The sequence below is a fragment of the Vibrio sp. 2134-1 genome, from assembly GCF_033339495.1.
In genome coordinates, this window is record NZ_JAWOUS010000006.1 from 115,344 (window position 1) to 167,559 (window position 52,216).

The window sequence follows — 52,216 nt, forward strand, 5'->3', positions numbered from 1 at the left end:
GCGTAATTGCCATTAGCTTAGGATCTTGGGCCGCCATGTCACATAAAAAGTCACCGAAGATCTTTGAGTAAGTTGGCTTACCGCCACTGCTCTTTGGTAAGCTATTGTTTGCCGGTGCGAACTTCGGCACTGCATGGTAGCCGATAGGATCTTTCTCGGCAGGCTCATAACCTTTGCCTTTCTTGGTCATGATGTGTAGGAATTGAGGACCTTTGAGCTCACGCATATTTTTCAGCGTTTTGACGAGTTCATTGACGTCGTGCCCATCAACCGGGCCAATGTAATTAAAGCCGAACTCTTCGAACAGAGTACCAGGCACCACCATGCCTTTTAGGTGCTCTTCCGTACGGCGAACCAACTCTTTAATAGGTGGAACACCAGACAGCACTTTCTTACCGCCTTCACGGATAGAAGTGTACAAGCTACCAGAAAGTACTTTCGCAAGGTGGTTATTCAGGGCGCCGACGTTTTCTGAAATCGACATTTCGTTGTCGTTCAAAATCACCAACATATCAGGATGAACGTCGCCAGCGTGGTTCATGGCTTCGAATGCCATGCCTGCTGTAATTGCGCCATCACCAATCACACTTACGATTTTGCGACCTTTACCTTCTTTTTGTGCGCTGATGGCCATGCCAAGACCTGCACTAATCGATGTCGAAGAGTGGCCGACAGATAAGGTGTCATATTCACTTTCTTCACGCCAAGGGAAAGGGTGTAGACCATCCTTTTGGCGAATTGTTGGCATTTTATCGCGACGTCCGGTGAGGATTTTGTGCGGGTAAGCCTGATGACCAACATCCCAGATCAATTTGTCGATAGGGGTGTTGTAAACATAATGCAGAGCGACAGTTAGCTCTACGGTGCCTAAGCCAGACGCTAAGTGTCCGCTAGATTGGCTCACTGAATTTAGCAGATACGTTCGCAGTTCATCACACAGATTTGGTAATGTTTCTTTCGGAAGAAGACGTAATTCTTCCGGTGTATTTGCTAACGCCAGTGTTGGGTACTTTGAAATATCAAGAGTCATATAAATGCGCGCTTATAGTGTTAATTTTTGCGCTCGATGACATATCGGGCGAACTCTTCGAGTAACTGAGTATTGTATGGGATAGCTTCCAATGCTTGAAGTGCTTCCTGTAACAGAGTGTGAGCTTTCTCTATGGCTCCCTCTAAACCCAGCAGGGAAGGATAAGTGCTCTTATTCAGACCTTGGTCGGAACCTTGAGGCTTACCCAGTGTTTCTGTGTCACTGATGATATCAAGAATATCGTCTTGAACCTGAAACGCCAAACCAATTGCTTTTGAGTAGCGCTCCAAGTGAGGTAGAACCTCGATACCTTTCTCACCAGCAGCTAATGCACCTAATTTTACCGCACAATCAATCAGAGCTCCGGTTTTTTTACGGTGTATCTCTTCCATTTCTTCAAGAGAAACTTGGCGATTTTCCGCGCCTAAATCTAAGGCTTGCCCTACACACATGCCGCTGGCACCAGAGGAATGCGCTAAGGCTTTGATCATGTTGATGCGTTGAGCTTCAGCCGCCGGGCTTAATTGACCATCAGCAATAATAGTGAAGGCAAGAGTTTGTAGTGCGTCACCTGTCAGTATTGCGGTTGCTTCATCAAACTTAATATGACAAGTTGGTTGACCTCGACGCAGTTCATCATCGTCCATGGCTGGCAGATCATCATGAATGAGTGAGTAGGCATGTATACATTCGATAGCAGCGGCGGGGGTGTCTAAGTCTTCAGGTTTACAGCCGAGCATTTGACCTGTGATGTAAACAAGAAAAGGGCGAACGCGTTTTCCACCTAGCAAAAGGCCGTATTTCATTGCTTGAATCAATGGCTGCTCTTGATATGGAAGCTGATCGAGCCACAAATTCAATTGCTGATTGTTTCTTTGTTGAAAAGACGTCAATGTCTGTTGCATCACATTGCTCACTACTGATTGTTATTCTGAATCTGGTTTGAAGTCACTCAGTGGTGCTTCATCATCTTCATTAAGAAGAATGCTCACGCGCTGTTCGGCGTCGCTTAATTTAGTTTGGCCTGCACGAGCTAAGGCAATGCCTCGTTCAAACTTACGCAGGGCATCATCTAGAGCAAGATCGCCATTTTCTAATTGATCAACCAAGCTATCAAGCTCTTCAATGGTTGCTTCAAAGGTCATGTTTTCTGGTTTCTTGACCGCCATCTTTTTTCTGCCTTAATCAAGCCTCGGGTAAGATGCACGAAAGTTACCTTAGCCTAGTAACTTGGTCAAATTTAACCTTATATAATTGTCACAAAATTAGCGTTCAACGAGTCTAAGCGGTGAAACCCCATATTTTGGTTGAGGTTGTTAGGTGTAATTTGTGATCCATTAGCTAAGATTTTTCTAAAAATTCTGCGCGAGTTGTCGATACAGGTAATAATCCGCCCAATGGCAGTATTTGAGTATAGCGTGAGGAGTGCTTTGTGGATTTAGCAACCCTATTAGGTTTGATTGGTGGTTTTGCATTCGTCATTATGGCGATGGTGCTTGGTGGCAGCATCGGCATGTTTGTCGATGTCACGTCGATCCTTATTGTCGTTGGTGGCTCAATATTCGTCGTGTTGATGAAGTTCACAATGGGACAGTTTTTTGGTGCGACAAAGATTGCAGGCAAAGCTTTCATGTTTAAAGCGGATGAACCCGAAGACCTGATCGCAAAAATTGTGGAAATGGCCGATGCGGCGCGTAAAGGTGGTTTTCTTGCTCTTGAAGAGATGGAAATAAACAACACATTCATGCAGAAAGGCATTGATCTACTGGTTGATGGCCATGATGCCGACGTTGTGAGAGCGGCACTCAAAAAAGACATCGCGCTTACGGATGAACGACATACGCAAGGTACTGGTGTATTTCGCGCCTTTGGCGACGTTGCTCCTGCAATGGGAATGATTGGCACCTTGGTTGGTCTTGTTGCGATGCTTTCAAACATGGATGACCCTAAAGCGATTGGACCAGCAATGGCCGTTGCACTCTTGACCACATTGTATGGCGCGATCCTGTCCAATATGGTGTTTTTCCCTATTGCGGATAAGCTTTCTCTTCGCCGTGACCAAGAAACGCTAAATCGCCGTTTGATCATGGATGGCGTATTAGCGATTCAAGATGGCCAAAACCCGCGAGTGATCGATAGTTACTTGAAGAACTACCTCAATGAAGGTAAACGTGCCCTTGAGATTGACGAGTAACTTGGAGAGTCGTGATGGATGATGAAGATAACAAATGCGATTGTCCGCCACCTGGCCTCCCGTTATGGATGGGGACATTCGCAGATTTGATGTCGCTACTGATGTGTTTCTTTGTTCTTCTGCTCTCGTTTTCTGAGATGGATGTACTGAAGTTCAAACAAATTGCAGGATCAATGAAATTTGCCTTCGGTGTGCAAAATCAGCTTGAAGTGAAAGACATTCCTAAAGGTACTAGCATTATTGCCCAAGAGTTTCGACCGGGTCGGCCGGAACCAACTCCGATTGATGTCATCATGCAGCAAACCATGGACATCACTCAGCAGACGCTCGAATTTCATGAAGGGGAGTCTGATCGAGCTGGTGGCACAAAACGTGATGAAGGCAAGTTAACGGGTGGGCAATCGCCAGAAACGTCAACTCAAAACAATGAATCTGCCGAAGCGGACATGCAGCAACAGCAATCTAAAGAGATGTCGCAAGAGATGGAAACCTTGATGGAAAGCATCAAGAAAGCCTTAGAGCGAGAGATTGAACAAGGCGCCATTGAAGTTGAAAACCTCGGTCAGCAGATTGTTATACGTATGCGTGAAAAAGGTGCATTCCCAGAAGGTTCGGCCTTCTTGCAGCCTAAGTTTCGTCCTTTAGTTCGTCAGATTGCAGAGCTAGTAAAAGACGTGCCAGGCATTGTTCGAGTATCTGGCCATACAGACAATCGACCGCTAGACTCGGAACTTTATCGTTCTAACTGGGATCTCTCTTCTCAGCGTGCAGTATCAGTCGCGCAAGAGATGGAGAAAGTGAGAGGCTTCTCTCATCAACGTTTGAGAGTGCGGGGTATGGCGGATACGGAGCCCTTGTTACCGAATGATTCTGATGAAAATCGCGCGCTTAACCGACGGGTTGAAATCAGCATTATGCAAGGCGAGCCTCTCTACAGTGAAGAAGTGCCGGTAATTCAATAACTAGGCTTTAGTTTTAAGTCAGTAAAGAGATAAGAAAGCGAGCAGATTGCTCGCTTTTTTTGTTTTTCCAATCCGCTTGGGTGTATAATCTTGCGCCTTAAAAGTGAGCTCAGACTACTTTTTGTGACTGAAACGCGGTTTTACTGCGTATGAAGTATTGAAGTTGAGTGTCACTCTTTGTTGATTGCGAAACTAACCTGCGAATTAGACTATGAAATTTATTGTAAAGCCCCATCCAGAAATTTTTGTAAAAAGTGAATCTGTGCGTAAGCGCTTCACAAAGATTTTAGAGTGCAACATTCGTAACATCATTAAGAGCCGCACGGAGTCTGTCGCGGTATTTAACCGTCGTGATCACATTGAAGTGACCTCTGAGAGTAACGAATTCCACGCTGAAGTTCTTGAGGTTTTGACTCATACACCAGGCATTCACCACGTACTGGAAGTGAAGCAAACTGAATTTAAAGACTTGCACGATATCTTCGAGCAAGTGCTAGAACTCAACCGTGCTGCACTCGAAAATAAAACCTTTGTTGTACGTGCGAAGCGTCGTGGCAAGCATGACTTTACCTCTATTGAACTAGAGCGTTATGTAGGCGGTGGTTTAAATCAAGCGATTGAAAGCGCTAGTGTTAAGCTACGAAACCCAGACGTGACGATCAAGGTAGAAGTCTCGAACGACAAGCTAAACCAAGTATTGTCTCGTCATAAAGGCCTAGGTGGTTTCCCTCTGGGTACGCAAGAAGACGTGTTAAGCCTGATCTCGGGTGGTTTCGATTCTGGTGTTTCAAGCTATCTTCATATCAAGCGTGGTTCAAAAGTACATTACTGCTTCTTTAACTTGGGTGGTCCAGCACACGAAATCGGCGTTAAGCAGGTTTCTCACTACCTATGGAACAAATACGGTTCTTCAGCAAAAGTACGTTTTATCTCAGTTGATTTCGAGCCTGTGGTTGCGGAAATCCTAGAGAAAGTCGATGACGGCCAAATGGGCGTGATCTTGAAGCGTATGTTCATGCGTGCAGCAGGCATGATCGCTCAGAAGATGAAGATCGAAGCATTGGTAACAGGTGAAGCGCTAGGTCAAGTATCGAGCCAAACGCTAACCAATCTACGCCACATCGATAACGTAACAGACACGCTGATTCTGCGTCCGCTTATCAACTGGGATAAAGAAGACATCATCAATCTAGCACGTGAAATCGGCACAGAAGATTTCGCGAAGACAATGCCAGAATACTGTGGTGTTATCTCTAAGAAGCCAACCGTGAAAGCGGTGAAAGGCAAGCTAGAAGCTGAAGAAGAGAAATTCGACTTCAGTATCCTTGAGCAAGTGGTTCAAGAAGCTCGCATGATGGACATTCGTGATATCGCGAAAGAGTCTGAGCAAGCCGCACCAGAAGTAGAGCAAGTTCAAGCGGTAGAAGAGCACGCGGTTGTGCTAGATATTCGTAGTCCTGAAGAGGAAGACGATAACCCACTTGAAATCGAAGGTGTGGATGTGAAACATATCCCTTTCTACAAGCTGGGTACACAGTTTGGTGACTTAGACCAGTCTAAGACATACCTACTTTACTGTGACCGCGGTGTGATGAGCCGTCTGCAAGCGCTTTACTTGCAAGAGCAAGGCTTCAGCAACGTAAAAGTTTACCGTCCATAGCTGACTGTTAAAATACGTTAAAAGGCGCAAATTGAGACATCAATTTGCGCCTTTTTTGTTTTTGATCGCGTTACAGACAACCATTACTTAGCATAATGTTGAGGCTTATCTCAAAGCCATACACTTTGTGTTGATATAACGATAATTAATCCGAAAGAAGAGTAATAAAGTGATATTGCTGCCAGATATGCGGATGAGATTTTTGATAGATAAAAAAACACCGCCTAATTTAGGCGGTGTAACAAATTTGACAGACAGGTCAAAAATAAATACAGGAAGTATATGTTTTGTCACAGGGAGTGTGGACAAAACATTATGGTAGAAATCTACCTAACTCGAAATACGAGTTTGCAAACACAACATCGCAACAACGAAGCCAATTGATTTCCAAAGAAATCAAGCCGTTCAGGCCCGTGTTGCGGGGTGAAATATAGAATTTATCTGGCTGTTCGACAACGGACATTTTATAATGTTTCAGATTAAAAAAACTAATCCTATTAGAGGTCCCATATGTCTCGCAGATTGCCTCCATTAAATTCGCTTCGAGTCTTCGAAGCGGCTGCTCGTCATCTCAGTTTTACACGAGCAGCAGAAGAGTTATTTGTTACTCAAGCCGCGGTCAGTCACCAGATTAAAGCGCTTGAAGAGTTCTTATCATTGAAGCTCTTCCGTCGACGTAATCGTTCTTTGTTGTTAACAGAAGAAGGCCAAAGTTACTTTCTCGATATCAAAGATATTTTCACCTCGATTGCGGAAGCGACAGATAAGGTGTTGGAACGTAGCGAAAAAGGGGCATTGACGATTAGCCTACCGCCGAGTTTTGCTATCCAATGGCTTGTACCTCGTTTGGCCGATTTTAATGCTCAAGAGCCCGATATCGATGTACGTATTAAAGCCGTAGATATGGATGAAGGCTCACTGACTGATGATGTTGATGTGGCGATCTACTATGGCCGTGGGAACTGGCCAGGTTTGCGAGCAGATAAATTGTACCAAGAGTTTTTGATCCCACTTTGTTCACCTTCATTACTTTTGGGTAACAAACCATTAGAATCTTTAAGTGACCTCAAATTACATACTTTGTTACACGATACTTCGCGTAAAGACTGGAAGCAGTTTGCTCGTCATTACAACATTGAAGGCATCAACGTAAACCACGGTCCTATTTTTAGTCACTCAACGATGGTGCTACAGGCTGCTGCACACGGTCAGGGGGTCGCGCTCGGTAACAACGTACTCGCCAAACCTGAAATGGAAGCCGGACGACTCATTGCACCATTCGACGAGGTGTTGATATCTAAGAATGCATTTTATGTGGTGTGTCATGAACAGCAGGCAGATATGGGCCGAATCGCAACGTTTAGAGATTGGATGTTAGCAACCGCGAGAAAAGAACAAGAGGAAGTATTGGATGAATCACTGGATAGCTGAGGGGCCTGAAAACGGACCGCTGTTTATTTTTGCTCACGGCGCAGGTGCGGGGATGGAGCATGACTTCATGACAGCGGTCGCCAAAGGATTAGTGGAGCAAGGTATTCGTGTAGTGCGTTTTAATTTCCCTTACATGGTGAAACGTTCGGAAGATGGCAAAAAGCGTCCGCCCGATCGCGCGCCAAAGTTGCTTGAAGCATACAGCGAAGTGATCGCTCACTTTGCTTTTTCTCCCGTGGTTATTGGTGGTAAGTCAATGGGCGGTCGTATGTCGAGCTTGTTGGCTGAAAATGAGCTGGTGGCGGGCATTGCCTGTTTAGGTTTTCCATTTCACCCGCCGGGAAAGCCAGAGAAATACAAAGGCGAGCACTTAGCAACCATTGAGAAACCTACGCTGATTCTGCAAGGGGAGCGAGACACCTTTGGTAAGCGTGAGGAATTCGATGATTTCGTCCTTTCGTCGCAAGTAACTGTGAGCTTTTTACCTGATGGTGACCACAGCTTCAAACCGCGCAAGATCTCAGGTCATACTGAAGTGGGTAACATTACACTCGCGATAGAGCAGTTAGCGGCGTTTATAAAAGAGGTGTACAGTGAAAAGTAAGTGGTTACTCTCACTCTCTGGATTGTCTGGGCTGCTTTCGGTCGCTCTTGGAGCATTTGCTGCTCATGGGTTAAAAGCGACACTGGCCCCTTATTTGCTCGGTGTATTTGAGACCGGAGTTCTGTATCAATTTATTCACACGTTGGCGATTGTGTTTTGTGCCATTCTGCTTCTGCTCAATTTGGGACAAAAAGCACAAAAATATTTTTTCATTGCGGCGATTTGCTTTATTATCGGCATCTTTTGTTTTAGCGGCAGTCTTTACGCGCTGGCGCTGACGGGCATTAAGTGGTTTGGACCAATTACTCCTGTGGGAGGATTACTGTTCATGATTGGTTGGTGTCTGTTCTTTTTTGCTGCGTTCAATATCAAAGAGGTCTCCAAGTGAAACAACTAATGCTCTATTGCCGTTCTGGCTTTGAGAAAGAGTGTGCTGGTGAAATTCAGGACAAAGCGACACAGTTGGAAGTGTATGGCTTCCCTCGTGTGAAGAGAAACTCAGGTTATGTTGTCTTCGAGTGTTACCAAGATGGAGATGCCGACAAACTTGCGAGAGGTTTAGACTTTAAGTCTTTAATTTTTGCTCGACAAATGTTTGCGGTAGCAGCTGAGTTTCAATCGTTGCCAAGTGATGACCGAATTAGTCCAATTTTGAATGAACTAGCAGACATCGAAGCATTCCCTCGTTGTGGTGATTTGAGAATTGAAACGCCAGATACAAATGAAGCGAAAGAGTTACTGAAATTCTGCCGTAAGTTTACCGTCCCAATGCGTCAAGCGTTGCGCGGCAAAGGCTTAATGCTGAACAAAGATAACGCGAAAAAACCAGTACTGCACATTTGCTTTGTTGAGCCTGGCCACTGTTACGTTGGTTACTCTTACACTGACAACAACTCACAGTTCTTCATGGGTATCCCTCGCCTTAAATTCCCAGCAGACGCTCCAAGTCGTTCAACACTTAAACTGGAAGAAGCATTTCATGTCTTTATTCCACGTGAAGAGTGGGATGAGCGTTTGGCACCAGGTATGTGGGGTGTGGATTTAGGTGCATGTCCAGGCGGTTGGACGTACCAATTAGTGAAGCGCTCAATGTTCGTTCACTGCGTTGATAACGGCATGATGGCAGACAGTTTGATGGAAACTGGCCAGATCAAGCACCATATGGTGGATGGTTTTAAGTTCGAACCAGACCGCAAGAACGTAACATGGATTGTTTGTGACATGGTGGAAAAGCCAGCTCGTGTTGCTCACCTGATGGGACAGTGGCTGTTAAAAGGTTGGGCAAAAGAGGCCATCTTTAACCTTAAGCTGCCAATGAAAGGGCGTTATGACGAAGTGCTGCAAGACCTTGAAAATCTCAAGCAGTTCCTCATTGATAATAAGGTAAAGTTCAAGCTACAAGCTAAACATTTGTATCATGATCGTGAAGAGATCACGATTCATATCCAATGTCTGTCGAATATTTCACCTTACTAACTTTATTCCCTGAGTCTTTTGGGGATAGTGATTAGGATAGAAAAAGCGCCTTCAAATGGCGCTTTTTTAATATCTGAGGGTTTCATGGTGTGAAACTACCATCGGGCACTACTCCGCTTTGTTTGGCCCTAAAAAGCGAATATCTTGCAAGTTAAAGCCTAGTTCGATATCGCACTTTAAAGCGGCGACGCGTTTACATAAACGAGCAGATTCAATGTGCTCATCCAATTTTTTACGGTATTTCGGTACGAGATCTTCACTAGCGTAGGCTGCTTCAATACTCTCAAACTGAGTGAGAATCTCTTTCGCTGCTTTCGGGCCAATTCCAGGTACGCCCGGAACCTGGCTAGAGCTTATCCCTGTCAATCCCCAGTAATCCGCTAGTTGACTTGGTTTTACGCCGAACTCTTTTTCGATAAATGGTTCATCTAACCAACGATGTTGGAAATAATCACGGATTTGTAGGGTAGGGGAAAGTAGCTGGCAGTAACCTTTGTCAGTCGAAACGATGGTGACTTTTTCACCATGGCTGGCCACTTTCGTTGCGAGTGTAGCAACCAAATCATCTGCTTCATCGCCTTCAGACAGCAATGAATCAATACCTTGCTCCCACCACGCTTGTTGAATCGCATCTAACCCTTGCAGTAGTGGCAGAGGCATTGGTTTTCGGTTTTGCTTATAGTCAGGGAGAATTTCAGCGCGCCAACCTCTGTCTTGTTCGTGGTGATCAAAAACTGCGATGATGTGTGTCGGGTTGGCCTCTGACAGAATGCGAGTGAGGGTTCTTTGCGTTGTGGTTATGGTTCTTGCTATGTCGGTTGGATCTGGTTGTGCTGAGTGCACTCGGCGGATCAGGTTTAGGGCATCAATGATAACAAGATGAATAGACATAATGACTTAGCAATAAAAAAGGGGCGTAATGCCCCTAGTGTAACGAATGCTAGCCTGACTATCGACCACCAATTTCCGGGTGAGCGATTCGATAACACGGTTCGTAGTCTGAACCGCCAGGTAATTTCATTCGGTGCTGTTCGACAAAGTCTTTTAGCAACTTATCGAGTTTTTTCATGAGGACTGCGTCGCCATGAATGGTAAAAGGCCCTCTACGTTCTATTTCTCGAATGCCTTCAGCCTTTACGTTACCTGCCACTATGCCAGAGAAGGCTTGACGCAAGTTGGCCGCTAAAACTTGCGGTTCTTGATCTAGGCTTAAATCCAATTGTTCCATCGACTCATGAGTAGGCTCGAATGGCAGTTGGAAGTTTGGCTCAATTTTCAATGACCAGTTAAAGCTGTACGCATCGCCTTTCTCTTTTCGGTGAAGGCGTACCGAGTCCATGGAGCGTTTCATAATACGAGCGACTTCTGCCGGGTCGTCAATGATGATCTCGTAGTGCTTTTGCCCTTCCTCACCAAGTGTGTCGCGAATGAACTCATCAATAGAGCGGAAGTACTCTTCACTCTCTTTTGGTCCTGTTAATACGATAGGCATTGGCTGATCGGCGTTATCCGGGTGCATCATGATGCCAAGAATGTACAGTAGCTCTTCCGCTGTGCCCGGGCCACCTGGGAAAATAACGATACCATGAGCCATACGGACGAAGGCTTCCAAGCGCTTTTCGATGTCGGGCATGATGACCAGTTCATTTACTATTGGGTTTGGTGGCTCGGCCGCAATAATCGAGGGCTCGGTTAAACCAAGATAACGTTGCTGAGTATAACGTTGCTTTGCGTGCCCAATCGCTGCACCTTTCATCGGCCCTTCCATTGCGCCAGGGCCGCAACCTGTACAGATGTTAAGTTCACGCAGGCCCAGTTCGTTACCCACTTCACGTGTGTACTGATACTCCACTCCATTGATAGAGTGACCACCCCAACATACGACAAGATTCGGTGCGATACCTGGAGTTAATGCTCTTGCATTACGAAGAATGCCGAATACGAGGTTCGTAATGTGAATTGGGTTAGTAAGGTTGAGCCGTTGGGCGTCTGCCAAATGCATGTTTACGTAAACGATATCACGCAATACGGAGAACAGATGCTCTTGGATACCTTTAATTATTTCGCCGTCAACAAAAGCGTGCTCTGGCGGATTAGTCAGCTCAAGCTTAATACCACGCTCACGACGCACGACGTTGACATCAAACGATTGGTATTTATCGAGCAGTTCTTTCGAGTTATCGGTATGGCTACCGGAGTTCAACACCGCTAATGTGCAATTACGGTACAGCTGATAAAGTTCACTCGAGGCTGTGTTCTTTAAGCGCTCTACTTCTAGTTGAGATAGCAAGTCCATGCTACCAGCGGGGCTTATATGGGTAATCATAACGCCTCCTTGTGTTGCATTAATTTGAGGGAAAGTACCAACTTACCTTTTTGGTGTTATACGTATGGTTTGATGAAAGGTAGTTGGCCGATTTGGTTTTATGGTTATCAACTCCCAAGCAACCTCAAGATGATACATTTGCCTTTTATAAATACATCATCTTGAAGTGACTTGGGTTTTTACAGCTTAGCAGACTAAAAGGGAAGAAATGTGATAACTCGTTGAAAATGGGTGGTTATAAAGCGTAGATTGCACCAAATTTGGTTTGTTTGCTCGCTTTTTGTACGAATTCTAGCTCCAGTTAAGCTGGTTTGTTCCACGTTTTTTAGCGTCCGCAAGCATCTTGCCAAGACGATCGAGCACATACTCTGGCGTATCGGACTCTTTGAAAGACGTCGATACAGCAGCTAAGGTAATCATGATATTTTGCTCACGGAACTTAAAGGGTAATTGGCTAATATCACGCTGGATATGCTTAATCAGATCCAGTGTGTATTCTTCAGATTGTTCCGGGACGAGTAGAATGAACTCCTCGCCACCAAAGCGAGCCACTGTTTCCGTTTCTGATACGCGCTTGTTAATAGTACGAGCGATAATCTTCAGCGCTTTATCGCCAGCCGTATAACCATAGCTATCATTCACCGCTTTGAAATTGTCTACATCAAACAGCACAACACGAAGGTTTTGCTGAGAGCGAATCCAACGGCGATACTCTAGCTCTAGTCGATCGTTAAATGCAGTGCGGTTATAAACTTTAGTCAGCGGGTCGAGCAACATACGCTGAGCTTGGTCATCTAAGCGTCGACGATAATCTTGCGTAGTTTCAAATACCGCTTCGAGTTGGTTCTTACTGTAACTCAACCGTTCTTGCAGCGCTTGCTCTCGCTCTTCCGTCATTTTCAGTCGCTCTGTAAGCGACGCCATTTTTTCGAGAAGAGGCGTGATTTCTTTTTTCACAACCGCGATATCTTGAGCTTGATTAAGTGACTTTTGGCTTAATTCAACCAAGCTGTTCATTTCTGTGTTGAGCTCTTGGCGGTGTTCAAAGTAGGTATGATGCTGGTCGACGTTCTGATGAACGGTTTTTAGGTTACTTGCGAGAGAAGTGTTCAGATGATCAAGGAATTGGCTAGACGCCTCGCGCTCGAACTTTGTTGCTTCGACAACCAATTTCAGCGTTGATAGCGTAAGCTCAATGAGAGACTCGGCACTCACGCCAAGGAGCAACTTAGCGCGAATATCCAGCAATCTATCGCCTGATTCTCCCTCGAAATCCAGCTCTGTAATAGTATGTTGGAGGTCGCTGGCTAAGCACTCAAGCTGAGATCTGTCGGGATTGTTTTCAAATTCGCTAAGATGTAGACGTGAATTAGACGTGATGATTTTCAGAGCGCGTTCGTAAATACTCAGTAGCTTAGTGGCTTGATCAGCTTTATTGCTGGCGTGAACTTCAGAGAAACTCATCAGGTTCCGTAGTTCACGTTTTAACTGCGCAGGTAAGCCCGTGACACGTTGCAGTGTTTCAGCACTGTGCTTGATTTGTTCGTCAAGGTAACCGTTCTGTTTATCCATCGTCTTCGACTGCTGTTTGAGCATCCTCTCTAATACCGCTAAACGCGGGATAAGAGTGCTGATATCTTTTTGATGTTGCAGCTCTTGTTGGATTTCAAATAGGTAGTTGGATACCTGAGTATTCGAACCCTGGCAAGCTGAAGACAATGATGCCACAACGCGTTTAAGAACTTGTTGTTCACGTTTGAATTTGAGTGAAGTATCACGATGAGTCAGTCTGAGTTGGTCAAGTTGACAACTCAGCTGATGCAGCTGCGACTGAATATCGGATTCCAAGATTCCCATGAAGTGACTACGGTTAAGTCCATGTACTACTGACAATTATCTGATAATAACAAAAAACTTTATAGCGTCATTAGTTATTACGTTCAACAGGCGTTTAATTATCCATTTTTTAATATTTTCTTGATGTCGTCCTCATTCTTGTAGGACGAATGGATCTTGATCAGGCCTTGGCTAATGGCATGTTGACAGGCAGTTCTTATGTTACCTGTTGCAAAGCTAGCAGCAGGCGCATTATCGATGGCTTTTAAGAACACCCAGTGGCTTTGCTTATCCTTCAAGCTGACTTCTCGTGCGATGTGAGTCGCAAGCAACAACAGATCGAGTAATTCCTCATCGTTAATTGCAGTGTAGGCTCGGGGTAAGAACGGATAATCGCTGATGCCCATACGAATAATACGATTGACGTTGTGCTGCTGTGCGAACTCATCCACCCAAGTCTGGAATTTTTCGAACATGACTTCGGCAGAAGCATCACGGTCAGCGTTCGGTTCTATGTAGAGTAAGTTCGCATCTGAGAAATGGTAAAGACGCGACGGTTTTTCTATTTTTTCCGCAAGGAAGTCGCCAAATGCACGTTCTAGTTCTAGACCTGCCTTATAGCCGTTATGGACGTACATGCTTCGTAAGAATGGCAAATCGATCATAACAAAGCGTAGGCGATCATTAAGTGGTTCGTGGATCAATTCACCCATTTGCCATTGCTCGAAAGTTTCGCTCGACTTTTTCAATGAGCGAGAAAGCTTAACATTCAGCATACGCAAGTTACGTAAACGAGAGCGAGAGTGGGTGAAGAGGTCGTTACGCAGTTTTTCGATTTCACTTGCTTGGCGCTGCATAATGACACCACGGCGCATAATGAACAAAAACATGACCAATACAGTAATAAACAATGCAAATGAGATTTTCTGGAATTTACGATGCTCTCTTTCCACTTGCTCTAAGCGTTCTGATTGACCGATGTAATGGATGGTTTGTTCGGCAAATTCTTTTTGCTGACGGAACGCATCTTCACTGATTTGGTTAAGCTGCTTTTGTTCTAGACGAACGAGGTTTGTGTATTTTTTATAAGCTTGCAGAGAAAGTTTGTATTCGCCTGCCTGCTCGTAACCCAACCCAAGTAAACGGTATGACTGCTGCTTAATGAAGTTGTTATTTTCAGGTGACTTTTCAGCAAGCGCTAACGCCAGCTTTGCGTTAGTAATGACGTCTTTACTGTCATTTTGATGATAAGCCAGACCTGACTGAAGCAGGGCAGCCTTTGCTTCAAGCTTAGGAATATTGGTGTATTCTAAAAGCTCTTTAGAGCGGTCTAAGTACTGCTCTGCTAGCGCGTAGTTATAGAGTTGTAGGTAGGTAGCCGCCAAGCTTAAGCGAATTTTAATGATTCTATTGATGTTCTTACTGGTACTTTCATGGTCAAGCACGTTGAAGTAATGCACTAACGCAAGGTTAAACTTACCCTGATAAAAGTAGATGTCGCCCATTTGCTCTAGGACGTCCGCTAGGATCGGAGAGCTAGGGTAAGAGTCATAAAAATCTGCGGCTTGAGATAAGTATTCGATCGCTTTGTCGTACACTCGTCGCTCCTGGAAGAGCCTAGCCAAAAGGCGATTCACTTTTGCTAACCTTGCACCACTGTTACTTTCAATAGATTGCCAATAACCGTATAGCAGTTCTGACAAAGCCAAATTGTATTTCTTGCTATTGAGGTAAAACTCGCCGACGGCTGTGTAGTAGTCGATCAAGGCTAACTCAGAGCGGCTATCGTCAAGCATGGTCTTTGCTTCAGAGTACAAGTTTTCCGCTTTAATGATATCGCCACTATGTGAAGCGAGGAGTGCTCTTTGCATCACTAGTCGGTAGCGAACACTGTCGGTGCGTTGTAATACGGCATCGGCTTCATCGAGCTGTTGTTCAATTTGGTTAAGCGTGTCTTCCGCTTTTGAGTAGTTTTCGTCGTACATCCAAATCATTTGGTTGCGCATCAGCTGGAGATCTAAGTCCATGTACGGCAATTGATATTCTTGCGCTAAGCGTTCCGCTTTATTTAGGTGCTCGATAGCCGAACGAACATTACCCATGGCGTAATCTGCCTGAGCGATAATCTTGTGCGCTTCGATGGTGCTGCTTGGTGTGCGAACGCTACGATCTGTTTCGTCGCGAGACATGGCTGAAGGGCTGTCACTTTCTTTGCGTTCTGTTAGCTCACGCTGTGACAAATAGTTGGTTGCCGCTTGTTTTGCTTGTGATGGCTCTATTTCCGCCAATTGTTGTGCTTCGTTGAGTAACGCGGACGATAAAATGGTTGCATGAAGTGGCTGTACAAACAGCAAGCAAAGAAAGCCAATCAACTTGAATAGACGCGAACTGTCCCAAAACATCCTTTCGTTCCCTCGAACTGTTTTTAGATATTGCGATAACGGCGAAAAGCCTCAATTAGCCGTTTAAATGCGGGTTGAAGCCATTTGGTATAGTAACATGCTTGGACAATAAAAACGTCCGGCAACCCTTTAGATTGCCGAACTTATTTCTGTTGCCTATGCGCTTACTGACGAGCCATACGGTGATTGTGAGCTGGCTTATCTTGTTCCGTTGAGCGGTAAGGGTTGATATCCAAGCCACCACGGCGCGTATAGCGGGCAAATACGGTCAGTTTGCTTGGTTGGCAGTATTTCATTAGATCCGTAAAAATACGCTCTACACACTGTTCGTGGAACTCATTGTGCTCGCGGAAAGACACTAAGTAACGTAACAGCTTCTCACGATCTATTTTTGCGCCTTGGTAGCGAATTTCTACACTGCCCCAGTCGGGTTGGTTAGTGATCAAACAGTTTGATTTCAATAGGTGGCTATGTAGCACCTCTTCAACTTGTACTTCACCTGCCGCACCTTCAAGCAAATCGGCATCAAAATCGTAACTGGTGATGTCAATGTCTTGGTCATCTATACATTCACCGTCCATTGTCACAATAGGTTGATTGGTATAGTGGGTCACTGGATTCACCTCAACCAGCACCTTTTCACCTGCGCATTCAGACAGGTCTTGTGTTAAACGCTCAGTCACTTCTTCCCAGCTTGCAAAGTGGGTTTGGTTATAGCTGTTTAAGTACAGTTTGAAAGACTTCGATTCAATCAAGTTTGCACTGGTGGCTGGAATGTATACTTCGCCAACGGCCACTTGTGGTAAACCTTTACTATTTAACCAAGACAGTTCGTACAGCGTCCAAATGTCGTGCCCCATGAAAGGCAGAGTATCGCCTAACTGGAGGTCATCTCGGTTCAGGCTGCGAGGGACTGGTTGCAGCAAGCTTGGGTCATACTGGTTCGCATACTCGGTCGTTTTACCTAGTGTTAGGCCAGCAAGCTCTTTAGCGTCAGAATATTTGCTCATACTTTGTGGTCGTTTTCGATTAGAATGGCGAGAATTTTACTGAATCCGCTGGTCAATTGCCATCCGGCAAGTACGGCTATCTGATAAATAAGGAATGAGGAGATCTTCATGACCCAAAACGTTACTCAGGCGCTACAAGAGTTCAGCCTGCGCTACCAACAAGCTTGGCAAGCTAAGCACAATGAGTTGCCAAGCAGTGAAGAGCTTGCAGAGCTTGTTTCTCCTTGTGTCGAAGAGAAGCGTGATGGAAAGGTGCTTTGGAAAGCGGTCGCACGTGATGAAATGGCCGATTTCACCAATGTGGAAAATGCGATTGAGTTGTCACTGCAAGATGATGTTAAAGCCTTTTATGGTTCTCAATACTGCGCTGATATGGAGGCAACTTGGCAAGGTAATTCGTTGACGCTGCTGCAAGTGTGGAGCGATGACGATTTCGTGCGTCTACAAGAAAATATTCTTGGTCATTTGGTGACGCAGCGCCGCTTGAAACTTAAACCAACAGTATTTATCGCAGCGACAGATGAGGAAATGGATGTGATTTCTATTTGTAACCTCACTGGCAATGTGATTCTAGAGCGTTTGGGCACCTCTAAACGTGATGTATTGGCAGATTCATTGGTTGAGTTCTTGAATAAGTTAGAGGCTGCCGTCTAAGTATGTATGTTGTTGAGTTGCAGTTTGAGTGTTTTGATAACACCACCGTCAGCGCGGTAGACAAAGCCATTAATGGCTTGATGGATGCTCTGCGTTACAACGGCCAAGTATTGGGTCGTGAATTTCCGATAGTGATGGGAGAAGGTGAATTTTTCGTTCGTGTTGTTTGCCCAGAACAAGACAGCTTGCATCCACGTTATCACTCAGATTTCGTCAAAGTGTGCATGAACCGTTTGTCGGATGCGTCTTTGCTTGCTCCGAAAATGCGTATGCTGGGGCGTGATTTGAATTCAGAACAAGCAGCCGAAGAAGAGACACCTAGCTGGCAAGTGTTGTACACGACTTATGTTCATACGTGTTCGCCTTTGCGAAGTGGTGAAACCCTGTTGCCAATTCCTTTGTATCGTAATGAGCCAACACTTAATGGAGACCATAAAGCCGTCATTAAGTGGCAGACTGAGTGGCAAGCGTGTGATGAAATCCAAATGGCAGGGGGCTGCCGAGCGGAACATGCGGCGCTCCACGAAATTTGCGATGTGGATAGTGTGCTGTTTCGCCGAGGTTGGGACTTACGTGGCCGTATCGAATACATCACGAAGATCCCTACGTACTATTACCAGTATCGTGTCGGTGGTCAGTCGCTGGAGAGCGAGAAAGCGCGCAAGTGTCCAAAATGCGATGGCGAGTGGCTACTCGATGAGCCACTACATGACATATTTCATTTTAAGTGTGATGACTGCCGAATCGTGTCGAATATCTCTTGGGACCATCTTAAGTAGCGAATTGAAGCTACTTAAATGGGTAGATAGACAAATAGAAAGGGCTGATGTTTTCACATCAGCCCTTTTGTGTTTAGAACGTTGTTTTCAGTCATGTTTTGAAAAGTGGGATTACCAACCTTTCACAACACCGCCTTTGAACAGTTCTTTTGCCGCTTCGTAAACTTCTTCCGTTTGGTAAGCTTTTACGAAGTTTTGTACGTTTTGCGCATTAACATTTTCTTCGCGAGCGACAATTAGGTTTACGTATGGTGAGTCTTTATCTTCAACGAACACGCCGTCACGCTCTGGCGATAGGTCGATAGAGCTTGCGTAAGTGGTGTTGATGATAGATAGCGTTACGTCATCCAATGAACGCGGAAGCTGTGGGGCTTCTAGTTCAATGATTTCGATATTTTTAGGGTTGCCTACGATGTCACGTACTGTAGCGAGTAGACCAACGCCATCACGTAGCGTAATTAAACCTTGCTGCTCAAGAAGCAGTAGTGAGCGACCTAGGTTAGTTGGGTCGTTTGGTACTGCGATGCGTGCGCCATCTTGAATTTCATCAATTGATTTTACTTGCTTTGAGTAACCAGCAATAGGGTAAACGAATGAGTTACCCGCGATAGCCAGTTTGTAGCCGCGGTCTTTCACTTGTTGGTCTAGGTATGGTTTGTGCTGGAACGCATTCGCGTCTACTGAACCATCATCCAGAGCGGCGTTTGGTGTTACGTAATCGGTAAATGTTACTAGCTCAACGTCTAGGTTGTATTTCTCTTTTGCTACTTTAGCGGCAACTTCGGCTACTTGTGCTTCTGCACCAGCAATAACGCCAACTTTTACTTTGTTTACGTCTACTTCTTTGTCGCCGCAACCCGCTAGAGCAAGAGCAGAGGCGGCCGTTGCTACAGTCAAAAGACCTTTAAGGCTAAATTTCATCTTTATCTCCTTATAATTTGTATTTTTGATGCTTATCTGTGGTCTACACGGCGCACCACTGCGTCGCCGATAGACTGAATAATCTGTACTAGAACAATCAACATCACGACAGTCACGGCCATGATAGTTACATCGTAGCGGTGGAAACCGTAACGGATGGCTACGTCGCCTAGGCCGCCGCCGCCTACCGTACCCGCCATAGCTGAGTAGCTAACGAGAGTGACCAAGGTAATCGTTACTGAGTTAACAATAGTCGGCATTGCTTCAGGTAGTAGAACTTTTGTGATGATCTGTGTTGGTGTCGCCCCCATTGACTGCGCTGCTTCCACCAAGCCTGTCGGTACTTCTAATAAAGCACCTTCAATAAGACGAGCGACAAAAGGAATGGCGCCAATAGTCAGTGGGACGATTGCTGCGGTTGTACCGATAAAGGTTCCAACTAGCATTTTTGTCACTGGAATAATCGCAACCATCAGTACGAGGAATGGCACAGAACGACCAATGTTAACGATAGCGCCTAAGCCGCTATTTAGTTTGGTGTTTTCAAGTAGGCCGCCTTTCTTAGTAATATGGAGGATTACCCCTAATGGAATACCCACAGCAAAGCCGACTAATCCGGCAACCGCAACCATGTAAAGCGTTTCCCACGTTGCACCTAAAAGTAGTTTGCTGTTTAAGCTCAGCCATTCAGAAATCGTATTAAAGGACATAACCAAGTACCTCTACTTTTACGTTGTGCTTACGCAGGTATTCAAGAGCTGCGTTGTCATCTTCTTCGTTACCAAATAGCTCTGCGACCATCATGCCGAATTTCACGCCACCAGCGTAATCAAGGTCGGAACTCAAAATACTCACATCAATATTGTATTTACGAGAAATTTGCGACATTAACGGTGCATCGACGGTTGCGCCAGTAAACTCTAAGCGAACCAACGGGTAGCTGCCATCAACACGCTCTGCTTGCAGACGTGCTTGGTAATCTTCAGGAATGGAAAGATCCAGCGTTGAGCGAATGAATTGGTGCGCTAGCTCTGTCTTAGGGTGCGCAAAAATATCGCCAACGGTGCCTTTTTCCACCAGCTCACCACCACCGATGATTGCTACTTCGTGACAGATACTTTTTACGACTTCCATTTCGTGAGTGATAAGTAAAATCGTGATGTTGAGTTTGCGGTTGATCTCTTTCAATAACTCAAGGATAGATTGAGTTGTTGCCGGATCTAGTGCGCTAGTGGCCTCATCACAAAGCAGCACGCTAGGATCGGATGCCAATGCACGAGCAATTGCCACACGCTGTTTTTGTCCGCCACTTAAGTTAGATGGGTAGCTTTCGTGTTTGTCGGCTAAGCCTACAAGCTTTAGCAACTCAGTTACTTTTGTTGTGACTTGCGATTTGTCTTTACCTGCCAGTTCTAGGGGTAATGCCACATTATCAAACACAGTACGAGACGAAAGCAGGTTAAAGTGCTGGAAGATCATGCCAATGTTACGGCGTGTTTCGACTAGTTGTTTTTTACTGAGTTTGGTTAGATCCACACCATCAACGATGATGGAACCAGAGGTCGGCGCTTCTAACATGTTGACACAGCGGATCAGCGTACTTTTACCAGCACCTGATGAACCGATAACACCAAAGATAGTGCCTTTGTCGATGTGTAGGTTAATGTCTTTCAGGGCAAGGATTTCCTTACTGCCTTGGTAGAACACTTTATTGACGTTTTTTATTTCTATCATGTTTCAACCTGCCCAAAGATACGGGGAACTTCGCTGTCAAAAACGGCCTTTGACAGAACTTAATGTTGAGCTTTATCTCAATTTTCAGTTGATGCTATGGGTTAAGCAGAATGAAGTCAATAGATATTTTTACGTCTAGACGTCTAAATGTATGGATGTTCTGTTTTGAAACGAAGATGTATAGATAACAAGCAGGAGGTAGACGGCAGGGCACCCTCAGATTTACCGATTCTTGCCCAACAAATCAACCGTTTTGTCGAGGCCAAGAATGAATTAGATAGTGTTGAAGTTTATAAGGTATGTAATAATCTGATTAAACCGAGTTAATAGAGAAATACGTTTTGGCAAAACCTGCTGTTTTTATCGATCGTGATGGCGTGATAAACGTTGACCACGGCTACGTTCATGACGAACATGATTTTGAGTACATTGATGGTGTATTTGAAGCGACGAAAGCGCTAAAAGATAAAGGCTACCTTCTAGTGTTAGTGACGAATCAATCGGGCATCGCACGCGGTAAATTCAGTGAAAACCGTTTCTTGTCTCTGACTCAATGGATGGATTGGAACTTTGCTGATAATGGTGTTGAGTTCGATGGTATCTATTACTGCCCACATCATCCAGAACATGGCATTGGCGAGTACAAGCAAGATTGTGAGTGCCGTAAGCCAAAACCAGGCATGTTCATTTCTGCGCGTGACTTCTTGAAGATCGACATGGAGAAATCTGTGATGATCGGCGATAAAGCTGAAGACATGATGGCAGCAGAAGCGGCAGGCGTTGGCACTAAGATTTTGGTTCGCACTGGTAAGCCAGTAACGGAACAGGGCGAAGCCATTGCAACGGTAGTATTGGATAGCATTGCAGATGTGCCTGCGTACTTAAACAAGTAATATTCATTACTGACTGAGATAAGGGAAGCCACTGCTTCCCTTTTGTTTGATTCCTTCTTTTAATCTGAACACTTATGAGCAAAAAACTCACCATTCTTGATATCGCAAAATTGGCAGGCGTGGGCAAATCAACAGTAAGCCGTGTGCTTACTAACGATCCAAAAGTGAAACCGCAAACGCGAGAGAAGGTTGAGCAAATTATTCGTGAATCTGGTTACGTGCCGTCCAAATCTGCGCAATCAATGCGTGGCGGCAGCCAAAAAGTCATTGGGGTTATCATCTCCCGTTTAGACTCACCATCAGAAAATCGCGCCGTTGGTACCATGCTCAATGCTTTGTATTCCGCTGGTTATGATGCGGTGATCATGGAGAGCCAATTCGATCGCGATAAAACCAATGAGCATTTGGATGTGCTTAAACGTCGCAACGTCGATGGGGTGATCGTGTTTGGCTTTACTGGATGTGATGAGCGAGCATTGGCGGAGTGGGGGAATCGTATCGTCGTGATCGCGATGGACACGCAAATGGTTTCCTCGATCAACTACGATAACCAAGGTGTGATAGACATGGCTTTGTCTCACCTTGAGCAGCAATCTTTATCTCGCATTGCTTATATTGGTGTTGATCCTGAAGACAAAACCACTGGCTTAGCTCGTCTAAATGCTTATAAAGCTTGGTGTCAACGCAAGCAAATTACACCTTGTTTCCAGACGGGTAAGTTGAGCCATGAAAGTGCTTATCAGTTGGTAGACAAAGTCCTTCAATCTGACACTCAGGCCATCGTGTGCGCCAGTGACACCATCGCGTTGGGCGTGATTAAGCGTCTTCAAGAGTTAGGACGTGAAGACGTGGTTGTGACAGGTGTTGGAGGTAATGAATTGCTCTCTTTCCTTTTTCCTAAAGTGTTTAGTGTCGACCCAGGTTATACCCTTGCAGGTGAGAAGTCCGCTAACATGCTGATCAATCAATTAAATGGCGATGAGGAAGTGGTTCACTTTACTCAACAGCCTATCGTTTGTTAATCCACACTAAGACGATCTGCTCTAAAATTATACTGTGATCATTCTCAATTAATGGGACTGTTCCCATTTTGTTTTTTGTCTTCGAATGGCAATATTAAAATTAAGAAATGGGAATGTTCCCATTTATAAAAACAAAATGATGAATCGAATGTATCCAATACAGGGTGGACAAAGTTATGAGTAAGATTGCGCGTAAAGACGTGGAGCGTCTTATTGAGCTGGTCGGGGGGCCGGACAATATTGCCAGTGTAAGTCACTGTTTAACTCGCTTGCGTTTTGTTCTAAATGATACGGACAAAGCAGATACGAAACAGTTAGAAGCATTACCGATGGTGAAGGGCTGTTTTACCAACGCAGGCCAGTTCCAAGTGGTTATCGGTACTGAAGTGGATGAAGTTTACAAGGTACTGATCGGACTGACGGGTAAAAGTGAAGCCAGCAAAGACGAAGCGAAGAACGCTGCTCGTCAAAACATGAATATCGTTGAGCGTGGTATTTCCCACCTTGCAGAAATCTTTGTACCACTGCTACCTGCGATCATTACCGGTGGTCTGATTCTTGGCTTCCGTAACGTGATTGGCGACATCAAAATGTTTGATGGTCAAACGCTAACGGAAATCAGCCAGTTTTGGGCAACGGTACACTCTTTCTTATGGCTGATTGGTGAGGCGATCTTCTTCTTCCTACCGGTTGGCGTGTGTTGGTCGACAGTGAAAAAGCTCGGCGGTACTCCGATTCTGGGTATCACGCTTGGTGTAACATTGGTTTCGCCACAGTTGATGAACGCCTACCTGATTGGTAAGCAAGTACCCGAAGTGTGGGACTTTGGCTTATTCGCCATCGAGAAAGTGGGCTATCAGGCGCAAGTGATTCCAGCAATGCTTGCTGGTATGGCACTGGCGTTTATTGAAACCAACTTAAAACGCATCATTCCGTCTTACCTTTACCTAGTGGTCGTGCCGTTTGTCTCAATCATTGTGTCTGTGATTCTTGCGCACTCTATCATTGGTCCATTCGGTCGTATGTTGGGTGACGGCGTTGCTTTCGCAGCAAAAGCAGCCATGACGGGTGACTTCGCTATGATTGGCTCAACCATCTTCGGCTTCCTATACGCGCCATTGGTCATTACTGGTATTCACCACACTACCAACGCGGTAGACCTTCAACTGATGCAAGAGCTAGGCGGTACGCCAATTTGGCCTCTGATTGCACTTTCAAACATTGCTCAAGCGTCTGCGGTCGTCGGCATCATTATCATCAGTAAAAAACACGGCGAGCGTGATATCTCAGTGCCTGCGGCTATCTCTGCTTACCTTGGCGTGACTGAACCGGCGATGTACGGCATCAACTTGAAATACAAGTTCCCAATGCTGAGCGCGATGATCGGTAGTGCGTGTGCTGCTGCTATTTGCGGTAGTGCGGGCGTAATGGCGAACGGTATCGGTGTGGGCGGTTTGCCGGGCATCTTGTCTATCCAACCGCAGTTCTGGGGCATTTTTGCTTTGGCTATGTTAGTCGCAATGCTGGTACCTGCTGCATTAACGTTAATTCTTTATAAGCGTGCACAAGCCAAAGGTGAGCTTGAGCCTGCAAACGCGTAATTCTATTTGAGGCAGTGACTTGGCTGCCTCCTCCTATTTTTCTTTTCAAATTTTAAGTTTCCGATTACTGGTAAGTGAGTGTTAGAAATGGCTATGACCAAGCATGATGAGAGCTGGTGGAAAACCGCAACCATCTATCAAATTTACCCAAAAAGCTTTTGTGACAGTGGCAGTAAAGGCACGGGCGACATCAAAGGGATCATTTCTAAGCTGGATTATCTTAAGCATCTTGGTGTGGATGCGATTTGGCTGACGCCGGTTTACCAATCGCCAATGATCGACAACGGTTATGACATCTCCGATTACTACTCGATCAATCCACAGTTCGGCACTATGGAAGATTTCGATACTTTGCTAGCAGAAGCGCATCAGTTGGGCATTCGTATCATCATGGACATTGTAGTGAACCACACGTCGACAGAACACAAGTGGTTCCAATCCGCACTGGGTGATAAAAACAGCCCATACCGTGATTACTACATCTGGAAAGATCCGGTAGATGGTGCTGAACCAAACAACTGGCAATCAAAGTTTGGTGGCAACGCTTGGGCGCTGGATGAAAAAACAGGCCAGTACTATTTGCACCTTTTTGCTAAAGAGCAAGCGGACTTAAACTGGGAAAACCCAGTAGTGCGTGAAGAAGTGAAAGAAGTCATCAGCTTCTGGGCAGAAAAAGGAGTGGATGGTTTCCGTCTCGACGTTATCAACCTGATTTCCAAGCAGCAAGATTTTCCAAGTGACGATATTGGTGATGGTCGTCGTTTCTACACGGATGGTCCACGTGTGCACGAATACCTTCAAGAGATTAGCGAATCTGTGTTTCAAAAATACGGCAGCGTGACGGTGGGTGAAATGTCTTCCACTACGCTAGAGCACTGCCAGCAATATTCTTCGCTAGACGGCAAAGAGCTATCCATGGTGTTCAACTTCCATCATCTGAAAGTCGATTATCCAAATGGTGAAAAATGGACCAAAGCGCCGTTTGATTTCATTCAGTTAAAACAGATCTTCAATCATTGGCAAACGGGCTTAAATGGCAAAGGGTGGGGGGCGCTGTTCTGGTGTAACCACGACCAGCCACGCGTTGTGAGCCGATTAGGTAACGACGAGCAATACCGTGTTGAATCTGCCAAGATGCTTGCGGCATCAGTGCACATGATGCAAGGCACACCTTATGTTTACCAGGGGGAAGAGATCGGCATGACCAACCCGGGTTATACCGAAATCAGCCAATATCGTGATGTTGAAAGTACTAACATGTACGACATCATGGTCAACCGTGATGGTGTATCTCATGACGACATGATGGCGATCTTGGCACAGAAGTCGCGTGATAATTCACGTACACCAATGCAATGGAACAGTGCAAAACACGCGGGCTTTACTGAGGGCACGCCGTGGCTTGAAGTGGCGCAGAATTACTCTGAAATCAATGCTGAAGCTGCGGTTGCCGATTTGAACTCGGTGTTCTACTTTTACAAGCGTCTGATTGAACTGCGTAAACAGGTTCCAGTCATCACCGATGGCCGTTACGAGGACCTGCTGCCAGAGCACAAACGTATTTTCGCTTACGCTCGTCAGAACGATAAGCAAACGCTGCTGTGTATCAATAACTACTACGCAGAAGAGGAGGAATGCGTTCTGCCAGAACTTTTTGATATGAGTAAAGCGAAAAACTTGCTATCTAACTATCAAAACTCAGCGAGCGCAGTCGCGTCAAACCATCAAGTGTTACGACCTTACGAAACTCGTATTTTATTGATAGAAGAATAAACTCGGGTGTCATCACCCCTAAGATTGATGTTCGAGATGAAGGCTTTGGTGTGCTCCCCAAAGCCTTCTTTTATTGAGATATCTCTAAAAAATGCGAGCTTATTTTGTTTCAATCGCTGTTAGCTGCACTTTCTCTTCGTTGATTTGTACTTGTTGTACTTTCAGCAGTTCAATTTGTTCAATCAGACCTAAGCTCGGATTAAACCAACGTTCTGCCGAAGTGGCGAACTCCATTGAGTCCATGTCATCACAGTTTAGGTTGTAGATGTTCTCTTCCATCAGGTATGCCGCTTCAATTTTCTTGCCTGAGATCGAGAACGCTTTACGCACGCCAGTTTCTCGGATTTGCTGTTGCCAAACCACTTGGCAAGATGCTGTCATAGGAAGGTTTTGTACCCACTCATGCTCTTCAAAACGGTCTAGAAGGTTGTGAACTGCGTAGCCTGTAAGAGTGGTTTGCAGAGACATAGTTTCTTCACCGATGTCAATATTCGGGCTTTTCTCTTTTACGTCGTCACCGTTTAGGCGGAAAACCGGACCGCTGTGCATAAGCATGGCAATAAACTGATGACCAATGAGATAAGCGTCAGTGATTTCATGGAGTGCACCATCTGATCCTGCAAAGTAAAGCGTATTGCTCTCTTCGTCGTCGTTGTACTGCTCGTCTGAATAGTAGAACTGTTCGGCGCCGTAGTTCACCAAGTCATTAACCAACTGGACCATTGCCTCGCTGTTTGGGATTTGTGCCAATGCTGCCAATATTTGCTCGCGATCCATCGCTTGGAAGCTCAGTTTCATGTCGCCTTCTGGTTGGCCATCCAAGCTAAATGCGTAGTTTAGCTGTGTGCTTGGCGTGGGAGCGAAGATTGAGTTGTGAATCGAGACGTCGAAACTTTCTTGAGGCACTTTGTTTGGATTCGCACTGCCAGAAGACGAACCTCCGCCACAGCCGTAAAGAGCCAGAGTTGCTGCTGCGATAAGCGTCATTTTGTTTAGCATGGTTTACATTCCTGATTGATAAGGCCGCTTCATGTTGGGCCGTTGCTTGAATGCGAGCATGCTAAGTTCAGTGAGAGAAAAAGGGCAAAAAACAAAAGATAACAGGGGTTAATGAAAGCTTAATTTTATATTTAGGTCTTTGTTTTATTTGGGGTTATTTCGTTGGCTACGTTAGTGCAATACTCGTTAATGAGCGCTTTCCATCGGCTTATGATTTCTTGATCGGTCACACTAACATGCAACGTTTTCCACGGTTGGAGGCAAGTCTCTTTTGATTCAGATTGAGAAAGACGCTCAAACAAGGTTTCGGAAGGTAAAACGCGCAGCAGCGCCACCAGTGATTCCATGTAGTTGAGACGGAACTGTTCAAGTTTGTTCTGCTTGTAAGCAATGTGAGACACAAAGGTATAAATCAGTGCGTTTTGGATACGTGAGTCGCCATCTGGTGTCGTTAACAGGGCTTTTGCCCTGTCTAAGTTACCTAATTTGAAATGCAATAGACCTAACCAGAGGCTCAGCTCATCTGGCAAAACATCAAACGACGATTGTACTTGAGTTAAATATGCTTCCAGCTTTTGATGTTCGTTCTCGTATAAGGCGAGATGTCTTGCCGTTGTTATAGCCGCAAACTCATCAGATTGTCTGAGAGGTTGGCTAGAAAAGGCATTCTCGAATAACATTTTTTTGTGAATATTCGAAAGCTGCCACGAACTTGCCGAAGGTGCAGGCAGATTGAAGTATTGCGCGACATCCGAATGCATTTGGAAAATATCCGATTGTAAGTCAGATAAACGCAGTGTGTACTCATTGCGAAACGCCAACTTGCCCGTCGCAGGATAAATAAGGTTCATCTGCGCTTTCAAGATGCCCTGTTTTGTGCCGTCTTTTAACTCGATATTGAGCTCGTAGTCGCTGGTCTGCATGTTTCGTGCGCCAGGGAAATATGGCGTATGACCGATAGGATCAAGAAAGTAACTGGGAGCATCTTGGTTGGCGATGTCGGTGTATGGATATTCGACCTGTTGTTGCAGCAAGATGGCTTTGACCAGTATGCGGTATTTTCGCGCCTGAGAGCCGATTGAATCGACACGGTTGAGTAGTAGCTCGACTTTGGGAATCAGTAGTTGATGACGCGTTTGTTGTGTTGAGATTTCTTGGCGTTGCCATAACAAGCTTGCGAGCGTCATGCTACATACCGCAAGTATGGCACATAAGCTGTAAGCGAAAATCAGCTTGAAGTTCTTATTACTCGCCACCTGGGTTGAGATAACGCGCCGATGGTTTTTCGCTGGTGGCACTAAACGAATATTGGCAGGGTTAAGAAAGTAGCCTTTGCGGGGGTAAGTGACTAAAAGCTTAGCGGCATCGTATTCGGGTAAGTACTGCTGTAGCAGTGCACGTAAGGTGCTAATGCGGTTCGTGAGCACATTCTTAGAGATGAACTTGCTCTGCCAAATGGTTTCAATAATGGTGTCAGCAGAGAGTGGGTGGCCAACGCTTGTTAACAGCAGTTCTAATAATTCAACGGTGCGAGGTTCAAGATCAATCGCGATAGCATCTTGATGAAGGCTCTGTGTCTTCGGGTTATAGATCAGCTCTCCAATCGCAATACAACTGTGAGTCTGTTTAGCTTGTTGCAGAAAGTCGCGCATACCGTACCGATCTATTTGGAAATCGCGAAGTATTATATAGCGATTGGAGCGCGAAATCTTATAAATCGCGCTTCAATCATTATCAAAAATTTATGAACCGTAGGTCACGGAATAGCGGTGCGGTTTGTGGTTCATCGCTAACACGACATTGAGTGCAAACGCCCCCAAAATTGAAAGGCCAATCACTTCTGGTGTGACAAAGAAGAATGAAGCAAACAGGATACATGCATCGATTGCCATTTGGCTTTTGCCAACTGAAATGCCAAATTTGTCTTGGATAAACAAACACAGCACGTTAAAGCCACCTAAGCTGGAGCGATGTCTGAATAGGATCAGCATACCGAGCCCCATTAAAAGCCCGCCTGCGACGGCGCAATAAACTTCATTTACCGATTCGAGCGAGATTAGCAAATAAAGATGATCGGCAAAGATAGAAACCAACGCGCCAGAAATGGCACTATTAATGGCGAAATGACGGCCGAAGCGTTTCCATGCTAGTAAGTAAAAAGGACTGTTTGCTAAAAAGTACAGCACACCAAAGGTAAAAGGTGTAAATTGGCTAATAAGCAGAGCCAATCCAGTCGTGCCTCCCGTTAGAAGGTTCGCGGATTGGAGAAAGAAAACGCCTTGAGCTACTAAAAAGGTACCCGTGAGAATCGCTATCCAGTCTTCTTTTAATGAGTGTTTTTCCATCAATGTTGCAGTCATTAGTGATAAATAAGGCGTGCATAGTAGTAAAAAGATGATCTTTTCGGTAGCTAGAGGGTAAAATTTACGGTAAACCTATGTAATTGCTGTTTTACAGGGTGTAAAGCACAAATTTGACAGGCAATAGATTGTCGTTATGCGATTGCAATGCTGGCATGATAAACATTGCTTGTCATCATGAAAAAACTGCATGAGAAAAATTGTAAATTTCTCTTTATGACCTAAATCAAATTATGTAGAATGCGCGCCATTAGGGTGACGAAAACGTTTGCGTCGGGTCATTCAACAGTTTTTTTGCAACTTTCAGTACTAATCTGAGTCAGGAGATACAGATGCTTAAGCGTGATATGAACATCGCAGATTACGATGCGGAACTGTTCGCAGCTATCCAGGAAGAAACTCTTCGCCAGGAAGAACACATTGAACTTATCGCTTCTGAAAACTACACAAGCCCACGTGTAATGGAAGCGCAAGGTTCTCAGCTAACGAACAAATACGCTGAAGGCTACCCAGGTAAGCGTTACTACGGCGGTTGTGAGTACGTAGATAAAGCTGAAGCACTAGCAATTGAGCGTGCATGCCAACTATTTGGTTGTGAGTACGCTAACGTACAGCCTCACTCAGGTTCTCAAGCAAACAGCGCAGTTTACATGGCGCTTCTTAACCCTGGCGATACAGTTTTAGGCATGAGCCTAGCGCACGGTGGTCACCTAACTCACGGTTCACCAGTAAACTTCTCTGGTAAGCACTACAACGTTATCCCTTACGGTATCGATGAAGCTGGTCAAATCAACTACGACGAGATGGAACAGCTAGCACTTGAACACAAACCTAAGATGATCATCGGTGGTTTCTCTGCTTACTCGCAAATCGTTGATTGGAAACGCATGCGTGAAATCGCTGACAAAGCAGGTGCTTACTTATTTGTTGATATGGCGCACGTAGCTGGTCTTATCGCTGCCGGTGAATACCCAACACCAGTACCGCATGCTCACGTGGTAACAACAACGACGCACAAAACACTAGCAGGTCCTCGCGGTGGTCTTATCTTGTCAAATGCTGGCGAAGATATGTACAAGAAATTGAACTCAGCAGTGTTCCCTGGTGGTCAAGGTGGCCCTCTAATGCACGTTATCGCTGGTAAAGCAGTAGCGTTCAAAGAAGCGATGGAGCCAGAGTTCAAAGCTTATCAAGCTCGCGTAGTGAAAAACGCAAAAGCAATGGTTGGTCAGTTCCAAGAGCGTGGCTACAAAATCGTATCTAACGGTACAGAAAACCACTTGTTCCTTGTTGACCTAATCGACAAAGATATCACTGGTAAAGACGCAGACGCGGCACTAGGTGCAGCAAACATCACTGTAAACAAGAACTCAGTACCAAATGACCCACGCAGCCCATTCGTAACGTCTGGTATTCGTGTAGGTACGCCAGCGATCACTCGCCGTGGCTTCACTGAAGAAGATGCAAAAGAGCTAGCAAACTGGATGTGTGACGTTCTAGATAACATCGGCAACGAAGAAGTTATCGAAGCGACAAAACAGAAAGTGCTAGAAATTTGTAAGCGTCTACCGGTTTATGCCTAACTGTTCTTCATAGAATGAGTCGACTTCGGTGTCGAACATACTCATTTGCTCGCGCAAACTCCGTGTGTTCTCCTAGAACTCGACTCGTCTATTTTGAACATTGATATACTAAAGGTCCTCATTTGAGGGCCTTTTTGTTTGTCTGGCGTTTGGAATGAGATATAGCGAGAGAGTGTGATAAGGGGATGGCTACCAACACTGTCCCTTTTCAATATACCCAAACCACGTCATTCCGACGAGCCGAGGCGAGATCAGGAATCTTGTTGAGGCACACTCTTTTACTCAGAGTTTCCCTAAAAATCCTCAGTATTCTGAAAACAGATTCTGAATCACGTTCGTACCTCGCTGTTCAGAATGACGGTGGTAGAATGGCTTTTTATCATCATTTGCCAGATACAAAAAAGGTTGGCACTGAGCCAACCTTTTCTCTTCAAAACAAGCTTTTCAAAACAAGCGAGAGCTTATTTAATCTCGATACCTTGAGCTTGCATATCGGCATGGTAAGAAGAGCGCACAAATGGACCACACGCTGCATGCGTGAAGCCAAGTTCTAGTGCAACTTCTTTTAGCTCGTCAAACTCTGATGGTGGAACGTAACGTTCTACTGGCAAGTGGTGACGGCTTGGCGCTAAATACTGGCCTAGAGTCAGCATCGTTACGCCGTGTGCGCGTAGATCTTTCAGTACTTCGATGATTTCTTCTTTGGTTTCACCAAGGCCCATCATCAAACCAGACTTGGTCGGTACATCTGGATGCTGCTCTTTGAACTTCTTAAGGAGCTCAAGTGACCATTTGTAGTTCGCACCTGGGCGAGCTTTACGGTAAAGACGTGGCGCGGTTTCTAAGTTGTGGTTGAAGACATCTGGCGGATTGTCTTTCATTAGATCAAGCGCTACATCCATGCGACCACGGAAGTCAGGAACCAGTGTTTCAATCTTAATATGCGGGTTTAACGCACGGATCTCGCGGTTACAATCGGCAAAGTGTTGTGCACCGCCGTCACGCAGATCGTCACGGTCAACAGAAGTGATTACTACGTATTTCAGCTTCATATCGGCAATGGTTTTCGCCAGTTTTTGAGGCTCTTCTGCTTCCGGTGGTAATGGGCGGCCATGAGCAACGTCACAGAAAGGACAACGACGAGTACAAATAGCACCTAAGATCATGAAGGTTGCTGTACCGTGGTTAAAACATTCCGCTAGGTTCGGGCAAGATGCTTCTTCACATACGGAGTGAAGTTTATTCTTACGCATCGCCGCTTTGATGTCTTGAATTCGTTGGCTGTCGGCTGGTAGCTTGATCTTCATCCAATCAGGCTTACGTAGCACTTCTTTCTGCTCTGTAGGCATGTTCTTTACGGGAATCAATGCCATTTTATCGGCGTCACGATATTTAACGCCTTTTTCCATCTGGATTGGTTTGCTCATGCTTTATTACCTTGAGAAGGTGCTTCTGTGCTGAATTCTACTTGCTCATAATCGAGCAAAGTAACGAGTTCTTCTATTAATTGTTTTTCTACGGCTTCTACATTGTCTGGGCCGCCAAATTGGCTGACCTGAACCATTTCCATACCTTCATAACCACAAGGGTTAATACGCAGAAACGGTGTTAAATCCATATTTACGTTCAAGGCTAAACCATGAAACGAGCATCCTTTACGAATGCGTAAACCGAGAGAGCATATTTTCTTACCGGCAACGTAGACACCTGGTGCGTCAGGTCGTGCGGCTGAGTCAATATTGTATGCTTTTAGCGTGTTGATCACGAGGTTCTCGATTGTGGTAACGAGATCTCGTACACCTAATTTTTTACGGCGTAGGTTGATCAAGAAGTAGGCGACCAACTGACCAGGGCCATGATACGTAACCTGGCCTCCGCGATCACTTTGTACAACAGGAATATCGCCAGTGTTAATCAAGTGCTCAGCTTTACCTGCCTGTCCTTGTGTAAATACTGGGTTATGTTCTACCAACCAGACTTCATCACGGGTTTCTTCTGTGCGTTGGTCGGTGAACTCATGCATCGCCTTCCATACAGGCTCATAGTCTTGGCGGCCAAGTCGTTTTACAACAAGTTGGTGTTGCATGGGAATTCCTGTTGCTAATATATAAAGTTTTTGGATTATAAACCGGATAACCCTGATGCTCTACCGCTGCGTAACAGATTTTTAACTGAAAGTGATGTAAAGCCTCGTTATCTCTTTGATAAATAAAAAGAAAGCAGCCAAGGCTGCTTTCAAAAAAAATTTAATCTATCAAAAAATTATAGAACCATGCGTACGATGTCAATTTCACCTAACTCTTTGTACAGTGTCTCGACCTGCTCGATAGAGGTTGCAGTAATGTTGATTGACACAGAGTGGTAGTTGCCCTTAGCACTTGGTTTAACGGTCGGGCTGTAGTCACCTGGAGCATGGCGCTGAATAACTTCAAGAACAAGCTCTGGAAGTTCAGGCTTTGCATGACCCATTACCTTGTAAGTAAATGAACAAGGGAACTCAAGCAGGTCTTTTAATTTTGCATCAGAGTTGATGGTTAGCATATCGATAACTCCAGTAGATATTCGTTGCGGTGCGAAATAGTACAGTCAAATTAGGGGGAACTCAAGACGAGGAGCTCAAACTTAAAAAGCCGCCCATTCAGGCGGCTTTGCGAATAAGTTTGCTACTCTAACGTTCTTTTTAGAAGAAGCTCTTGAATAACAATACGATGTAATCCCACATGCGGCTAAATAGACTACCTTGCTCTACGGTTTCTAGTGCCATTAGTGGGTACTCGGCAATATCTTCACCATCGATCTGATAGTATAGCTTACCAACTACATCACCTTTATTAATTGGGGCTTCTAGCTCTTTTTCAAGGACGAAGCTTGCTTTTAGGTTTTTCGCTTCACCACGCGGTAGTGTTACGTAAGTATCTTGGTCAAGACCCAGTGCTACGGTGTCTTTGTTACCCATCCACACTTTTTCTTCTACGAACGTTTCACCTGCTTTGTGCGGTGCCACTGTTTCGAAGAAACGGAAGCCGTAGCTTAGCAGCTTTTTGCTTTCTGACTTACGAGCATTGGCATCTTTAGTACCCATAACGACCGCAACCAAGCGCATTTGACCTTCAGTTGCTGAACTTACTAGGCTGTAACCCGCATTACTTGTGTGACCCGTTTTGATGCCGTCAACGTTCATGCTCTTATCCCAAAGTAGACCGTTACGGTTGTATTGGGTGATGCCGTTGTAAGTAAATTTCTTCTCTGAGTACACTCGGTACTCATTTGGTACGTCACGGATAAGTGCTTTACCTAGCAGTGCCATGTCGTATGGTGTTGAGTACAATTCTGCGTTATCTAAGCCATGAACGTTGGCAAAGTGCGAGTTAGTCATACCCAATGTGTTGGCCCAAGCGTTCATTAGGTCAACAAATGCATCTTCTGAACCTGCAATATGTTCTGCCATCGCAACACAGGCATCGTTACCTGACTGGACGATGATACCTCGGTTCAGGTCACGTACTTTAACTGTTGTGCCTACTTCAATGAACATCTTTGATGAATCAGGGAAGTTTTTCGCCCACGCATTTTTACTGATGGTGACATCATCATCTTCTGAGATATTACCACGCGCTAGCTCTTGGCCGATTACATAGCTGGTCATCATCTTAGTCAGACTAGCTGGAGACAATTTTGTGTTCATCTCTTTCTCTGCCAGTACTTTACCTGAATGGTAATCCATCAGCACGTAGCCCTTCGCCGCGATTTGAGGGGCATCTGGAACAACGATAGGTGATGCAAGAGCAGATTGAGCGAAAGTTGCAGAAAGGGCAACCGAAGAAACGAGAATAGATTTCACAAACTTATTTTTATTCATGGTAATTCAAATTTTTGGGTTAACTGCAGACATCTTATCAGAATCCCTAGTTATGTAAGAGGGGGATCAAAGAGAAATTCATGACACGAGGTCATTTGGCAGTGTTGTGTTTTTTAATAAATGCAGACGAATAGCCGAGCAACTTTACTTTATCTAATGTGGCTTGCGTCAGGGAATAGTCAGTAAATGGCCCTAACAACAAGCGATAAGACTCTTTCGCACTCTCTAGGAAAGTTTCTGTATCCAATTTTTGACCAAGCTCGGTACCTAAAGTTCGCGCGCGTTCTTCATTTTTTGATGATGCCACTTGAATAACGTACCTAGGGTGCGCTTCTAATGACTTTTTATCCGTGGGCTGATTGATACTGATCACTTCAATTTCCACGTTCGCGGTGCCTGTTTTTATGACATCTAACTTGTGCGCGGCGGCATAGCTTAAATCAATGATACGGCCATCGTGAAAAGGACCTCGGTCATTAACTCGTACTATGGTGGTTTTGCCGTTGTCAGTATTGGTAACTTTTACGTAACTTGGTAACGGTAGCGTTTTATGCGCTGCCGTCATTGAGTACATGTCATAGATTTCGCCATTAGAAGTCAAATGACCTTGGAATTTTTTCCCATACCAAGATGCTCGGCCTTTTTCTTTAAAGCCTTTCGCATTGCGAACTATTTTGTAGTCTTTGCCACGCAAGTGGTAATCTTTGTTCCCACCTAGGCTGTACGGTTCATATTTAGGATGCGCATCCTCGATGTGTTCGACTGAAAGCGGTGTATCCGGTGCAACATCGGATTCGAGTTCGTAACGGCCTTCTTGTTCTTTTTGGCTAGTTGATGAACAGCCTGCCAAAATAAGAGCAGAGAAAACCAAGGAATATAAAGCGCGTTTTTGCATGTCTAGGTCGCCTTAGAGAATGCTTTTCGGTGCGTATGAATCGACATCAGAATACCAAAACCAGCCATCAAGGTTACCATTGATGTGCCGCCATAACTGATGAGTGGCAACGGTACACCTACTACAGGTAGGATGCCACTTACCATGCCAATATTTACAAAAATATACACGAAGAAGCTGAGTACAATACTGCCTGCCATCATTCGTCCAAATGCGGTTTGCGCTTGGCTGGCGAGATATAAACCTCGTCCAATAATAAATAGATAGATGGCTAAAAGGCAAAGGAAGCCAATCATACCCCATTCTTCAGCAATTACTGCAAAGATAAAGTCAGTGTGTCGTTCAGGAAGAAATTCTAGTTGTGACTGCGTACCTTGCAACCAACCTTTGCCGGAAATACCGCCGGAGCCAATCGCAATTTTACTCTGAATAATGTGGTAACCCGCTCCTAGCGGATCAGACTCCGGGTTAAATAGAGTACGAACTCGCACTTTTTGGTACTCTCGCATCAAGAAAAACCACAGAATTGGAATGAAACCACCTAATGCAATCGCAGCACCAGCAATTATTTTCCAGCTAATGCCTGCGAGGAAGATAACAAAAATACCGGAAGCCGCGATCAGGATCGAGGTACCTAAGTCAGGCTGTTTTGCAATGAGAATGGTTGGTAAGCAGACCATAATCAGTGCAACAATGAGTGTTCTTAGCGTTGGTGGGAGGGGCTGTCTACCAACATAGCGAGCCACCATTAATGGCACCGCGAGCTTCAATAGCTCTGACGGTTGAAAGCGCACAAAACCGAGGTTAAGCCAACGCTGCGCGCCTTTCGATGCTTCACCGAAAAACAGCACGCCGAAAAGCAGTATAACGCCACCAACGAACATCAAAGGTGCCAAGCTTTCGTAAGTTCGTGGAGAAAGCTGTGCAAGGACGAGCATCACAACGAGTGAAAGCACCATTCGCATGGCTTGGCGATCCATCATCAGTAAACTTTGGCCACTGGCGCTGTACATGATCACCAGGCCAAACCCCATCAGGGCCAGTATGCCAAGTAGGAGTGGTAAGTCGATATGGAAGCGTTCAAACAGGGCGCGATTTTTACCTGTAGAGGGATCCATCTTCATTACTATTTTACCTCTTTCTTCGCATTGTTTTCAGGCTCAATTTCTTCTGGACCAAGAACGACTCGGTCAAAAATTTTCCTTACTACTGGGGCACCGTTACTAGAACCACCACCGGCATTTTCTAGTACTACAGTGACGACCACTTTAGGATCATCAAATGGTGCAAAGCCAGTAAATAACGCATGGTCACGTAAGTGCTCGGCGATCTCATCGGCGTTGTATTCTTCGTTTTCACCCAGACCGAAGACCTGTGCAGTACCTGATTTACCCGCTGTTTCATAATTCATTTTGTAGAATGAGCGGCGAGCTGTTCCGCGCGTGCCATGGTTTACCCGACGCATGCCTTCTTTCGCCATATCCCAGTACTTTTTAGGCACATTCTTGATTGGTGGGTAAGTCACGTATTCTGTCGTTTGCTGCTCTTCGAAGTCGTTACCATTTTCTATCGTCGCTTTGAGCAAGTGAGGTGCGATCACTTCTCCCTCGTTTACTAATACGGAGGTTGCTTTGGCGATTTGCATTGGTGTTGCTGTCCAATATCCTTGGCCGATACCCACAGGGATCGTATCACCTTTATACCATGGGGTTTTATGGCGAGACATTTTCCAGTCACGAGTCGGCATATTCGCCTTACTTTCTTCGTAGATATCAATGCCAGTGTAATCACCAAAACCGAACATCATCATCCAATTCGAAATACGGTCAATACCCATGTCATAAGCGATTTGATAGTAGAAGGTATCAACAGACTCTTCGATCGACTTAATGATATCGACGCGCCCGTGCCCCCAACGCAACCAGTCACGAAACGGGCGTGTGTTGGAGTTTGGTATGCGCCAATAACCAGGGTCATTTCGTGTGGTGTTAGGTGTGACGACACCTTCTTGCAGCGCGGCTACCGCCATAAATGGTTTGATGGTAGACGCAGGAGGGTAAATGCCAAGTGTAGTGCGGTTGACTAAAGGACGGTTTTTATCGTTCAAAAGGGCGCGATAATCTTTACCTGAGATTCCGTGCACGAACGAGTTAGGATCGTAGCTAGGGCTTGAAACCATAGCCAGTACGCCGTTGTCTCTAGGATCGATTACTACAGCACTGCCTCGGCGGCCGTCCAACAATTGGTGTACGTACAACTGCAAGTTGATATCAAGGTTTAAAACGATGTCTTTTCCGGGTACAGGTGGAACGTACTTTAAGGTACGAATTACTCGGCCGCGGCTGTTTACCTCGACTTCTTGATATCCGGCTGTACCGTGTAAGAGGTCTTCGTAGTATTTTTCAATACCCAGCTTACCAATGTCGCGAGTGGCTTGATAGTTTGCGTCTTTTTCTTCTCGGATCAGGCGTTGCATGTCGCGATCATTAATTCGAGAAACATACCCAATCACGTGGGTTAAGACTTCGCTGAAAGGGTAGTAGCGCTTTAAGGTCGCACTTATTTCCACACCTGGAAAGCGGTACTGATTGACGGAGAATACCGCTACTTGTTTTTCGTTCAGTTGGGTAAGCAGTGGGACCGATTTAAATCGACGAGTCCGTTTACGCTCGTGGTGGAAACGTTCAATCTGGTCTGGTGTAATTTCCAGAATAGTTTGTAATTCTTGGATGGTTGCATCAATGTCTTTAATTTTTTCTGGGGTCAGTTCTAAGTTAAAGACGGGACGGTTCTCTGCCAGTAAAACGCCATTTCGGTCATAAATTAGACCTCGGTTAGGCGCGATAGGCACTACTTTGATGCGGTTATCGTTCGAGCGGGTTTGATAGTCTTGAAACTGGTTCACCTGAATGTTGTACATGTTGGCAACCAGAGCTCCCATCAAGACAACAATGCCGATAAAAGCAACAATAGCGCGGCTGGCAAACAGACGCGCTTCGGCTTGATAATCTCGGATTTGACTGCGGCGTTTACGAATCATTAACGCTAGGCTCTAAAGTTAAACAACGATTATTCGCGATGATAAGGGTGGTTAGCGGTGATGCTCCACGCTCGGTATAAGCTTTCTGCCATTACGATACGCACTAGAGGGTGGGGTAGCGTTAAGGCAGATAATGACCAGCTTTGGTCTGCTGCAGCTTTGCATGCAGGAGCGAGTCCTTCGGGACCGCCGATTAATATTGATACATCACGACCATCTAATTTCCAAGCTTCTAACTGCTCAGCGAGTTGAGGAGTGTCCCATTTTTTACCTGGGATATCTAACGTGACGATACGGTTGCCTTTTGGTACCGCCGCGAGCATCGCTTCTCCTTCTTTTTGCAGGATGCGAGCGATATCGGCATTCTTACCACGCTTGCCAGCAGAGATTTCAATCAACTCCAACGGCATATCATGCGGGAAACGGCGACGATATTCTTGAAAGCCTTCCTCAACCCATTTTGGCATTTTTGTGCCAACAGCAATTAGTTGAATTTTCAAAAGATTAACCCCAGAGTTTTTCTAGCTGGTAGAGTTCGCGGTGCTCTTCTTGCATCACGTGAAGCATGGCGTCGCCCATATCTAGGACTACCCATTCACCTTCGTTTTCACCTTCCATTCCTAGTGGCTCAAGACCGGCTTTTTTCACTTCTGTTGCAACATGGTCAGCGATGGATGAAACGTGGCGTTTGGATGTACCAGTACAGATGATCATGTAATCTGTCACGCTTGATTTATCTTCCACATTTAGGACGATAATGTCTTCCGCTTTCATGTCGTCGGCTTTATCAGCTAAAAAGTCTTTCAGTTCTTCGCGAAGCACTCGGTTTTCCTCGGTTTGTCTCTTATCTCTACAGTGTTTTACATTCTTGCTTGCAAAACAGGTCGCGCACTATATCACGCTTTGATTTTTAAATTGCCAGCTTAATATCAGGAGAGCAGGTTTCTAAGCTCAACTGATGAATAGTTGGCCATACAGACTCGTCATATTGAGTTTTGGCTTTTATCTCGGCTTGAGCCAACAAGGAGAGCAATGCACAAATACGACTCGCTGATAAGCGGGCCAGTGCTGCGTTATAGAGTGGACGCTTGTTTTGCCAAACTCGATATTTCTCAAATACCTGGTTCATTCCCATTTGAGTTAAGTCTTGATGCATATTTAAAAGTTGGCTCAACTCTTTTTGTACACTTCGAATCAAGATCACGGTCTCAACCCCTTCCGCCTCAAGTTGGCGAAGAATACGTTGTGCACGGTTTGCTTTACCTGCCAATAAGGCGTCGATCCAGTTAAAGGTAGTGAAGTGATTATGGCGACTTAGGGCTTCCTCTAAACGTATGATGGTCAGCTCACCATCCGGATAGAGTAGGGCCAATTTCTCTAAGCTTTGTGTCAATGCAAATAGGTTACCTTCATGCCATTGAGCCAACATTTGCAGTGATTGCTGATCGGGTTTTAGTCCTAACGTGCGGCAACGTGTCTGAATGAACATAGGTAGGCGTTGAAGGTCTGGCGACAAGCAGCTTACCCAATCGCCTTTTGAGCTTAATGCTTTGAACCATTTCGCATTTTCTTGGGCTTTGGTCAGTTTGCTACCAACAATGACGAGCATGATGTCATCATGCAGCATATCACACAGTGTTTGCAGCTCTTTGCTGACGGCTGTTGTCACGCCACTTTCTGGAATTTCAAGCTCGATCAATTGACGGTTTGAGAACAGGCTCATCGCTTGGAAGCAATCGTAAACTTGATTCCAGTCGATGCTTGCGTCTACCGCAAAACGGTGTTTTTCCTCAAAACCTTGTTGAAACGCTGCCTTTTGGATGGCTTGGCGGCTTTCTTGAATCAGTAACGGCTCATTACCAAAGATTAAGTAAACCTGTTTAACTTGTTTAGTTAAATGATCCGTTAATTTATCGGCATAAATTCGCATAGTGATTAAGAGTTTGTGTTCGCTGGCTCAGAGATTTGTCCTGCTTCATATTCGGCACGGATACGACCCAACTGGCGCATCATTTGTTTTGCAGCTTGCAAGCGCATCTCGTCTTCAATTACGTCACGTTCAACAGATTTTGCAAGTGCCGTTAACGGGTTGTCTAGGTAATTGCGGTTTACTGTTGTCGTAAAGTTTTTAGAGCCATAGCCAGGAATCGTCACACGGTATTTTACTACGTATGTCAGCTCTTTTTCTGCTGCACGGCTATTTTGATAAAGCGATAGTGTACGCTCATCGATTGTCGCTTCCGTCAAATGAAGGTTGGGTACCGTCGATGATGGTTGAACAAGTTCAACTTTGTTCAGTTCGAGTTGAGAGCGAACATAGCGAGTTAATTCACTGTATTCATCGTAGCTGGAGAAAGACATAGTGTGCAGCTCTTCCGGTACGGAATACTCGCCGCGAAGGTGAAAACCACAGGCAGAAAGAAGCCCCGCTAATACCAATACCACTGGTAGTTTAATCAAAGAGAAAAAGCGCATTGATTGTATTCATCCTAAATTGAAGGGGTTATTTACCTTAAACCACTCATGTGAATGGTTTGAGGTAAATAAACAGGGTAGAAAACTACCCTGTTTAATGACTCTTGGTTAACAAATAAGTTCGCTAAACAGAGACAAATTGACAGCTGCGATTAGTTTGCAACGATGTTCAGCAGTTTACCTGGAACGTAAATAACTTTACGAATAGTCAGGCCATCAGTGAACTTAACCACGTTTTCGTCGTTTAGACCAAGCTGTTCGATATCGTCTTTAGAGATATCAGCTGGGACTGTTAGCTTCGCACGTAGCTTACCGTTAACTTGAACAACGATAGTTTTTTCGTCTTCAACTAGCGCTTTTTCGTCAAACGTCGGCCATGCCGCGTTATCAATGTCTGTTTCCCCTAGTGCTGCCCATAGCTCGTATGAGATATGCGGAGTGATAGGGTAAAGCATGACAACAATAGCTTTCAGTGCCTCGTCAAGGATTGCACGATCTTGCGCAGATTCTTGAGGCGCTTTCGCTAGTTTGTTCATCAGCTCCATGATCGCTGCGATCGCGGTGTTGAATGTTTGACGACGAGCGATATCGTCCGTCACTTTCGCGATAGTCTTGTGAACGTCACGGCGAAGTGCTTTTTGATCACCAGAAAGCGCTGCGGTATCTACTGCTTCTGCTGCGCCTTTCGCTGTGTGCTCTTTCACTAGTTTCCAAACACGTTTTAGGAAGCGGTTCGCACCTTCTACGCCAGACTCTTGCCATTCAAGTGTCATGTCCGCTGGAGACGCGAACATCATGAATAGACGTACTGTGTCAGCGCCGTACTTGTCTACCATTTCTTGAGGGTCGATACCGTTGTTCTTAGACTTAGACATCTTGATCATGCCTGAGTGCGTTACATCACGACCTTCAGTGTCTTTAGCAGAAGTAATGCGGCCTTTACCATCACGTTCAACGGCTACGTCTGTTGGAGCTACCCACTCTTTGCCGCCTTTCTCGTTCTCGAAGTAGAACGCATCAGCCAGTACCATGCCTTGACACAGTAGTTGCTTGAACGGTTCGTCAGAAGTTACGTAACCCGCATCGCGCAGTAGTTTGTGGAAGAAGCGTGAGTACAGTAGGTGCATACAAGCGTGCTCGATACCACCGATGTACTGATCTACTGGTAGCCAGTAGTTTGCTTTTTCTGGGTCTAGGATGTCGTCCGCTTGTGGTGAACAGTAACGCGCGTAGTACCAAGAAGATTCCATGAACGTATCGAACGTATCTGTCTCACGTAGAGCAGGTTCGCCGTTAAAGGTTGTCTTCGCCCACTCTTTGTCTGCTTTGATTGGGCTAGTGACGCCGTCCATTACCACGTCTTCTGGAAGAATCACTGGTAGTTGGTCAGCAGGTACTGGGTGAACTTCACCGTCTTCAGTCGTTACCATTGGGATTGGTGCGCCCCAGTAACGTTGACGAGATACACCCCAGTCGCGTAGACGGAAGTTTACAGTCTTAGTGCCTTTGCCCTCTGCTTCTAGCTTCGCTGCGATTGCGTCGAATGCCGCTTGGAATTCTAGGCCATCGAATTCACCTGAATCGAACAGTACACCTTTCTCAGTGTATGCTGCTTCAGAGATGTCTAGCTCGCTGCCATCAGCAGGCTTGATAACTGGCACGATGTCTAGACCGTACTTCGTTGCGAACTCGTAGTCACGTTGGTCGTGCGCAGGTACAGCCATTACCGCGCCTGTACCGTAGTCCATCAGAACGAAGTTTGCTACGTATACTGGTACTTCGCGGCCGTTCAATGGATGAATAGCAGTAAGGCCAGTTGCCATACCTTTCTTCTCCATTGTCGCTAGCTCAGCTTCTGCAACCTTGTTGTTCTTACATTCGTCGATAAACGCTGCAAGCTCTGGATTGTTCTCTGCTGCAAGAGCTGCAAGAGGGTGGCCGGCTGCGATACCCACGTAAGTCACACCCATTAGCGTATCTGGACGTGTTGTGTAAACTTCTAGATCTTGTTGACCCTTAACTTCAAACTTCAGCTCAACGCCTTCAGAGCGGCCAATCCAGTTGCGCTGCATGGTTTTCACCATTTCAGGCCAACCTTCAAGCTTGTCTAGGTCGTCTAGTAGCTCTTGAGCGTATTCAGTGATTTTGATGAACCATTGAGGGATTTCTTTTTGCTCTACAGGCGTATCACAACGCCAGCAACAACCGTCTTCAACCTGCTCGTTTGCAAGAACAGTTTGGTCGTTAGGACACCAGTTAACAGAAGAAGTCTTTTTGTAAACTAAACCTTTCTCGTAAAGTTTAGTGAAGAACTCTTGTTCCCAGCGGTAGTACTCCGGTGTACATGTTGCGAATTCACGGTTCCAATCGTAACCAAAGCCTAGAAGCTTAAGTTGGTTCTTCATGTATTCGATGTTTTCGTAAGTCCAAGGTGCTGGCGCAGTTTTGTTTTTTACTGCTGCGTTTTCTGCAGGTAGACCGAATGCGTCCCAACCGATTGGTTGCATCACGTTTTTGCCTTGTAGGCGTTGGAAACGAGATACTACATCACCGATAGTGTAGTTGCGCACGTGACCCATGTGCAGTCGACCACTTGGGTATGGGAACATGGACAGACAGTAGAATTTTTCTTTATTTGGGTCTTCACTTACAACAAAGGTTTTGTTGTCATCCCAGTGCTTTTGAACTTTTTGTTCAATATCTTGTGGGTTGTATTGTTCTTGCATCGATGGTATCCGTTATCTTGGAATTTGTGAGTTCGGTTAGAACAGACTTAAATAGATCGTCATAGAATACCTAAAGCTAGGGATCACAACAATAGCCAATCTGTACCCATGCGCCCTTAAGTGACGCAGGTAGGAGAAAGATGGAGGTCAGTTATGCCTAAACGTAAAACAGGTTATGAGGAAATGCTCGAGGATGTGATTGAAACCTTGAAGCACAGTCCGGAAGAAGTTAACAAAGCGATTGAGACGTCGGGCAAAGTGGTGGATGCTGCTAATGACTTGACCAAAGATGAATTGGCTTTAATCAAAGCGTACCTTAAAGCCGACTTAAAAGAGTTTTCAGAGAGTTACGAGGATAGCAAAAGCGGCCCGTTTTACTTAACGATTGCGGACTCGATATGGCAAGGGCTGTTAGAGATTACTGACCGAACTAAAGTTGAGTGGGTTGAGTTGTTCGATGACTTAGAGCATCAAGGGCTATATGAAGCAGGAGAGGTGATAGGCTTAGGCACTTTAGTCTGTGATGAGTGTGGTCACAAGACAACGTATAACCACCCAACTGTAATCATTCCGTGTATTAAATGTGGTCACAAAGGCTTTACTCGTCAGTCATTAAAGCCATAAATGGCGCGTAACGACAGTATAATGCTATGAATAAAAAAGAGGCTTAGTCGCCTCTTTTTTGTCTTTTCTACTTTCAAGCTGTTATCAGCTCTGTTTTCTTCTTAAGCCGAAAGCCAGAGCTAAACTTAACCCAACCCAAATATACAATGGCCAAGTACCAAGGACTCGATATGGCGTTTGTCCATTGGTTGGGGTGAGCTCTGCGCGCAGTACTGCAGTTTCAAACTGCGGTACTTGCTCAACGATTTTACCTTTGTGATCGGTTACCGCTGTTAATCCGTTGTTAGTCGAGCGGATGAGCGGTTTACCTAACTCTAAGGCACGCATACGGGCGATCTCCATATGCTGAAGAGGACCGATAGAGTGACCAAACCATGCATCATTTGAAAGCGTTAGAATGAAGTCTGTTTCGTCAGTCACATTTTGACGCACTTGCTCATTAAAGATGATCTCATAGCAAAGCGCTGGTGCCATGTGCATGCCATTCGCAACGATGTTTGGCTGCACAAAAGCCCCACGGCTAAACGACGACATCGGTAGGTTAAAGAATGGCGCTAATGGGCGCAAAATATCTTCAAATGGTACAAACTCACCAAATGGTAGTAGGTGATGCTTATGGTAACGTTCGCTTAAATCGAAGCTGTAGTCACCGTATGGTGTGATGCCTAGGGACAGAATACTGTTGTAGAACTGTCGATCTTCAGCTTGGTTGACGACACCGGTGATGATTGCGCTGTTATTCATTTTTGCAGCGCTGTCGATATTGCTCAAAAATGAAGGCACTTCAATTTCAAAAGCGGGAATTGCTGCTTCTGGCCAAACGATAATGTCAGCGTCCCAGTTTTCACGAGTTAAGTCAGCGTACTTCATGATGGTTGGCCAGCGTTGACTTGGTAGCCACTTTAGGTTTTGGTCTACGTTACCTTGAATTAGTGCGAGCTTAGTCGTGTCTTCTGGTCGGGGTGTTACCCAATCGTAGTTGCGAATCCCAAAGCCAGTACTGAGTAGCACCGCAGGGATAATCACCATCAGCCACTGCTTATGAATCCAGGCATAGGCTAACGCCCCTGCGCTGATAAGGATAAATAGAGTAAGCAGTTCTACGCCGCCAATTGGTGCAAAGCTTGCGAGTGGAGCATCTATCTGGCTATAGCCTAGCCATAACCAAGGGAAGCCAGTCATCACCCAACCACGCAACCAATCACTGATCAGCCATAAAGCAGGTGCAGCGAGAAGTGCTTTTGTGAGCGTAAATTGAGGAAACAGCTTGTTGTTGAGCCAAGCAAATAAGCCTGAATAAACAGCCAAGTAGGCAACAAGCAAGCCCATTAAAAATAAATTGGCAATGAGCGGCATACCGCCAAAACCGGAGATACTGACGTAAACCCAGCTAACGCCAGTTGCAAATTGACCTAACCCCCAAGCATAACCAATCCATAGTGCGCGTTTCGGAGTTTGGTTAGCAAGAAGAATCAGTAGAATTGCAGGGCTAAGAATGGCAATAGGCCACAGCTGGTAAGGAGCGAAAGCGAGTGTAGTAGAGGCGCCAACAAAAGCGGCCACTAAGGGCCGCTTAAGGCGATGAAAGAGTTCATTCATCATTGTAATTTTCTGAGATTCCCAATGGGTATCGCGTTACTCTTGAGTGGCTTCAACCAGGGTTTCTTCGTCTGGGATCGTCACTTGGAGTTGAATGACACGACGGTTATCGGCAGCGGTGACTTTGAAGTTGTAGCCTTCAATTTCAACCAGTTCACCACGAGAAGGTAAGTGACCAAAGGCAGTCATGACCATACCACCAACGGTATCAACTTCCTCATCGCTGAAGTTGGTTCCGAATGTCTCATTAAACTCTTCGATGGTTGTCAGCGCTCTGACAGCAAACGTATGCTTGCTCAGCTTACGAATGTCCGTCTCTTCACTTTCATCGAATTCATCTTCAATATCCCCGACGATTTCCTCAAGGATATCTTCAATGGTCACAAGACCAGAAACACCACCGAATTCATCGACAACAATGGCCATATGATAACGTTCTTCACGGAATTCTTTCAGCAGTCGATCAACGCGTTTACTTTCCGGTACTACAACCGCTGGTCGAATGACTTCTTCGATATCAAATGGATTACTGCCTGAGCCTAAGTATTTAAGTAAGTCCTTCGCTAGAAGTATGCCTTCCACATGGTCTTTATCTTCGCTGATCACAGGGTAGCGAGAGTGTTGAGCATCGGTAATCAAAGCAACCAAGGTATCAAGGTCGTGAGTACGCTCAACTGTAACCATTTGCGAACGCGGGATCATAATGTCACGCACACGCATTTCGGAGATTTCCATAACACCTTCAAGCATATCGCGAGTGTCATGGTCAATCAGGTCGTTAACTTCAGAGTCGCGGATAACATCCACAAGCTCTTGGCGATCTTTTGGTTCGCCCTGAAATAGTTGACCTAGACGTTCAAAGAAGGACTTTCTACTCGGACCTTCTGCCTTTTCTTTCTTATCTTCGTTAGAAGAGGGAGAATTATCTTCGTTCATTGTTTCTCAATTAAGTAACGCTATCAGAAGTGTGATAGCACACATAGAGAGGCGAACACGAGAGTCATTTAGGTGGTTCGCCTTTCCCTGTCGAGTGGCCAATAGCTACTCTTTTTCAGCAATGTAAGGATCTTCATAACCCATACCTTGCATGATTTCGGTTTCGAGGGACTCCATCTCTTCGGCTTCGTCATCCTCTATATGATCATAACCTAGCAGATGCAAGCTGCCATGTACAACCATATGCGCCCAATGTGCTAGCAGAGGCTTGCTCTGTTCAACCGCCTCTTTTTCAACAACTTGGCGGCAAATAATCAAATCACCAAGTAAATCTATTTCCATACCAGGAGGTGCTTCAAATGGAAACGACAACACATTAGTTGGTTTATCTTTGCCGCGATACTCATGGTTGAGCGTATGACTTTCTTGTTCATCAACAATACGAATGGTGACTTCGGCTTGTGGCTGGAAGAGAGGGATTGTCTTATCTAGCCACAATTGGAAATCTTGCTGCGAAGGCAGACCTTCTTCATTTTCGACTGCCAGTTGCAGATCAAGTTCAATCGCCATGATTATTCCTTAGTTGAAGCAACTTGTGCATTCAGTTCGGCTTTTGCTGCTTCTAGTAACTTCGCATCGCGTTCTTCACGACGGCGTTTCTCGAACTCTTTACGCTCTTTCTGGTCTTGTGCTTCCCACTTCTCGTACGCGTTAACGATACGAGCAACCACAGGGTGACGTACAACGTCGTCGGCTAAGAAGAAGTTAAAGCTGATGTCGTCAACTTCGCTTAGTACTTCAATAGCATGACGAAGACCCGATTTCGCACCACGAGGTAAGTCAATCTGCGTGACATCACCAGTGATAACCGCGCGAGAGTTAAAACCAATACGCGTTAGGAACATCTTCATCTGCTCAACAGTGGTGTTCTGACTCTCATCAAGAATGATGAAGGCGTCGTTTAGAGTACGACCACGCATGTAAGCAAGAGGAGCAACCTCAATCACGTTACGTTCAATCAGCTTCTCTACGCGCTCAAAGCCCAGCATTTCAAATAGGGCGTCGTATAGCGGACGTAGGTATGGGTCGACTTTCTGGCTTAAATCACCAGGCAGGAAGCCCAATTTCTCACCAGCTTCAACCGCTGGACGAGTAAGTAGAATACGGCGGATCTCTTGGCGCTCTAGTGCGTCAACAGCTGCTGCTACAGCAAGGTAGGTTTTACCTGTACCAGCCGGGCCAATACCAAAAGAAATATCATGCGTGACCATGTTAACCAAGTACTGCGCTTGGTTTGGCGTACGTGGTTTGATCACACCTTTCTTGGTTTTGACGAAGACTTCTTTACCATGCTCGATGTTAGACTCAGTATTCTGCTCAAGAACACCAGATTCTTTGATCGCTAGATGGATTTGCTCAGGCTCAATATCTGGGATCTCACCTCGTACAGGTGCGGTATCAACATATAGAGTTTTCAGGATATCCAGCGCAGCTGATGCGGTATGAGGTTTACCGACAATCGTAAAGTGGTCACTACGGTGGTTAATTTCAACGCCTAGACGACGTTCTAAATGCTTGATGTTGTCATCGAATGGACCGCACAGGCTAGCTAGTCGGCGGTTGTCTGAAGGTTCTAGGTTAATTTCTAGAGTTACGATTTTATTGCTCAATGTTGCCTCTCATTTTTTGCCACTTAGTGAGAGCCTGATAACGACCAGGCTCTCTATGGCTATTTATACGAGCTTACGGCGTAAAAGTAGCTACACCCAGCTCATCTTCGCGACGTGTTTTCGCCATCATCTGCGTTGGGGAAATCACACTACGAAGATCCATGTCTTTTTCAGTACGTACTAGCTCACCACGCAGTGAGTTTGCAAATACGTCTACGATCTTCACATCAACGAACTGACCAATTAGGTCTGCACTACCTTCAAAGTTTACTACACGGTTGTTTTCTGTACGAGCGCGTAGTTCCATTAGGTTTTTCTTCGAAGGACCTTCAACTAGAACACGTTGTTCTGTGCCAAGCATTAAGCGAGAGTAACGCATCGCTTGAGCATTGATAGTTTGCTGTAGTTCGTAAAGGCGCTCTTTCTTCACTTGTTCTGACACATCACAAGGGTAATCCGCTGCTGGCGTACCTGGACGTGGAGAGAAAATAAAGCTGAAGCTCATGTCAAAGTCTACATCTTTGATTAGCTTCATGGTGTCTTGGAAGTCTTTGTCTGTCTCACCAGGGAAACCAACAATAAAGTCTGAACTGATTTGGATATCAGGACGAGCTTTACGCAGTTTACGGATGATCGATTTGTATTCGATAGCGGTGTGAGGGCGTTTCATCATCGTTAGGATACGGTCACTACCACTTTGCACAGGTAAGTGCAGGAAGCTCACAAGTTCTGGCGTATCTTCGTATACTGCGATGATGTCGTCTGTGAATTCTAACGGGTGGCTCGTCGTGAAACGAATACGGTCGATACCATCGATAGACGCAACCAAACGAAGCAGTTCTGCAAATGAACAGATCTCACCATCGTGCATAGGACCACGGTACGCGTTTACGTTTTGACCCAGAAGGTTTACTTCACGTACGCCTTGTTCAGCAAGTTGGGCGATTTCGAACAGTACGTCATCCATTGGACGGCTTACTTCTTCACCACGAGTGTACGGTACGACGCAGTAAGTACAGTACTTAGAGCAGCCTTCCATAATAGAAACGAATGCTGTCGCACCTTCAGCGCGAGGTTCAGGTAGGCGGTCGAATTTTTCGATCTCTGGGAACGAAATGTCCATAACTGGTGCATCATCGGACTGAGATTGTTTGATCATCTCAGGTAGGCGGTGCAAAGTTTGTGGGCCAAAAATAACGTCAACGTATGGTGCACGTTCACGAATATGGTCACCTTCTTGCGTTGCTACACAACCACCTACACCGATAACTACGCCAGGTTTTTTATCTTTTAGTGTTTTCCAGCGGCCTAACTGGTGGAAAACTTTCTCTTGCGCTTTTTCACGGATCGAACAGGTGTTAAGTAGAAGTACGTCTGCTTCCTCTGGCTCTTCCGTCAGCTCGTAGCCGTTTGCAGCATTAAGCAGGTCGGCCATTTTTGATGAATCGTATTCGTTCATCTGGCAGCCCCAGGTTTTAATTAGCAGTTTCTTACTCATCTCACTTTCGCTCGTTCAGTTGTACTTAAATCGGAGAGCTATTGCTCAAATTATAGCCGCCATCACGGCGGTAAGCGGCGTATTGTACTGCTTTAAAAAGCACCTGACTAGTGATCTAGCTAATTCTCTGCAAAGCCTGATGAAATCTAGTTTTTCGCCCTATGCAGAACAAGGTTTTTTGTTAAACAATTTTGTAAAAATAGCCATGGAAAGTACAATAAAAAACGCCAATTAATCAGCACGATGAAGAGTGAAAAATGAACAAGTATGACATCGCCGTGATCGGTGGCGGTATGGTTGGGGCAGCCGTCGCTGTTGGATTTGCCAAGCAGGGCAGAAGCGTTGTCTTGGTCGAAGGTACAAAACCTAAAGTTTTTGATGCCGCTCAGGCGATGGATATTCGTGTATCTGCAATCTCGCACCAGTCGGTGGAGTTACTTGATTCACTCGGAGCATGGCCAGAGATCAAGAGCATGCGAGTTTGTCCTTATCGGCGCTTAGAAACTTGGGAGCACCCAGAGTGCCGTACTCGTTTTCACTCTGATGAATTGTCATTGGATCAGCTAGGTTACATCGTTGAAAACCGCCTAATCCAATTAGGTCTTTGGCAAGTCTTCTCTCAGTATGAAAATCTAACCGTGATGTGTCCTGAGCGATTAAAAGCCATTGAGTTTGCAGATGTAAATCTTGTGACACTAGAAAGTGGGGCGCAGTTTGAAGCTAACTGGGTGATTGGTGCTGATGGTGCAAACTCTAAAGTTCGTCAATTGGCTGGAATTGGTGTAACTGCGTGGGATTACCGACAACACTGCATGTTGATTAACGTGAAAACAGAATTGCCTCAGCAAGATATTACTTGGCAACAATTTACACCTTCAGGCCCACGTTCATTTTTACCTCTGTGCTCTTTGAGTAACGACGATGGTCAAGTAGTAGGCCAAGGTTCTTTGGTTTGGTATGACTCGCCTAAACGTATTAAACAACTGTGTGCGATGAGTAAACCTCAACTAAGAGAAGAAATTTTACGTCATTTCCCTGCTGAATTAGGCGATATTGAAGTTTTACAGTTTGGCTCATTCCCACTCACTCGTCGTCATGCGCAAAGCTACTCAAGCAAAAATTGCGTGTTAGTGGGTGACTCTGCCCATACGATCAACCCGCTTGCAGGGCAAGGGGTAAACTTAGGCTTCAAAGATGTAGACGTTCTCCTTTCGGTAACAGAACAACAAGAAAAGCTGGAAGATACCTTACTCGCGAAATACGAACGCGCACGTCGACCTGACAACTTACTCATGCAGACGGGCATGGACTTTTTCTATAAAGGTTTTAGCAACGATCTAGGGCCATTGAAGTTCGTACGTAATGCTGCATTGAAGCTTGCTGAAAACTCAGGGCCAATTAAGGCTCAAGTACTGAAATACGCGTTAGGTATGTAGTAAGCTACTCAAATCACAGATAGAAAAAAAGCGAGCCATGAGCTCGCTTTTTTAATTCGGCAAATCTAATGATTTCCCGAGTCCAGAACCAAAAAAAGAAAAAACCCAGCAAAGTCATGCTGGGTTTTCCGATAATGGTGCGGAAGGAGAGACTTGAACTCTCACACCTTGCGGCGCCAGAACCTAAATCTGGTGCGTCTACCAATTC

General features: G+C 45.4%; 48 protein-coding genes (1 of these 48 running past the window's edge). 16 read left to right on the forward strand and 32 right to left on the reverse strand.

Annotated features, from left to right (window positions below; all coding sequences use genetic code 11):
* The 3 genes in view from dxs to xseB are tightly spaced (at most 21 nt apart) and all read right to left on the reverse strand, a layout consistent with a single transcriptional unit that may run on beyond the window.
* Positions 1 to 1,030: the 5' portion of a 1-deoxy-D-xylulose-5-phosphate synthase gene (dxs, locus tag R7R78_RS09530; protein WP_167415051.1), read on the reverse strand. The gene continues 836 nt to the left of window position 1, outside the view; only the first 1,030 of its 1,866 coding nucleotides appear in the window; it begins with the start codon at positions 1,028 to 1,030; its stop codon lies off the left edge, out of view.
* Positions 1,031 to 1,050: 20 nt separating this feature from the next.
* Entirely contained in the window at positions 1,051 to 1,935 is an 885-nt protein-coding gene (gene ispA, locus R7R78_RS09535) for a (2E,6E)-farnesyl diphosphate synthase (protein ID WP_005383621.1), read from the reverse strand.
* Between the two features lie 21 nt (positions 1,936 to 1,956).
* Positions 1,957 to 2,199, reverse strand: coding sequence for an exodeoxyribonuclease VII small subunit (gene xseB / locus R7R78_RS09540; RefSeq protein ID WP_017635682.1), 243 nt, complete (start codon positions 2,197 to 2,199; stop codon positions 1,957 to 1,959).
* Positions 2,200 to 2,462: 263 nt separating this feature from the next.
* Between xseB and pomA the strand changes: the two genes are divergently transcribed.
* The 7 genes from pomA to rlmM all read left to right on the forward strand — a co-directional run bounded on the left by pomA (position 2,463) and on the right by rlmM (position 9,357).
* A complete protein-coding gene (pomA, locus tag R7R78_RS09545; protein WP_005381564.1) occupies positions 2,463 to 3,224 on the forward strand; it encodes a flagellar motor protein PomA in 762 nt (253 codons plus the stop codon).
* Between the two features lie 14 nt (positions 3,225 to 3,238).
* Positions 3,239 to 4,186, forward strand: a complete 948-nt coding sequence (locus tag R7R78_RS09550) for a flagellar motor protein MotB (RefSeq protein ID WP_042521210.1) — start codon at positions 3,239 to 3,241, stop codon at positions 4,184 to 4,186.
* A 211-nt stretch (positions 4,187 to 4,397) separates the two neighbouring features.
* Positions 4,398 to 5,846: a tRNA uracil 4-sulfurtransferase ThiI gene (gene thiI / locus R7R78_RS09555; protein WP_005383617.1), complete on the forward strand. Its 1,449-nt coding sequence runs from the start codon at positions 4,398 to 4,400 to the stop codon at positions 5,844 to 5,846.
* A 510-nt stretch (positions 5,847 to 6,356) separates the two neighbouring features.
* Positions 6,357 to 7,277, forward strand: coding sequence for a transcriptional regulator GcvA (locus tag R7R78_RS09560; RefSeq protein ID WP_005383616.1), 921 nt, complete (start codon positions 6,357 to 6,359; stop codon positions 7,275 to 7,277).
* Positions 7,258 to 7,881 (forward strand): alpha/beta fold hydrolase, encoded by a 624-nt coding sequence (locus R7R78_RS09565; RefSeq protein WP_053306527.1) that lies wholly within the window; start codon positions 7,258 to 7,260, stop codon positions 7,879 to 7,881. Before R7R78_RS09560 ends, R7R78_RS09565 begins: the two co-directional genes overlap by 20 nt.
* Complete coding sequence (locus R7R78_RS09570; RefSeq protein WP_053306526.1) at positions 7,871 to 8,269, forward strand: DUF423 domain-containing protein; 399 nt, start codon at positions 7,871 to 7,873, stop codon at positions 8,267 to 8,269. Before R7R78_RS09565 ends, R7R78_RS09570 begins: the two co-directional genes overlap by 11 nt.
* The gene (gene rlmM / locus R7R78_RS09575) at positions 8,266 to 9,357 is read left to right on the forward strand and encodes a 23S rRNA (cytidine(2498)-2'-O)-methyltransferase RlmM (protein ID WP_017820611.1); all 1,092 of its coding nucleotides are present in this window, start codon (positions 8,266 to 8,268) and stop codon (positions 9,355 to 9,357) included. Before R7R78_RS09570 ends, rlmM begins: the two co-directional genes overlap by 4 nt.
* A 108-nt stretch (positions 9,358 to 9,465) precedes the next feature.
* Here rlmM and xni read toward each other — a convergent pair whose 3' ends face one another.
* From xni to queF, 5 genes are all read right to left on the reverse strand, one after another.
* Complete coding sequence (gene xni / locus R7R78_RS09580; RefSeq protein ID WP_005381982.1) at positions 9,466 to 10,248, reverse strand: flap endonuclease Xni; 783 nt, start codon at positions 10,246 to 10,248, stop codon at positions 9,466 to 9,468.
* A gap of 58 nt (positions 10,249 to 10,306) precedes the next feature.
* On the reverse strand, positions 10,307 to 11,683 hold the full coding sequence (gene ppnN, locus R7R78_RS09585) for a nucleotide 5'-monophosphate nucleosidase PpnN (RefSeq protein ID WP_005383611.1): 1,377 nt from the start codon (positions 11,681 to 11,683) through the stop codon (positions 10,307 to 10,309).
* 291 nt (positions 11,684 to 11,974) lie between these two features.
* Positions 11,975 to 13,540, reverse strand: coding sequence for a sensor domain-containing diguanylate cyclase (locus tag R7R78_RS09590; RefSeq protein WP_225473460.1), 1,566 nt, complete (start codon positions 13,538 to 13,540; stop codon positions 11,975 to 11,977).
* A gap of 98 nt (positions 13,541 to 13,638) precedes the next feature.
* Positions 13,639 to 15,921 (reverse strand): tetratricopeptide repeat protein, encoded by a 2,283-nt coding sequence (locus R7R78_RS09595; RefSeq protein WP_017635678.1) that lies wholly within the window; start codon positions 15,919 to 15,921, stop codon positions 13,639 to 13,641.
* A gap of 164 nt (positions 15,922 to 16,085) precedes the next feature.
* A complete protein-coding gene (queF, locus tag R7R78_RS09600; RefSeq protein WP_225473462.1) occupies positions 16,086 to 16,931 on the reverse strand; it encodes an NADPH-dependent 7-cyano-7-deazaguanine reductase QueF in 846 nt (281 codons plus the stop codon).
* A gap of 108 nt (positions 16,932 to 17,039) precedes the next feature.
* On the opposite strand from queF, the gene syd reads away from it, so the two are divergent.
* Both syd and R7R78_RS09610 read left to right on the forward strand, forming a co-directional pair.
* Entirely contained in the window at positions 17,040 to 17,585 is a 546-nt protein-coding gene (gene syd, locus R7R78_RS09605; RefSeq protein ID WP_005381970.1) for a SecY-interacting protein, read from the forward strand.
* 2 nt (positions 17,586 to 17,587) lie between these two features.
* A complete protein-coding gene (locus tag R7R78_RS09610) occupies positions 17,588 to 18,364 on the forward strand; it encodes a Zn-ribbon-containing protein (protein ID WP_005383605.1) in 777 nt (258 codons plus the stop codon).
* A 111-nt stretch (positions 18,365 to 18,475) separates the two neighbouring features.
* On the opposite strand, the gene R7R78_RS09615 is transcribed toward R7R78_RS09610, so the two are convergent.
* The 3 genes from R7R78_RS09615 to metN are packed head-to-tail and all read right to left on the reverse strand — an operon-like array spanning position 18,476 to position 21,019.
* The gene (locus R7R78_RS09615) at positions 18,476 to 19,285 is read right to left on the reverse strand and encodes a MetQ/NlpA family lipoprotein (RefSeq protein WP_005381966.1); all 810 of its coding nucleotides are present in this window, start codon (positions 19,283 to 19,285) and stop codon (positions 18,476 to 18,478) included.
* A 32-nt stretch (positions 19,286 to 19,317) separates the two neighbouring features.
* Positions 19,318 to 19,995: a methionine ABC transporter permease gene (locus R7R78_RS09620; protein ID WP_005383604.1), complete on the reverse strand. Its 678-nt coding sequence runs from the start codon at positions 19,993 to 19,995 to the stop codon at positions 19,318 to 19,320.
* Positions 19,985 to 21,019, reverse strand: coding sequence for a methionine ABC transporter ATP-binding protein MetN (gene metN, locus R7R78_RS09625; protein WP_033905850.1), 1,035 nt, complete (start codon positions 21,017 to 21,019; stop codon positions 19,985 to 19,987). Before metN ends, R7R78_RS09620 begins: the two co-directional genes overlap by 11 nt.
* A 341-nt stretch (positions 21,020 to 21,360) precedes the next feature.
* Between metN and gmhB the strand changes: the two genes are divergently transcribed.
* The 4 genes from gmhB to treC all read left to right on the forward strand — a co-directional run bounded on the left by gmhB (position 21,361) and on the right by treC (position 26,308).
* Positions 21,361 to 21,912, forward strand: coding sequence for a D-glycero-beta-D-manno-heptose 1,7-bisphosphate 7-phosphatase (gene gmhB / locus R7R78_RS09630; RefSeq protein WP_225473464.1), 552 nt, complete (start codon positions 21,361 to 21,363; stop codon positions 21,910 to 21,912).
* A gap of 74 nt (positions 21,913 to 21,986) precedes the next feature.
* Positions 21,987 to 22,934, forward strand: coding sequence for a trehalose operon repressor TreR (gene treR, locus R7R78_RS09635; RefSeq protein WP_130545262.1), 948 nt, complete (start codon positions 21,987 to 21,989; stop codon positions 22,932 to 22,934).
* A 176-nt stretch (positions 22,935 to 23,110) separates the two neighbouring features.
* Complete coding sequence (gene treB, locus R7R78_RS09640; RefSeq protein WP_005381959.1) at positions 23,111 to 24,535, forward strand: PTS trehalose transporter subunit IIBC; 1,425 nt, start codon at positions 23,111 to 23,113, stop codon at positions 24,533 to 24,535.
* Positions 24,536 to 24,622: 87 nt separating this feature from the next.
* Complete coding sequence (treC, locus tag R7R78_RS09645) at positions 24,623 to 26,308, forward strand: alpha,alpha-phosphotrehalase (protein ID WP_225473466.1); 1,686 nt, start codon at positions 24,623 to 24,625, stop codon at positions 26,306 to 26,308.
* A 99-nt stretch (positions 26,309 to 26,407) separates the two neighbouring features.
* Here treC and R7R78_RS09650 read toward each other — a convergent pair whose 3' ends face one another.
* The 3 genes from R7R78_RS09650 to R7R78_RS09660 form a co-directional block, all read right to left on the reverse strand.
* Entirely contained in the window at positions 26,408 to 27,307 is a 900-nt protein-coding gene (locus R7R78_RS09650; protein WP_225473468.1) for a hypothetical protein, read from the reverse strand.
* A 131-nt stretch (positions 27,308 to 27,438) separates the two neighbouring features.
* A complete protein-coding gene (locus R7R78_RS09655; protein ID WP_213903843.1) occupies positions 27,439 to 28,959 on the reverse strand; it encodes a transcriptional regulator in 1,521 nt (506 codons plus the stop codon).
* A 90-nt stretch (positions 28,960 to 29,049) separates the two neighbouring features.
* Positions 29,050 to 29,652 (reverse strand): YitT family protein, encoded by a 603-nt coding sequence (locus R7R78_RS09660; protein WP_031780204.1) that lies wholly within the window; start codon positions 29,650 to 29,652, stop codon positions 29,050 to 29,052.
* Positions 29,653 to 29,999: 347 nt separating this feature from the next.
* Here R7R78_RS09660 and glyA point away from each other — a divergent pair, with 347 nt between their 5' ends.
* Positions 30,000 to 31,250 carry a serine hydroxymethyltransferase gene (glyA, locus tag R7R78_RS09665; RefSeq protein ID WP_005381985.1) on the forward strand — a complete coding sequence of 417 codons (1,251 nt, stop codon included), beginning with the start codon at positions 30,000 to 30,002 and terminating at the stop codon, positions 31,248 to 31,250.
* A 461-nt stretch (positions 31,251 to 31,711) separates the two neighbouring features.
* Here the strand turns inward: glyA and lipA are convergent, their stop codons facing one another.
* From lipA to leuS, 12 genes are all read right to left on the reverse strand, one after another.
* Complete coding sequence (gene lipA, locus R7R78_RS09670; protein WP_005391329.1) at positions 31,712 to 32,677, reverse strand: lipoyl synthase; 966 nt, start codon at positions 32,675 to 32,677, stop codon at positions 31,712 to 31,714.
* Positions 32,674 to 33,336, reverse strand: a complete 663-nt coding sequence (lipB, locus tag R7R78_RS09675) for a lipoyl(octanoyl) transferase LipB (RefSeq protein WP_005384137.1) — start codon at positions 33,334 to 33,336, stop codon at positions 32,674 to 32,676. The genes lipA and lipB overlap by 4 nt, the downstream gene beginning before the upstream one ends.
* Before the next feature lie 176 nt (positions 33,337 to 33,512).
* Complete coding sequence (ybeD, locus tag R7R78_RS09680) at positions 33,513 to 33,791, reverse strand: DUF493 family protein YbeD (protein ID WP_005384135.1); 279 nt, start codon at positions 33,789 to 33,791, stop codon at positions 33,513 to 33,515.
* Positions 33,792 to 33,930: 139 nt separating this feature from the next.
* Positions 33,931 to 35,109, reverse strand: coding sequence for a serine hydrolase (locus R7R78_RS09685; protein WP_005384132.1), 1,179 nt, complete (start codon positions 35,107 to 35,109; stop codon positions 33,931 to 33,933).
* 91 nt (positions 35,110 to 35,200) lie between these two features.
* Positions 35,201 to 36,004, reverse strand: a complete 804-nt coding sequence (locus R7R78_RS09690; protein WP_017635670.1) for a septal ring lytic transglycosylase RlpA family protein — start codon at positions 36,002 to 36,004, stop codon at positions 35,201 to 35,203.
* Positions 36,005 to 36,006: 2 nt separating this feature from the next.
* Complete coding sequence (rodA, locus tag R7R78_RS09695; protein ID WP_005384128.1) at positions 36,007 to 37,128, reverse strand: rod shape-determining protein RodA; 1,122 nt, start codon at positions 37,126 to 37,128, stop codon at positions 36,007 to 36,009.
* A gap of 2 nt (positions 37,129 to 37,130) precedes the next feature.
* Entirely contained in the window at positions 37,131 to 39,044 is a 1,914-nt protein-coding gene (mrdA, locus tag R7R78_RS09700; protein ID WP_225473470.1) for a penicillin-binding protein 2, read from the reverse strand.
* 29 nt (positions 39,045 to 39,073) lie between these two features.
* Positions 39,074 to 39,544 (reverse strand): 23S rRNA (pseudouridine(1915)-N(3))-methyltransferase RlmH, encoded by a 471-nt coding sequence (gene rlmH / locus R7R78_RS09705; protein ID WP_017821762.1) that lies wholly within the window; start codon positions 39,542 to 39,544, stop codon positions 39,074 to 39,076.
* 4 nt (positions 39,545 to 39,548) lie between these two features.
* Entirely contained in the window at positions 39,549 to 39,866 is a 318-nt protein-coding gene (rsfS, locus tag R7R78_RS09710; protein ID WP_005373015.1) for a ribosome silencing factor, read from the reverse strand.
* Positions 39,867 to 39,954: 88 nt separating this feature from the next.
* Complete coding sequence (holA, locus tag R7R78_RS09715; protein WP_042521234.1) at positions 39,955 to 40,974, reverse strand: DNA polymerase III subunit delta; 1,020 nt, start codon at positions 40,972 to 40,974, stop codon at positions 39,955 to 39,957.
* Positions 40,975 to 40,979: 5 nt separating this feature from the next.
* The gene (gene lptE, locus R7R78_RS09720; RefSeq protein ID WP_005373019.1) at positions 40,980 to 41,519 is read right to left on the reverse strand and encodes an LPS assembly lipoprotein LptE; all 540 of its coding nucleotides are present in this window, start codon (positions 41,517 to 41,519) and stop codon (positions 40,980 to 40,982) included.
* 152 nt (positions 41,520 to 41,671) lie between these two features.
* Positions 41,672 to 44,245, reverse strand: coding sequence for a leucine--tRNA ligase (leuS, locus tag R7R78_RS09725; protein ID WP_005391313.1), 2,574 nt, complete (start codon positions 44,243 to 44,245; stop codon positions 41,672 to 41,674).
* Positions 44,246 to 44,398: 153 nt separating this feature from the next.
* Between leuS and R7R78_RS09730 the strand changes: the two genes are divergently transcribed.
* On the forward strand, positions 44,399 to 44,869 hold the full coding sequence (locus R7R78_RS09730; RefSeq protein WP_005373024.1) for a zinc ribbon-containing protein: 471 nt from the start codon (positions 44,399 to 44,401) through the stop codon (positions 44,867 to 44,869).
* An 84-nt stretch (positions 44,870 to 44,953) separates the two neighbouring features.
* Here the strand turns inward: R7R78_RS09730 and lnt are convergent, their stop codons facing one another.
* The 5 genes from lnt to miaB form a co-directional block, all read right to left on the reverse strand.
* Positions 44,954 to 46,471 carry an apolipoprotein N-acyltransferase gene (gene lnt, locus R7R78_RS09735; RefSeq protein ID WP_054576929.1) on the reverse strand — a complete coding sequence of 506 codons (1,518 nt, stop codon included), beginning with the start codon at positions 46,469 to 46,471 and terminating at the stop codon, positions 44,954 to 44,956.
* 33 nt (positions 46,472 to 46,504) lie between these two features.
* On the reverse strand, positions 46,505 to 47,404 hold the full coding sequence (gene corC, locus R7R78_RS09740) for a CNNM family magnesium/cobalt transport protein CorC (protein ID WP_005384118.1): 900 nt from the start codon (positions 47,402 to 47,404) through the stop codon (positions 46,505 to 46,507).
* A 105-nt stretch (positions 47,405 to 47,509) separates the two neighbouring features.
* Positions 47,510 to 47,974, reverse strand: coding sequence for an rRNA maturation RNase YbeY (gene ybeY, locus R7R78_RS09745; RefSeq protein ID WP_005373030.1), 465 nt, complete (start codon positions 47,972 to 47,974; stop codon positions 47,510 to 47,512).
* 2 nt (positions 47,975 to 47,976) lie between these two features.
* Positions 47,977 to 49,074 (reverse strand): PhoH family protein, encoded by a 1,098-nt coding sequence (locus tag R7R78_RS09750; protein WP_005373033.1) that lies wholly within the window; start codon positions 49,072 to 49,074, stop codon positions 47,977 to 47,979.
* Positions 49,075 to 49,147: 73 nt separating this feature from the next.
* Positions 49,148 to 50,572: a tRNA (N6-isopentenyl adenosine(37)-C2)-methylthiotransferase MiaB gene (gene miaB / locus R7R78_RS09755; protein ID WP_005373038.1), complete on the reverse strand. Its 1,425-nt coding sequence runs from the start codon at positions 50,570 to 50,572 to the stop codon at positions 49,148 to 49,150.
* Positions 50,573 to 50,829: 257 nt separating this feature from the next.
* On the opposite strand from miaB, the gene R7R78_RS09760 reads away from it, so the two are divergent.
* Positions 50,830 to 52,008, forward strand: a complete 1,179-nt coding sequence (locus R7R78_RS09760; RefSeq protein ID WP_005384117.1) for a 2-octaprenyl-3-methyl-6-methoxy-1,4-benzoquinol hydroxylase — start codon at positions 50,830 to 50,832, stop codon at positions 52,006 to 52,008.
* Positions 52,009 to 52,021: 13 nt separating this feature from the next.
* On the opposite strand, the gene R7R78_RS09765 is transcribed toward R7R78_RS09760, so the two are convergent.
* Positions 52,022 to 52,216 (reverse strand): hypothetical protein (locus tag R7R78_RS09765; protein WP_206949545.1); only part of this gene is annotated, 195 nt, incomplete at its 5' end.

Coding starts and splice junctions, on each gene's coding strand:
- R7R78_RS09690 (WP_017635670.1), bottom strand. CDS start 36,004: ATGCAAAAACGCGCTTTATATTCCTTGGTTTTCTCTGCTCTTATTTTG.
- R7R78_RS09655 (WP_213903843.1), bottom strand. CDS start 28,959: ATGCGCGACTTTCTGCAACAAGCTAAACAGACTCACAGTTGTATTGCG.
- corC (WP_005384118.1), bottom strand. CDS start 47,404: ATGAACGAAGATAATTCTCCCTCTTCTAACGAAGATAAGAAAGAAAAG.
- R7R78_RS09560 (WP_005383616.1), top strand. CDS start 6,357: ATGTCTCGCAGATTGCCTCCATTAAATTCGCTTCGAGTCTTCGAAGCG.
- treR (WP_130545262.1), top strand. CDS start 21,987: ATGAGCAAAAAACTCACCATTCTTGATATCGCAAAATTGGCAGGCGTG.
- glyA (WP_005381985.1), top strand. CDS start 30,000: ATGCTTAAGCGTGATATGAACATCGCAGATTACGATGCGGAACTGTTC.
- R7R78_RS09595 (WP_017635678.1), bottom strand. CDS start 15,921: ATGTTTTGGGACAGTTCGCGTCTATTCAAGTTGATTGGCTTTCTTTGC.
- R7R78_RS09660 (WP_031780204.1), bottom strand. CDS start 29,652: ATGGAAAAACACTCATTAAAAGAAGACTGGATAGCGATTCTCACGGGT.
- queF (WP_225473462.1), bottom strand. CDS start 16,931: ATGAGCAAATATTCTGACGCTAAAGAGCTTGCTGGCCTAACACTAGGT.
- ppnN (WP_005383611.1), bottom strand. CDS start 11,683: ATGATTACCCATATAAGCCCCGCTGGTAGCATGGACTTGCTATCTCAA.
- lipB (WP_005384137.1), bottom strand. CDS start 33,336: ATGCAACACCAACTTGTTGTAAAACGACTTGGCCGCCAAGACTATGAG.
- xni (WP_005381982.1), bottom strand. CDS start 10,248: ATGTCTATTCATCTTGTTATCATTGATGCCCTAAACCTGATCCGCCGA.
- R7R78_RS09615 (WP_005381966.1), bottom strand. CDS start 19,285: ATGAAATTTAGCCTTAAAGGTCTTTTGACTGTAGCAACGGCCGCCTCT.
- R7R78_RS09610 (WP_005383605.1), top strand. CDS start 17,588: ATGTATGTTGTTGAGTTGCAGTTTGAGTGTTTTGATAACACCACCGTC.
- R7R78_RS09730 (WP_005373024.1), top strand. CDS start 44,399: ATGCCTAAACGTAAAACAGGTTATGAGGAAATGCTCGAGGATGTGATT.
- leuS (WP_005391313.1), bottom strand. CDS start 44,245: ATGCAAGAACAATACAACCCACAAGATATTGAACAAAAAGTTCAAAAG.
- lnt (WP_054576929.1), bottom strand. CDS start 46,471: ATGATGAATGAACTCTTTCATCGCCTTAAGCGGCCCTTAGTGGCCGCT.
- xseB (WP_017635682.1), bottom strand. CDS start 2,199: ATGGCGGTCAAGAAACCAGAAAACATGACCTTTGAAGCAACCATTGAA.
- R7R78_RS09650 (WP_225473468.1), bottom strand. CDS start 27,307: ATGCTAAACAAAATGACGCTTATCGCAGCAGCAACTCTGGCTCTTTAC.
- R7R78_RS09685 (WP_005384132.1), bottom strand. CDS start 35,109: ATGAATAAAAATAAGTTTGTGAAATCTATTCTCGTTTCTTCGGTTGCC.
- rodA (WP_005384128.1), bottom strand. CDS start 37,128: ATGAAGATGGATCCCTCTACAGGTAAAAATCGCGCCCTGTTTGAACGC.
- treC (WP_225473466.1), top strand. CDS start 24,623: ATGGCTATGACCAAGCATGATGAGAGCTGGTGGAAAACCGCAACCATC.
- R7R78_RS09550 (WP_042521210.1), top strand. CDS start 3,239: ATGGATGATGAAGATAACAAATGCGATTGTCCGCCACCTGGCCTCCCG.
- thiI (WP_005383617.1), top strand. CDS start 4,398: ATGAAATTTATTGTAAAGCCCCATCCAGAAATTTTTGTAAAAAGTGAA.
- ybeD (WP_005384135.1), bottom strand. CDS start 33,791: ATGCTAACCATCAACTCTGATGCAAAATTAAAAGACCTGCTTGAGTTC.
- syd (WP_005381970.1), top strand. CDS start 17,040: ATGACCCAAAACGTTACTCAGGCGCTACAAGAGTTCAGCCTGCGCTAC.
- holA (WP_042521234.1), bottom strand. CDS start 40,974: ATGCGAATTTATGCCGATAAATTAACGGATCATTTAACTAAACAAGTT.
- miaB (WP_005373038.1), bottom strand. CDS start 50,572: ATGAGTAAGAAACTGCTAATTAAAACCTGGGGCTGCCAGATGAACGAA.
- lptE (WP_005373019.1), bottom strand. CDS start 41,519: ATGCGCTTTTTCTCTTTGATTAAACTACCAGTGGTATTGGTATTAGCG.
- metN (WP_033905850.1), bottom strand. CDS start 21,019: ATGATAGAAATAAAAAACGTCAATAAAGTGTTCTACCAAGGCAGTAAG.
- R7R78_RS09760 (WP_005384117.1), top strand. CDS start 50,830: ATGAACAAGTATGACATCGCCGTGATCGGTGGCGGTATGGTTGGGGCA.
- R7R78_RS09565 (WP_053306527.1), top strand. CDS start 7,258: ATGAATCACTGGATAGCTGAGGGGCCTGAAAACGGACCGCTGTTTATT.
- ybeY (WP_005373030.1), bottom strand. CDS start 47,974: ATGGCGATTGAACTTGATCTGCAACTGGCAGTCGAAAATGAAGAAGGT.
- R7R78_RS09590 (WP_225473460.1), bottom strand. CDS start 13,540: ATGGGAATCTTGGAATCCGATATTCAGTCGCAGCTGCATCAGCTGAGT.
- ispA (WP_005383621.1), bottom strand. CDS start 1,935: ATGCAACAGACATTGACGTCTTTTCAACAAAGAAACAATCAGCAATTG.
- treB (WP_005381959.1), top strand. CDS start 23,111: ATGAGTAAGATTGCGCGTAAAGACGTGGAGCGTCTTATTGAGCTGGTC.
- mrdA (WP_225473470.1), bottom strand. CDS start 39,044: ATGATTCGTAAACGCCGCAGTCAAATCCGAGATTATCAAGCCGAAGCG.
- R7R78_RS09620 (WP_005383604.1), bottom strand. CDS start 19,995: ATGTCCTTTAATACGATTTCTGAATGGCTGAGCTTAAACAGCAAACTA.
- lipA (WP_005391329.1), bottom strand. CDS start 32,677: ATGAGCAAACCAATCCAGATGGAAAAAGGCGTTAAATATCGTGACGCC.